Source organism: Serratia sp. 14-2641 (assembly GCF_001692375.1).
GTDB lineage: Bacteria > Pseudomonadota > Gammaproteobacteria > Enterobacterales > Enterobacteriaceae > Chania > Chania fonticola_C.
The window spans coordinates 229,587-287,102 of sequence record NZ_LXKR01000095.1; the positions used below are offsets into that span (position 1 = coordinate 229,587).

General features: G+C 54.7%; 53 protein-coding genes (2 of these 53 running past the window's edge). 29 read left to right on the forward strand and 24 right to left on the reverse strand.

The genetic code is table 11. From position 1 onward, the window contains the following. Both A6U95_RS27975 and A6U95_RS27980 read left to right on the forward strand, forming a co-directional pair. Positions 1-218, forward strand: the final stretch of a protein-coding gene (locus A6U95_RS27975; protein WP_065686876.1) for a molybdopterin-dependent oxidoreductase. The gene continues 571 nt to the left of window position 1, outside the view; the window shows 218 of its 789 coding nt (coding positions 572-789); its start codon lies off the left edge, out of view; the stop codon is at positions 216-218. 60 nt (positions 219-278) lie between these two features. Then, positions 279-569, forward strand: a complete 291-nt coding sequence (locus A6U95_RS27980; RefSeq protein WP_065686877.1) for a pentapeptide MXKDX repeat protein — start codon at positions 279-281, stop codon at positions 567-569. Positions 570-645: 76 nt separating this feature from the next. Here the strand turns inward: A6U95_RS27980 and A6U95_RS27985 are convergent, their stop codons facing one another. Next, positions 646-1,236 carry a LuxR family transcriptional regulator gene (locus tag A6U95_RS27985; protein WP_065686878.1) on the reverse strand — a complete coding sequence of 197 codons (591 nt, stop codon included), beginning with the start codon at positions 1,234-1,236 and terminating at the stop codon, positions 646-648. A gap of 21 nt (positions 1,237-1,257) precedes the next feature. After that, the gene (locus A6U95_RS27990; protein ID WP_065686879.1) at positions 1,258-1,974 is read right to left on the reverse strand and encodes an EAL domain-containing protein; all 717 of its coding nucleotides are present in this window, start codon (positions 1,972-1,974) and stop codon (positions 1,258-1,260) included. Positions 1,975-2,445: 471 nt separating this feature from the next. Between A6U95_RS27990 and A6U95_RS27995 the strand changes: the two genes are divergently transcribed. From A6U95_RS27995 to A6U95_RS28010, 4 genes are all read left to right on the forward strand, one after another. After that, positions 2,446-3,003 carry a fimbrial protein gene (locus A6U95_RS27995; RefSeq protein ID WP_037412058.1) on the forward strand — a complete coding sequence of 186 codons (558 nt, stop codon included), beginning with the start codon at positions 2,446-2,448 and terminating at the stop codon, positions 3,001-3,003. A gap of 169 nt (positions 3,004-3,172) precedes the next feature. Beyond that, positions 3,173-3,904 carry a fimbria/pilus periplasmic chaperone gene (locus A6U95_RS28000; protein ID WP_065686880.1) on the forward strand — a complete coding sequence of 244 codons (732 nt, stop codon included), beginning with the start codon at positions 3,173-3,175 and terminating at the stop codon, positions 3,902-3,904. Between the two features lie 74 nt (positions 3,905-3,978). Beyond that, on the forward strand, positions 3,979-6,537 hold the full coding sequence (locus tag A6U95_RS28005; RefSeq protein WP_065686932.1) for a fimbria/pilus outer membrane usher protein: 2,559 nt from the start codon (positions 3,979-3,981) through the stop codon (positions 6,535-6,537). Continuing rightward, entirely contained in the window at positions 6,534-7,565 is a 1,032-nt protein-coding gene (locus A6U95_RS28010; protein WP_065686881.1) for a fimbrial protein, read from the forward strand. The genes A6U95_RS28005 and A6U95_RS28010 overlap by 4 nt, the downstream gene beginning before the upstream one ends. A 99-nt stretch (positions 7,566-7,664) precedes the next feature. Here A6U95_RS28010 and A6U95_RS28015 read toward each other — a convergent pair whose 3' ends face one another. The 4 genes from A6U95_RS28015 to A6U95_RS28030 form a co-directional block, all read right to left on the reverse strand. Next, positions 7,665-8,108: a helix-turn-helix domain-containing protein gene (locus A6U95_RS28015; RefSeq protein WP_065686882.1), complete on the reverse strand. Its 444-nt coding sequence runs from the start codon at positions 8,106-8,108 to the stop codon at positions 7,665-7,667. Positions 8,109-8,566: 458 nt separating this feature from the next. After that, positions 8,567-9,979, reverse strand: a complete 1,413-nt coding sequence (gene phoA, locus A6U95_RS28020) for an alkaline phosphatase (protein WP_065686883.1) — start codon at positions 9,977-9,979, stop codon at positions 8,567-8,569. A 138-nt stretch (positions 9,980-10,117) separates the two neighbouring features. Next, positions 10,118-10,825, reverse strand: coding sequence for a glutathione S-transferase N-terminal domain-containing protein (locus tag A6U95_RS28025; protein WP_024531249.1), 708 nt, complete (start codon positions 10,823-10,825; stop codon positions 10,118-10,120). Positions 10,826-10,902: 77 nt separating this feature from the next. After that, entirely contained in the window at positions 10,903-11,586 is a 684-nt protein-coding gene (locus tag A6U95_RS28030) for a metalloregulator ArsR/SmtB family transcription factor (protein ID WP_024531250.1), read from the reverse strand. A 79-nt stretch (positions 11,587-11,665) separates the two neighbouring features. Between A6U95_RS28030 and A6U95_RS28035 the strand changes: the two genes are divergently transcribed. Both A6U95_RS28035 and A6U95_RS28040 read left to right on the forward strand, forming a co-directional pair. Next, positions 11,666-12,643 (forward strand): hypothetical protein, encoded by a 978-nt coding sequence (locus A6U95_RS28035; protein ID WP_065686884.1) that lies wholly within the window; start codon positions 11,666-11,668, stop codon positions 12,641-12,643. Beyond that, positions 12,624-12,968: an antibiotic biosynthesis monooxygenase gene (locus A6U95_RS28040; RefSeq protein ID WP_024531252.1), complete on the forward strand. Its 345-nt coding sequence runs from the start codon at positions 12,624-12,626 to the stop codon at positions 12,966-12,968. The genes A6U95_RS28035 and A6U95_RS28040 overlap by 20 nt, the downstream gene beginning before the upstream one ends. A 63-nt stretch (positions 12,969-13,031) precedes the next feature. Here A6U95_RS28040 and cynS read toward each other — a convergent pair whose 3' ends face one another. Together cynS and A6U95_RS28050 are read right to left on the reverse strand one after the other, a co-directional pair. Further along, positions 13,032-13,502 (reverse strand): cyanase, encoded by a 471-nt coding sequence (gene cynS / locus A6U95_RS28045; RefSeq protein WP_024531253.1) that lies wholly within the window; start codon positions 13,500-13,502, stop codon positions 13,032-13,034. Positions 13,503-13,528: 26 nt separating this feature from the next. Beyond that, positions 13,529-14,182, reverse strand: coding sequence for a carbonic anhydrase (locus A6U95_RS28050; protein ID WP_021180560.1), 654 nt, complete (start codon positions 14,180-14,182; stop codon positions 13,529-13,531). 118 nt (positions 14,183-14,300) lie between these two features. On the opposite strand from A6U95_RS28050, the gene cynR reads away from it, so the two are divergent. Then, positions 14,301-15,188 (forward strand): transcriptional regulator CynR, encoded by an 888-nt coding sequence (gene cynR, locus A6U95_RS28055; RefSeq protein ID WP_024531254.1) that lies wholly within the window; start codon positions 14,301-14,303, stop codon positions 15,186-15,188. Positions 15,189-15,364: 176 nt separating this feature from the next. Next, positions 15,365-16,957 carry an ABC-F family ATPase gene (locus A6U95_RS28060; protein ID WP_074423417.1) on the forward strand — a complete coding sequence of 531 codons (1,593 nt, stop codon included), beginning with the start codon at positions 15,365-15,367 and terminating at the stop codon, positions 16,955-16,957. Positions 16,958-17,090: 133 nt separating this feature from the next. On the opposite strand, the gene moeB is transcribed toward A6U95_RS28060, so the two are convergent. Both moeB and moeA read right to left on the reverse strand, forming a co-directional pair. Then, on the reverse strand, positions 17,091-17,891 hold the full coding sequence (gene moeB / locus A6U95_RS28065; protein ID WP_065686886.1) for a molybdopterin-synthase adenylyltransferase MoeB: 801 nt from the start codon (positions 17,889-17,891) through the stop codon (positions 17,091-17,093). 2 nt (positions 17,892-17,893) lie between these two features. After that, positions 17,894-19,132, reverse strand: a complete 1,239-nt coding sequence (gene moeA / locus A6U95_RS28070; RefSeq protein WP_065686887.1) for a molybdopterin molybdotransferase MoeA — start codon at positions 19,130-19,132, stop codon at positions 17,894-17,896. Positions 19,133-19,250: 118 nt separating this feature from the next. Here moeA and A6U95_RS28075 point away from each other — a divergent pair, with 118 nt between their 5' ends. The 6 genes from A6U95_RS28075 (at position 19,251) to gsiD (ending at position 26,664) form a co-directional block, all read left to right on the forward strand. Next, on the forward strand, positions 19,251-19,787 hold the full coding sequence (locus A6U95_RS28075; protein ID WP_065686888.1) for a DUF924 family protein: 537 nt from the start codon (positions 19,251-19,253) through the stop codon (positions 19,785-19,787). A 340-nt stretch (positions 19,788-20,127) separates the two neighbouring features. Beyond that, the gene (locus A6U95_RS28080; protein ID WP_065686889.1) at positions 20,128-21,087 is read left to right on the forward strand and encodes an isoaspartyl peptidase/L-asparaginase; all 960 of its coding nucleotides are present in this window, start codon (positions 20,128-20,130) and stop codon (positions 21,085-21,087) included. A 19-nt stretch (positions 21,088-21,106) separates the two neighbouring features. Continuing rightward, positions 21,107-22,984 (forward strand): dipeptide ABC transporter ATP-binding protein, encoded by a 1,878-nt coding sequence (locus A6U95_RS28085; RefSeq protein WP_065686890.1) that lies wholly within the window; start codon positions 21,107-21,109, stop codon positions 22,982-22,984. Positions 22,985-23,009: 25 nt separating this feature from the next. Next, positions 23,010-24,545 (forward strand): glutathione ABC transporter substrate-binding protein GsiB, encoded by a 1,536-nt coding sequence (gene gsiB, locus A6U95_RS28090; RefSeq protein ID WP_065686891.1) that lies wholly within the window; start codon positions 23,010-23,012, stop codon positions 24,543-24,545. Between the two features lie 280 nt (positions 24,546-24,825). Further along, positions 24,826-25,746: a glutathione ABC transporter permease GsiC gene (gene gsiC / locus A6U95_RS28095; RefSeq protein ID WP_065686892.1), complete on the forward strand. Its 921-nt coding sequence runs from the start codon at positions 24,826-24,828 to the stop codon at positions 25,744-25,746. A gap of 12 nt (positions 25,747-25,758) precedes the next feature. Then, complete coding sequence (gene gsiD / locus A6U95_RS28100; protein ID WP_025119541.1) at positions 25,759-26,664, forward strand: glutathione ABC transporter permease GsiD; 906 nt, start codon at positions 25,759-25,761, stop codon at positions 26,662-26,664. Positions 26,665-26,697: 33 nt separating this feature from the next. On the opposite strand, the gene fghA is transcribed toward gsiD, so the two are convergent. The 3 genes from fghA to A6U95_RS28115 form a co-directional block, all read right to left on the reverse strand. Further along, positions 26,698-27,540 (reverse strand): S-formylglutathione hydrolase, encoded by an 843-nt coding sequence (gene fghA, locus A6U95_RS28105; RefSeq protein WP_065686893.1) that lies wholly within the window; start codon positions 27,538-27,540, stop codon positions 26,698-26,700. Between the two features lie 15 nt (positions 27,541-27,555). Further along, positions 27,556-28,680 carry an S-(hydroxymethyl)glutathione dehydrogenase/class III alcohol dehydrogenase gene (locus A6U95_RS28110; RefSeq protein ID WP_024485753.1) on the reverse strand — a complete coding sequence of 375 codons (1,125 nt, stop codon included), beginning with the start codon at positions 28,678-28,680 and terminating at the stop codon, positions 27,556-27,558. Between the two features lie 90 nt (positions 28,681-28,770). Continuing rightward, on the reverse strand, positions 28,771-29,673 hold the full coding sequence (locus tag A6U95_RS28115; protein ID WP_065686894.1) for a LysR family transcriptional regulator: 903 nt from the start codon (positions 29,671-29,673) through the stop codon (positions 28,771-28,773). A gap of 105 nt (positions 29,674-29,778) precedes the next feature. Between A6U95_RS28115 and A6U95_RS28120 the strand changes: the two genes are divergently transcribed. From A6U95_RS28120 to mglC, 7 genes are all read left to right on the forward strand, one after another. Then, positions 29,779-30,936 carry a YbfB/YjiJ family MFS transporter gene (locus tag A6U95_RS28120; RefSeq protein WP_065686895.1) on the forward strand — a complete coding sequence of 386 codons (1,158 nt, stop codon included), beginning with the start codon at positions 29,779-29,781 and terminating at the stop codon, positions 30,934-30,936. A 315-nt stretch (positions 30,937-31,251) separates the two neighbouring features. Beyond that, positions 31,252-31,917, forward strand: coding sequence for a GTP cyclohydrolase I FolE (gene folE, locus A6U95_RS28125; RefSeq protein WP_065686896.1), 666 nt, complete (start codon positions 31,252-31,254; stop codon positions 31,915-31,917). Between the two features lie 269 nt (positions 31,918-32,186). Continuing rightward, positions 32,187-33,368 carry a DUF418 domain-containing protein YeiB gene (yeiB, locus tag A6U95_RS28130; protein ID WP_065686897.1) on the forward strand — a complete coding sequence of 394 codons (1,182 nt, stop codon included), beginning with the start codon at positions 32,187-32,189 and terminating at the stop codon, positions 33,366-33,368. A 129-nt stretch (positions 33,369-33,497) separates the two neighbouring features. Further along, positions 33,498-34,535: an HTH-type transcriptional regulator GalS gene (galS, locus tag A6U95_RS28135; protein ID WP_065686898.1), complete on the forward strand. Its 1,038-nt coding sequence runs from the start codon at positions 33,498-33,500 to the stop codon at positions 34,533-34,535. A gap of 257 nt (positions 34,536-34,792) precedes the next feature. Beyond that, entirely contained in the window at positions 34,793-35,785 is a 993-nt protein-coding gene (mglB, locus tag A6U95_RS28140; protein ID WP_021180577.1) for a galactose/glucose ABC transporter substrate-binding protein MglB, read from the forward strand. Between the two features lie 127 nt (positions 35,786-35,912). Then, positions 35,913-37,421 carry a galactose/methyl galactoside ABC transporter ATP-binding protein MglA gene (mglA, locus tag A6U95_RS28145; RefSeq protein ID WP_024528554.1) on the forward strand — a complete coding sequence of 503 codons (1,509 nt, stop codon included), beginning with the start codon at positions 35,913-35,915 and terminating at the stop codon, positions 37,419-37,421. Positions 37,422-37,432: 11 nt separating this feature from the next. Further along, on the forward strand, positions 37,433-38,443 hold the full coding sequence (gene mglC, locus A6U95_RS28150; RefSeq protein ID WP_021805061.1) for a galactose/methyl galactoside ABC transporter permease MglC: 1,011 nt from the start codon (positions 37,433-37,435) through the stop codon (positions 38,441-38,443). A 297-nt stretch (positions 38,444-38,740) separates the two neighbouring features. Here mglC and sanA read toward each other — a convergent pair whose 3' ends face one another. The 7 genes from sanA to A6U95_RS28190 all read right to left on the reverse strand — a co-directional run bounded on the left by sanA (position 38,741) and on the right by A6U95_RS28190 (position 46,203). Continuing rightward, positions 38,741-39,490, reverse strand: a complete 750-nt coding sequence (sanA, locus tag A6U95_RS28160; protein ID WP_065686900.1) for an outer membrane permeability protein SanA — start codon at positions 39,488-39,490, stop codon at positions 38,741-38,743. A gap of 165 nt (positions 39,491-39,655) precedes the next feature. Continuing rightward, complete coding sequence (locus A6U95_RS28165; protein WP_065686901.1) at positions 39,656-41,353, reverse strand: NAD-dependent malic enzyme; 1,698 nt, start codon at positions 41,351-41,353, stop codon at positions 39,656-39,658. Between the two features lie 156 nt (positions 41,354-41,509). Next, a complete protein-coding gene (gene cdd, locus A6U95_RS28170; RefSeq protein ID WP_065686902.1) occupies positions 41,510-42,394 on the reverse strand; it encodes a cytidine deaminase in 885 nt (294 codons plus the stop codon). A gap of 137 nt (positions 42,395-42,531) precedes the next feature. Next, entirely contained in the window at positions 42,532-43,227 is a 696-nt protein-coding gene (locus A6U95_RS28175) for a CidB/LrgB family autolysis modulator (RefSeq protein ID WP_021180583.1), read from the reverse strand. Further along, a complete protein-coding gene (locus A6U95_RS28180) occupies positions 43,224-43,631 on the reverse strand; it encodes a CidA/LrgA family protein (protein WP_059200306.1) in 408 nt (135 codons plus the stop codon). The genes A6U95_RS28175 and A6U95_RS28180 overlap by 4 nt, the downstream gene beginning before the upstream one ends. A 139-nt stretch (positions 43,632-43,770) precedes the next feature. Next, on the reverse strand, positions 43,771-44,994 hold the full coding sequence (locus A6U95_RS28185) for an MFS transporter (RefSeq protein ID WP_065686903.1): 1,224 nt from the start codon (positions 44,992-44,994) through the stop codon (positions 43,771-43,773). A 135-nt stretch (positions 44,995-45,129) separates the two neighbouring features. Further along, the gene (locus A6U95_RS28190) at positions 45,130-46,203 is read right to left on the reverse strand and encodes a sugar ABC transporter substrate-binding protein (RefSeq protein WP_065686904.1); all 1,074 of its coding nucleotides are present in this window, start codon (positions 46,201-46,203) and stop codon (positions 45,130-45,132) included. Positions 46,204-46,431: 228 nt separating this feature from the next. On the opposite strand from A6U95_RS28190, the gene A6U95_RS30955 reads away from it, so the two are divergent. Then, positions 46,432-46,797, forward strand: coding sequence for an endonuclease domain-containing protein (locus tag A6U95_RS30955; RefSeq protein ID WP_065686905.1), 366 nt, complete (start codon positions 46,432-46,434; stop codon positions 46,795-46,797). Between the two features lie 203 nt (positions 46,798-47,000). On the opposite strand, the gene metG is transcribed toward A6U95_RS30955, so the two are convergent. After that, positions 47,001-49,031, reverse strand: a complete 2,031-nt coding sequence (gene metG, locus A6U95_RS28200) for a methionine--tRNA ligase (RefSeq protein ID WP_024528561.1) — start codon at positions 49,029-49,031, stop codon at positions 47,001-47,003. Positions 49,032-49,191: 160 nt separating this feature from the next. Here metG and apbC point away from each other — a divergent pair, with 160 nt between their 5' ends. Then, the gene (apbC, locus tag A6U95_RS28205) at positions 49,192-50,304 is read left to right on the forward strand and encodes an iron-sulfur cluster carrier protein ApbC (RefSeq protein ID WP_021805051.1); all 1,113 of its coding nucleotides are present in this window, start codon (positions 49,192-49,194) and stop codon (positions 50,302-50,304) included. 244 nt (positions 50,305-50,548) lie between these two features. Here the strand turns inward: apbC and A6U95_RS28210 are convergent, their stop codons facing one another. After that, positions 50,549-51,190, reverse strand: a complete 642-nt coding sequence (locus A6U95_RS28210) for a phosphatase PAP2 family protein (RefSeq protein WP_065686906.1) — start codon at positions 51,188-51,190, stop codon at positions 50,549-50,551. A gap of 254 nt (positions 51,191-51,444) precedes the next feature. Here A6U95_RS28210 and udk point away from each other — a divergent pair, with 254 nt between their 5' ends. The 4 genes from udk (at position 51,445) to A6U95_RS28230 (ending at position 55,832) form a co-directional block, all read left to right on the forward strand. Beyond that, positions 51,445-52,086: a uridine kinase gene (gene udk, locus A6U95_RS28215; protein WP_021180590.1), complete on the forward strand. Its 642-nt coding sequence runs from the start codon at positions 51,445-51,447 to the stop codon at positions 52,084-52,086. A 126-nt stretch (positions 52,087-52,212) separates the two neighbouring features. Next, positions 52,213-52,794: a dCTP deaminase gene (gene dcd, locus A6U95_RS28220; RefSeq protein WP_024484888.1), complete on the forward strand. Its 582-nt coding sequence runs from the start codon at positions 52,213-52,215 to the stop codon at positions 52,792-52,794. Between the two features lie 34 nt (positions 52,795-52,828). Further along, positions 52,829-54,670 carry an outer membrane assembly protein AsmA gene (gene asmA / locus A6U95_RS28225; RefSeq protein WP_065686907.1) on the forward strand — a complete coding sequence of 614 codons (1,842 nt, stop codon included), beginning with the start codon at positions 52,829-52,831 and terminating at the stop codon, positions 54,668-54,670. A 157-nt stretch (positions 54,671-54,827) separates the two neighbouring features. Continuing rightward, positions 54,828-55,832 (forward strand): LacI family DNA-binding transcriptional regulator, encoded by a 1,005-nt coding sequence (locus A6U95_RS28230; protein ID WP_065686908.1) that lies wholly within the window; start codon positions 54,828-54,830, stop codon positions 55,830-55,832. Between the two features lie 356 nt (positions 55,833-56,188). On the opposite strand, the gene araD is transcribed toward A6U95_RS28230, so the two are convergent. Continuing rightward, on the reverse strand, positions 56,189-56,881 hold the full coding sequence (gene araD, locus A6U95_RS28235; protein WP_065686909.1) for an L-ribulose-5-phosphate 4-epimerase: 693 nt from the start codon (positions 56,879-56,881) through the stop codon (positions 56,189-56,191). Next, positions 56,875-57,516, reverse strand: the 3' portion of a protein-coding gene (locus A6U95_RS28240) for an L-ribulose-5-phosphate 3-epimerase (RefSeq protein WP_024528567.1). The gene runs 228 nt beyond the window's last position; only the last 642 of its 870 coding nucleotides appear in the window; the start codon falls outside the window, past its right edge; it ends in the stop codon at positions 56,875-56,877. The genes araD and A6U95_RS28240 overlap by 7 nt, the downstream gene beginning before the upstream one ends.

Here is a 57,516-nt window from a genome sequence, read left to right on the forward strand (position 1 = left end):
GCATCGATATGGCCACGGCGTTGCATCCGCAAACGCTGATGGCGCTGACCTACGACGGGCAGATTTTACCGCGTAAATACGGCTATCCGATGAAACTGCGGATGCCCACCAAGCTGGGTTACAAGAATCCCAAACATATTCAAGTGATCGAAGTCACCAACCACTTTCCCGGCGGTTACTGGGAAGACCAAGGCTACAACTGGTTTGGCGGTAGTTGATTGCCGCCGGTGCAGTTTCATGGCACGACGCGTGCCGATTAACCAAGAAAAGGAAATACCATGAAAAAGTTATTTGCCATGATGATGTGTAGCGCACTGATGCTGGGTATCACCGGAGCCAATGCGGCCGATAGCATGGGCAAGGACGCGATGAAAAAGGACGGTATGAGCCAGATGTCCCACGATGGGATGGCTAAACAAGGCATGAAAAAAGAGTGTATGGAGAAAGACTGCGTGAAGAAGGACTCTATGGCCAAAGACGGCATGAAGAAGGATCACATGGCCAAAGACAGCATGAAAAAGGACTCTATGGCTAAAGATGGCATGAAGAAAGATGCAATGAGTCAGTAAAGGTGCCGATGACCGCCAATTTTCCGGTCTCTGGAACGGCGAGGGGCGTGCTCAATCGCAGAGTCTGCCCCTTTGCTCAATTGTCGGCGACGAAAATAGTGCTCATATTTCGCAGACGTAATTTCTTCAATGCACTGTATTTCTGTGAAAAAATAGTTTTCGGATGGGTGCCACGCTTGGCCGCAATGTTCAGTAGACTATCGCCGCGCAACAGGTTGAAAATCACATCGCTTTCTGCCGGGCTGAGCTCGCGGGTCTTCTGCACCTTCAATTGCCCTGACTCTTCGCTCGCCAGCAGGTTTTCCACTTTTTCCTCTAGTAAATAAAGCGGCATGCGAGCCGATACCAGTTCTACCGAGATCCCCAGGATCGCCAACAGCTTGGCTACCCGCTCATCATCATAAAACACCAGAATACGCGTTGAACTCATGTGTTGCTGATGCACAGACACCAGGCTTTCGATCACGTTGACACTTTGCTCCAGATTTTGCGAGGTGAAAATCAACGCAATATCATGCTTGATAATTTTCTCCGCCTTTGCGCCACCGTGCATAAAGTCCGAAAACAGCTTGATATCGTACTTGCCATAATGCTTTTTCAGCAGCATGGAAAGCCCGACATAGCTGTACTTACACTCACTAATTACCAGGACATTGTTTTTAGACATATTGGGGATACCCATAATGAGTTAAAAGTATTCAGCAGCAAGCAGCAGATTTAAATCTTTGATGCTGGACTCCTGCCACAGCTTCCCCTGAAGTGCATAATAGGGCATTTCGTCCAGCCACTTTTTTTGTTCGTGTGTTTCAACCCCTTCAATAATCACCCGGTAATGATTCAGGTGAAAAAATCGCAACAAGGCGCGCATCAAACCATCACCGCCGGGCTTTTTCATAAAGTCCCACAGCAGCTGTCGATCGAGTTTAACGAAACGGAAACGGCTGTTATACAAGGCAGAAAACCCGGCATAGCCAGAACCAAAATCATCGAGCCAAAATGAATAATTATTCAGAGAGGGGTCGTTATGGACGCGATTTTTTACCAGCCTGCTGGCGTTTTCGTTGATTTCGAAATGCAGGCAATTCATCGCGCGGATTTTATCGGCCAACGCGCCGTTCGCCAGCGCCTGTAGCGAATGGTCGTCGACATTGATGGTGGCAATGATCTGGTGTTGTTGAAACCAGTCACGGTATTTTTCTATCAATTCAATTTGTTGATGCAGGATCTCGACGCGGGTTTCCCGATCGGCCTGCTGGAAGAATTGTTCTGGAGAGAAATGCGCAAATTCGCTATCAAAAGAGAAACGCGATAAACATTCAACGGCCAGCAGTTGCCCTGATTTGGCGAACATAGGCTGGAAAACATAATTAATGCCGTTATTTTTATCGTTAAAAACGCTGCGCATTCCTCAATCCTTTGATTGAAATTTATCTGTATGATTTTAAACAATAAACAAAGAAATAAATGGCTGTTTATTGGTAAAAATCTTATTAAAGAAAGAATCATCTTACCTGGTGGTAAATTCCTCTAAAAGATTGAAATTTCAGAGGGAACACGGTGGCGCTCAAGATGGCTGAAAGCGCAATAACAGAGTTATATTCTGGTTTTTCGGCGTTTTATCGAATTTTTTGACCGACAAACTTGACGAATTAAGATTATTACGAACTGGATAAATCGTCAACATCGATCGATAGGTATTTGTTGATAGTTTTTTCCTATCATGAGGGGCGTTATGAATGTTTTAAACGATTTATCAATGAGAATGTTCTTGGACTATATTTCGCCGGGCAATGGATTCATCGGGCTTCATTCCTGACAGGGAGTAGCATCGTTGAATGTACTTAACGGATGTATTAATTCACCGAGAGTCGAAAATATGAAAATCTCTAAGCTGTCTGCTGTATTAGCACTGACTGTATGCGCCACCGCCATTCCTTCTCTTTCAGCACAGGCTGCCGATGGTACTATTACTTTCAACGGTAAAGTGACCGACCAGACCTGTACTATCAGCACCCCGGGTGGTAAAGATTTTACCGTTACTCTGCCAACCGTATCTTCTTCTACTCTGAATGCGGTTAGCGCTACTGCAGGTCGTACTCCATTCGCCATTAACCTGACCAAATGCTCTAAAGGCCAGGTAGCAACCTATTTCGAACCAGGTTCAACCGTTGATTTCAAAACGGGTCGTTTGAATAACCAAACAAAAACCAATGCTGCGACCAACGTGCAAATCCAGCTGCTGGGTAGCAACAACCAGTTCCTGCCAATTCTGGCTGCCACCAACAACGGCGCACAGGCTAACTCCCAGTGGGTTACCGTGGCCAATGAAGGTGATTCAGCTGACCTGAACTACTACGCTGAATATTTCGCAACCGCAGCGGCGGGTGCTGGTGATGTGACCTCAAACGTACAATACACCATCATCTACCAATAAATTATTACCCGTCCCTTTTCTAATTAAATGTTGCTTCCTCCCTGTGATCTTTCGGGGCGAATAGTTTCGCCCTGATAGCCTCTAATTGCAGGGAGTGAAAATCATCGGGTATCTATTCTGGCGGGTGGAAACTTTTCCCCCGCTGTATTTCTATAGTAGTGATATTAAAATGAAAACATCGTTTAAGAAATACAGCGTATTGCTGATGGCCGTGCTTTTCAGCAGCAGCGCTTTTGCCAGCGTTATTGTGAACGGTACACGCGTTATTTATCCGGCCAAACAGCGGGAAGTGACCGTCCAACTATCCAATAATGGGACCGCCCCAGCGCTGGTCCAGGCCTGGATCGATGAGGGCAACGCGGAAACGACGCCAGAAAACAGCAAGGCTCCTTTTATTATTTCGCCTCCGATCAGCCGCATTGAGCCAAACGGCGGCCAGGCGCTGCGCGTTTCACTGACCACTACGGCGTTGACGCAAGACAAAGAATCTTTGTTCTGGTTGAACGTGCTGGAAATTCCCCCTGCACCAACCGGAACGGCCGCCGACACCACGCCAGAAAACTTCCTGCAGGTGGCCTTCAGAACCCGTGTGAAGTTGTTCTATCGCCCGCAAGGCCTGAGCGGCGTAGCCAATGACGCGCCAGAAAAACTGCAGTGGAGCTTCGTGGCGGGCGGTGTGAAAGTGAAAAATCCCACGCCGTTTTATGTCTCCTTCACCGAAATCAATGCCGTTGCCAATCGCAAGAAAGTCACGTTGGCACCGCACGGCGACATGCTGGCACCTGGCCAGGAAAAAACGCTGGTCTTTTCCGGTGACAGTTCACGGATCGCTGATATTGAGTACACCACCATCAATGACTTTGGCGGCCGGGTTCAACGCAGCAAAAATCAGCAAAAGTAACTCCTGGAAAGCCCCATGCCGCGATGTGAAGTCAGCCGACGGGGACGCTTAATTTGGTAAAGGAATGCATGGATATGAACGAGTTACCTATCTCTGCCGCCGTCAAGTCGGCACTTTTCAATTACAGATCCATCCTGCTGTTGACCGGAAGTGCCCTTTGCCTGACCACCCCGGCATTTTCGCTGGCAGCGGCTCAACGCGATGTCAACCAGGCTGCTGCACCGGTCGAAGCCACTTTCAACAGCAATTTTCTGGTTGGCCAGGCACAAGGCGTGGATCTTTCGCGCTTTCGTGATGGTAACCCGGTATTGGCGGGGAAATATTCTCTGGATGTTTACGTCAATGGGGAATGGAAGGGCAAAAAGAACATTGAATTCAAGAGTGTGCCGGGTAAAGACAGTGCCGATACCTGCTTTAGCCTGCTGTCTCTGGAAGAGTTTGGCGTCGATACGGCGGCAATGGGCAGCGATCCGGCGGTCACGACCAGCAGCTGTAAGCCGCTGGGGGAATGGGTGCCCGAAGCGTCTTACCGCCTCAATACCAGCACCTTGCGTATGGATGTCAGCGTTCCCCAGGTCGCGCTGCGCCGTACCGCACGCGGTTATGTCGATCCGAAATTCTGGGATCGCGGTATCACCGCAGGCTTTCTGTCCTATAACTTCAACGCTTTTAATTCGCACAGCTCCAATAGCGGTGGGAATTCGGATTCGACCAACGCTTATCTGACGATGAACGCCGGGGTGAACATTGCCGGTTGGCAGTTGCGCCATGACTCGAATGTGAACTGGCGTAGTCAGGAAAGCACCCATTGGCAGAACACGGCCACCTATGCGCAGCGTGCCATTCCGGGTGTGCGCGGCATGCTGACCTTGGGGGATGCGTTTACCAGCGGGGACTTCTTTGATTCGATCGGTTTTCGCGGGGCGCAACTGAGTACCGACGATCGCATGCTGCCGGATTCCCTTAACGGCTATGCACCCGTAGTGCGCGGTGTGGCACAAAGCAACGCCTTGGTGGAAGTTCGCCAGAACAACCAGTTGATCTATCAAACCACGGTAGCGCCGGGCGAGTTCGTGATTAACGATCTGTTCCCGACCGGCTACGGCGGCGATCTGGACGTTACGGTCAATGAGGCCGATGGTTCCGTGCGCCAGTTCAGCGTTCCCTATGCTTCGGTGGCACAGATGTTGCGCCCGGGGATCCAGCGCTATGCGTTAACCGCAGGCCAAGTTCGCGATGATAATTTACATACCTTGCCCGAGATGTTCCAGGCGACTTATCAGCGCGGGTTTACCAATATTCTGACTGGTTACACCGGGGCGACCGTGAGTGACGGTTACAGCGCGGTGCTGCTGGGAAGTGCAGTGGCAACACCGTTGGGGGCTTTTGCCGTCGACGTGACTCAGGCTAACACCCGCCTGAAACAGGGGGATCTGTCCGGCCAGAGCTACAAGATCAGCTACAGCAAGCTGATGTCGGAAACCAACACCAACTTCACCATTGCGGCTTACCGCTACTCGACTTCCGGCTATCTGTCACTGCGTGATGCGGTGTATGCCCGTGATAACGAGAGCCGGGGCTTAAGTGCCGATGCGGTTAACCGCCAGCGCAGTGAATATCAGCTCACGCTGAATCAGGGCCTGGGTGCCAATCTGGGATCGCTGTATATCACCGGTTCGGTGCGCGATTACTGGAACCGTGGCGGTACCTCCAAACAGTATCAGGTGGGTTACAACAACTTCATCGGCCGAGTTACCTACGGTTTGTCCGCCATGCGTACTACCGATACTTATAACCACGATGAAACCCGTTACTTCCTGAACTTCTCGATCCCGTTCAACATTGGCTCGCAAAACATCAGCCTGAACAGCGCATTGGCCTACAACGACCAAGGCTACGACAGCAGCCGCATCGGGATTAACGGTTCCACCGGGGAGGATAACAACATCAGCTACAGTGCCACCTTGGCTAACGATCAAAGCGGCGGGACCAACACCAGTGTGAATGGGGAATACCGTAGTCGTTTCGCCACCATGAACGGTTCTTACAGCTATGGCCGTGATTTCCGCCAGTCGTCCATCGGGGCTTCCGGCAGCGTGGTGGCACATGCCGGTGGCGTGACCATGACGCCTCAGCGTGGCCAAACCATGGTGCTGGTTGAAGCGCCGGATGCCGCAGGGGCAATCGTCACCAACTCTCCTGGGGTGCGAATCGATGACAACGGCTATGCGGTGGTGCCTTATGTTGCCCCATACCGCATGACCAACGTCACGCTGGATCCTAACGGCATGTCACGCGATGTCGAGTTGGAAAGCAGCAGCCAGCAGGTAGCGCCTTATGCCGGTGCGATTGCCAAGCTGGAGTTCAAGACCATCAAAGGCCAGGCGCTGATTATCCATGCGTTGGGCCCGAACAACACGGCATTACCTTTTGGTGCCGAAGTATTGGATACCCGTAACCAAGTGATCGGTATCGTCGGCCAAGGCAGCCGCATCTATCTGCGTACCGAAGCGTTACAGGGGCTGCTGTTGGTGAAATGGGGTACTCAGCCGACACAACAGTGTTCCGTGAATTACCAAGCCAAAACACAAAACAGCACTGATTACGAAATTATCGAGGCGAGCTGCAAATGATCAACGTTATCCATAAATTCACCGCCATGCGCCAGCGCCCTAAACAAGCCATGCTGTTTTTGTTACTGATGTTGGCCGGGCAACAGGCATATGCTCAATGTCGGGTTAACACGACCAGGCCGCAGGACATCATTATGAACGTCGGCAGGGTATTGATTACGCCGGATACCAAGGTGGGCGATATCCTGGCCACCGGCAAGTTCGATATCAGCCGGGATAACAATATTTCTTGCAGCGGTAATAGCACGTTGTATGGTCGCATTTTACAAGGCGGCCCGAGCTCCATCAGCGACAAAATCTGGACCACCAACGTGCCGGGGGTGGGGTTGCGGCTTTATCGCCAGATCGGCTCGCAGGAAGGTGCCTATTATCCGCACGAGATCTACCGTAACGGCGGGGTGTATCTGGCTGAGGGGTATTTTGTGGTTGAGGTGATCAAAATTGCCCAGAATACCGGTACCGGCTCGTTAGCCCCCGGGCAGTATTCTTCTTACTATGCGGATGGGACGGGTCCTGCAAGACCGATCCTGATCTCCCACGTATTGGCGAACAGTATCACCATTGTCACCTCGTCCTGTTCGGTGGACGCCGGTTCGAAAAACAAGGTGATCAACCTGAGTACGGTGGCTACTGCGGCGTTTAAAGGCGTGGGCAGTACCGCCGCAGAGCAGGACTTTTCGATTAACATCAACTGTGTGGGTGGTACGGGGACGGAACTGTTACCTGGCGGCACAGGGGAGGGGCTGGTTAACGTACGTTTTGACTATACTCGCGATGCCTCGAATGCACCGGGCGTACTCCAGCCGGTACAGGATAGCAATGCCGCCAGCGGCGTCGGTGTCCAACTGCTGACCGGCAATAACTCAACGCCAATCACTAGCGGCACGGCGGTGTATGCCGGGCATACTATTGCCAACCAGACCAATACCATCACTTTGCCGCTCAAGGCACGTTACTACCAGACCGCAGCGAAAATGAAGGGCGGCACCATCAAATCGATTGCCACCTTTACCCTCGAATATAACTGATAAAACATCACTCAGTTCAATGGGGTGAGGTGCTGCTGCGCCCGTTTAGCGGGAGCTGAAAAGGCCAAGGGGTTTATACACCCGTCGGCCTTTTTGCTTTTAACGCTGGCCGACCCAGTGAGTGCAGCCTTCGTCTACGCATTGGCGCTTGTACAGTGAATGCAGGCTCGGTGTGCCGTGCCGATAGCTGTGCTCTGAGGAGAGGGCCACTTCATCTTGCTGCGGCGTGCGGCGATAGACCGCTGGCGTTTCACCAAACTGCTTTTTAAAGGCCCGGGAAAATGAAGGCTGGGAATCAAAATGGAACTGCAGGGCAATATCCAGAATTGGGCGAGGGGTAGCGCGTAGTGCCTGTGCGGCCTTGGACAAACGGCGCTCGCGGATATAGCTGCCGAGCGCATGGCCTGTGGTACTGCGGAACATACGTTGCAGATGCCATTTGGAGTAGCCAGATTTTGCTGCCACGTTATCCAGCAGCAGCGGTTGATCCAGGTGGTTTTCGATCCAGTTCAGCAAGTCGTGAATGATATTGGCGCGATCCATTGGTTTAATTCTCCTGCAGCGACGACATTCGGGTCACAGTCAAATGGGACTTAATAATCCAAGTTTATTCTTTGATAATAGGCGCGCATGGGCGGTTACGCAAGGGTAAACTTGGATAATTGACGTGGCGAAAAATGCTCCGCCAGTGGTAGGGGTTTAGCTTCTCCTCGACCCAAAGGGTGAGGGAGTTGCCCTGTGTCTCTGATGAGGCCGTGCTGTTCCGGAACGTGATGAGAAAGATAGATGGGTGATGTATTACGCAGAAAAATCAGCGAACTCGATTGGTCCCTCTCCTTTTGGGTGAGGGAGTTGCCCTGCGTCTCTGATGAGGCCGTGCTGTTCCGGAACGTGATGAGAAAGATAGATGGGTGATGTATTACGCAGAAAAATCAGCGAACTCGATCGGTCCCCTCTCCTTTTGGGAGAGGGTTAGGGTGAGGGGAACACGCCCCTCTGGTTCACTTGATGTTCATGGCGTCGCGCATGGTGAAGAACAGGTCGGTCTGATCGGTCAGCCCCACAATGTTGGCGGCATGCGGGCCATAAGCGGCAACGCGCAATTGAGTGCCGGTATGGCCCTGAGAGCCTTCTTCCGAGTTGCCATAGCTGATGGTCATCACCGCGCCGTCTTTGGTGGTTAATGATTGGGTCAGCCCCGGTGCCTTGGCCTTGGCGGCAATAATCTGGCTGGAATGGGCGTGGTCGGCGGTGACGATCACCAGGGTATTACCGTCGGCGCGGGCGAATTCCAGCGCTTTCTGTACTGCCTCATCCAGATCGACCGTTTCGCCAAACTGGCCGCATGGGTTGGCATCATGATCCTGCTTGTCGATGGACGCCCCCTCCACCTGCAGGAAGAAACCGTTGGGGTTGTTCTTCAGCAGCTCGATGGCTTTCTCGGTCATCGCCGCCAGCGTTGGCACATTGGTGCCGCGCTCTGGGTTATTCTCACAGGTCACCGCAGGCTGATCGAGATTACCGTGGTAGGACGCTTTTGGCCCCTTCCAGCGTACTGGCATATTGCCTGGCGCAAACAGGCCTAACAGCGGCTTTTGCTGATTGGCGAGGTTAATTGCGTTCAGACTTTCGGCATCCTCCACCCATTGGTAGCCTAACGCGGCGGCCTGGGCTTTCAGCGTTTTCCCCTGCCATTCACCGCTTTTCGCCAACTGAGCGAAGGATTTTGCCCCACCGCCTAGCGTGACGTCGGCACGGGTTTTAATCAACTGCTCGGTGATTGATCCGTGTCCGCCGTTTTCAAGCGCGTTGCTGGCACATTGCTCACTGGTCTCCTCTGGGCCGTAGCACTTGCGCGAGGTTACGTGCGAAACCAGTGCCGCAGGTGTGGCATCTTGCAGTTCCGCCGTTGATACGTTGCCTGTGGCTTTACCTGCAGCCTTGGCCAGTTCCAAAATCGTCGGTTGATCTTTGCCATTCACATCCACGCCTAACGCGCCGTTGTAGGTTTTGACGCCGGTAGCCCAGGCGGTGGCCGAGGCGGCAGAGTCGGTGACATAGTCCGGTTTATGGCTTTTCTTATCCAGCGAGTAGTGGGTGTATTGGCCGGTCAGCGGCAGGGCATCGATCCCCTTGAAATAACCGCCTGCGCCTTCGGCATAGTTGCGTGCACCGGTGATTTCCGAATCGCCCATGCCGTCGCCGATTAGCAGGATCACGTTTTTGGCGGTTTTATTCGACAGCGAAGCTTGCAGAGCGGCGGTTTGATCGCCTGCCAAACGGCGTGCACCGCCGGGTTCGGTAATATCGCCACGAGCCGCGCGGTTGTTGAGTTGATGGTTGTCAGCCAGGGCGGTGGAGCATAACAGAGCGGATAATATGGCACCGGTGATCAGGGAAACGGACTGCTGCATGGGTAGAGCTCCTTGTCGTAATACAAAAATACGGTTGGCATTATTTTGTTACAGGGGAGAGTAGAGCAGGAAAGTGACATTTTTATGACGAGAGACGTGGGAAAAAGGATAGCCTTTCCTGGCTATCCCAATGGGTTATCAGGCTTGGCGGGCAGGAATATTGATGCCGCGCTGTACGGCTGGCCTTGCCAATCCGCGTTCCAGCCATTGGCCAACGACTGGGAAATTATCGAACTCCACTACGTCGCGGGCCTCATAAAAACCGATCAGGTTGCGTACCCAGCCGAGCAGGGAGATATCGGCAATGGTGTATTCCTTACCCATGATCCAATCGCGCCCTTGCAGCCGTTCTTCAAGCACACCCAGCAGCCGTTTGGACTCCTTCTGGTAGCGTTCAAATGGCCGTTTGTCTTCATATTCACGTCCGGCGAATTTGTGGAAGAAGCCTAGCTGACCGAACATTGGCCCAACGGACGCCATCTGGAAAAACACCCACTGGATGGTTTCATAACGCTGCGCGGGATCCTTGGGTAACAACTGACCGCATTTCTCTGCCAGATACAGCAGGATAGCCCCGGACTCGAACAGCGCTAACGGTTTACCGTCAGGGCCGGCAGGATCGAGGATCGCCGGGATTTTACCGTTAGGATTGAGCGACAGGAACTCCGGCGTCCAGGTTTCATTTTTGCCGATATCGATCAGGTGTGCCTCATAGGGTAGGCCGATCTCTTCGAGCATGATGGAGACTTTCACTCCGTTAGGGGTCGGCAGCGAGTAGAGTTGTAACCGTTCTGGATGCTTGGCGGGCCAACGTTTGGCGATCGGGAATTGGTTAATATCGGACATGGTAACTCCTCGGATATGACGGGATCGTCAACAGGTAAACCCATTGAGTATGGCAGCTAAGCTAGCGCGTCAGGCATTCAAAGCGCCAGGCCAAAATGTGCGCTCAGCGCTTTTCTACCGGCGGCGGTCAGTTGCAGCTCACGGCTGTCTAGCTGGCGCTGAACCCATCCGCGCTTTTCAAATGCGGCCAATATGGCAGCGCCCAGAGCGCCACCGAGGTGAGCCTTGCGTTCGCTCCAGTCCAGACAATCGCAGGCAAAGCGCCGCCGGGTCGGGGCTGGGGAGCAATCGATACCCCACTGTGTCAAGGCAGCCTGCCCAGCCTCACTGAGCTGATAGTCGTTATCCCCGATTAGCCAGGCCCGTGCCAGCAACTGATGATGTAATTGGACCGCGATCTCACCTGCCATGTGGTCATAGCAGGTTCGTGCATAACGTAATGAGGCCGGAGTGCTACTTTTGACCGTCGGGCGTTCTACACCGGCCAACGCCATCAGGCTTTCCAGCATGTCGGCCACCGGTTTGCCTGCCAGACGGTAAAAGCGATTGCGGCCCTGTTTGACACAGCCGATCAGATTCTGTTCCTGCAAACGTGCCAGATGACTGCTGGCGGTGGAGGCCGCGACGTCCACCGCTGCGCTCAGTTCCGTTGCGGTATAGGCGCGCCCATCCATCAGCAGGCACAGCATGCGCGCTCGGGTGCGATCGGCGATAGCGGCCGTCAATGCGGCCAGGCGGTCTTCAAGCGTATTGTCATTCATACTTCGAGAATAACCGAAGTATTGCTGCACGTCTAACCCGACAATGGCTACTCTCTATTCTCATCTGAAGGAAATTGCCATGGCGGCCTGCCCCTTTTCAGTTGCATCGCGGCAAGCGGTGCGTGAAGCCTTAACCCATCCTCACCTCGGCGTTCGCCCCAAGGATGAGCCGGTGCCCGCAGCTTTAATTGGGACGCCCGGTCAATCGATTTTCGCTTCTCTGGTACGTATGAATGATGGTGCCGGGCAGCGTGAATTAAAGGGGGCGATCGAGGCGACTCTGGCCACGTTCACAGACGATGACATCCGCCAGACTACGGCTTGCGTGGCTCAACGGTTAGCGGCCGGTTTGACAACGGCAGAGCAACTCACCCGGTTTAACTACGCTTTGCCGATTTGCGTGCTGGCTGACTTATTGGGCGTGGCCCATCAGGATCGATCTGCCTTGGTGGATGAGGTGTTGGACTTTGTGCGCTGTATTGCTCCTGGCGGTAGCGCAGAGCAGATGGCTGCGGGGGCCATTGCCGCCGGAAAATTGCAAACTCGTATGCAGCAGGCCGATGGGCCGCTGTTCTATCAATTGTGCCAATACATTGGCGATCGTGCTCCGGCGATAGCCAATGCCATCGGGCTACTGTTCCAAGCCTGTGAGGGGACCGCCGGATTAATCGGCCAGACGCTGTTACTGACAAGTCAGCGCCATCAACCGGCAGAGGTGTTGATCCAGGCGGTGTTGCAGCAAACTCCGCCGATCCATACTACCCGCAGGTTTGCGCTACAGGCTACGTTGCTTGACGGTCAAACGCTGGCGGTGGGGCAGAGCGTATTGGTGCAGTTGAAAACGCCGCAGGAGAGTTTTGCCTTTGGTCATGGTGCTCATCGTTGCCCAGGAGAACGTTGGGCACGGTTGATCGCCTTGGTGGGGATCGGCCATTTATCCAAACTCAACCTTAAGCCCGAACTGTTAGGCCATTTTCGCTGGCGTGTTTCGCAAAATGCGCGTGTACCTGAATTTTATACTGCCGAGGAGAACGATGATGATCGCGGTGATTTTTGAACTACGGGCTGCCGCTGGGCAGCGGGAAACCTATCTAGAGTTGGCGGCGGAGCTGAAACCGTTGCTGGCAGAAATTGACGGCTTTATCTCTATCGAACGTTTTCAGAGCTTGAGCGAGCCGGACAAGTTGTTATCGCTGTCGTTCTGGCGTGATGAGGCGGCGGTACAGCAGTGGCGCAACCTGGAGCAACACCGTCAGGCCCAGGCGCGTGGCAGGCATGAGGTGTTGGAATATTACCGGCTGCGGGTGGCAGAGGTGGTGCGGGATTATGGGTTAGAACCGCGTGAGCAGGCTCCGGCGGATAGCCTCCGTTTTCATGGTTGAATGATCCAGCGCCGAGGTTCCGGCGCTGGATTGTATTAACTTAATAATTTGATAACTTAATGCTTAAAATGGCTTGGTTGGCAGGTACTTACCATCCAGCGTGATCACCGCGCGTTCACCGCCATCGGGGTCCTGGACCTTTTTGATATCCAGCTTGAAGTTGATCGCGCTGATCACCCCGTCACCAAATTGTTCATGTACCAGCGCCCGCAGGGTTGAGCCGTAGATCTGTACCATCTCGTAGAAACGATAAATAGTCGGGTCGGTCGGCACACCGCCGGGGATACTGCCGCGTACCGGGATGGCTTGCAGCAGGCGCACCGCATCTTCATCCAAACCCAATTTTGCTGCAACCACGCGGGCGGCCTGTTCCGGCAACGGGTGTTGGCCAAGCAGTGCGGCGGTGACGAACGCCAGGCTCAAGCCGGTGCCTTGGTTAATCGCCTCAAAGGTCAGGCCTTGGCGGACTTTGGCATCCATGATGATGTCGGTCAGGTTCTGGCGTGCGCAAGTGTTTTGTAGAGATTGTGTCATGTGAAATCCTCTTGATGATTAATAGGTTAGAAACGTTGCATGGCTGGGCTGGCGGTGACGCTCGGGTTGCTCGCCAGCGGTACGAAACGGCGGGTATTGCCATCTAATGCGTCTATACAGCCGGTGGCGATATCGTAGATCCAGCCATGCAGCCGCAGATTGCCTCGATCAAGCGCTAGCGCGACCGAAGGGTGAGTTTTCAGGTTGGTGAGCTGGGCGATGACATTTTCTCGCACCATCGAATTAATACGATCGTGCTCGCTGGCGTGTTCATTGGCCTGATTGACCGCCTTGGCTGCATCGGCATAACGCAGCCAGTTGGCCACGGTGGGCATGTGATCCAGGCATTTGCAGGTGGCGATGGCGGTCATGGCGCCGCAATCGGAATGGCCGCAAATCACGATATCCTCTACGCCAAGCGCAGCAACGGCATATTCCACCGAGGCTGAAACACCACCGGGCTCTGGCCCGAAAGAAGGGACAATATTGCCCGCGTTGCGGATAACGAACAGGTCGCCTGGTTCGCGTTGGGTGATCAGCTCCGGCACCAATCGGCTGTCGGAACATGAGATAAATAGGGTGCGCGGGTTCTGGCTGGTAGCCAGACGTTTGAACAGCTCTGTACGCTCAACAAAAGCTTCGCGCTGGAACTTCAGAAAACCGTCAATAACCTCTTGCATGGTGACTCCATCAATGTGTGGCTTGCTTTCAATGGAGGCAAGAATGGACTTTTCTAGCTATAGGTTCCAAGACTCATTTATAATCGTCACGATAGGAATAACTAATAGTTGAGGCGTTATGTTACTGCGGCACATACGTTACTTTCTGGCGGTGGCGGAGCAGGGGAACTTTACCCGGGCGGCGGAGGTGCTGCATGTTTCTCAGCCCACCTTGTCACAGCAGATCAAACAGTTGGAAGAGACGTTACAGGTAGAACTGTTTGACCGCTCCGGGCGGAGGGTGCAACTCACCGATGCGGGTCAGGCATGGATGCGCTATGCCCGGTTGGCATTACAGGATCTGGATGCTGGCAAGCGGGCCATTCAGGATGTCGCGACGTTGGAACGCGGCAACCTGCGCTTGGCCATGACGCCGACCTTTACCTCCTACCTGATTGGCCCGTTGGTCGACGGCTTTTACCGGCGCTACCCAGGTATTACGCTGAATATCCGTGAAATGACGCAGGATAAGATGGAGGCGTTATTGTGCGATGACCAATTGGATCTCGGGATTGCCTTCGAGCCGGTTCACTCTGCGGATATAGCCGCGACCAGGCTGTTCACGGAGCGGCTGCAACTGATGGTGGGGAAGGGGCATCAGCTTACCAAGCACCGCGCTGCCTTGAACGTAGCGGAGGTGCAACAGGTGCCATTGGTGCTACTCAACGGTGACTTCGCCACGCGTCACTACGTGGACGAATATTGCCAGCAGCACGCGATCCATCCTCAGGTTGCCATGGAGGCGAATGCGATTAGCGCCATCGTCGAGATTGTGCGCCACGGCCAGCTCGCGACCATTCTGCCGCAGGCCATTGCACGGAGTAATCCGCTGCTGCTGCCGATCAAGCTGTCGGTTCCCATGCCCGAACGCCATGCCGTGGTGTTGCAACGCAAAGAGGGCTACCGCAGTGCAGCTTCACGGGCGTTGATTGCGATGTTGCAAGATCAGGTCAAGGAAATGGGCTAAAAAAGTGACGGGTTTGGTTATCCGTTAATTCGTCCTGATGGGGATATTTAGCTGGCGAATATCTCCACACCCCGAGCGCCGAGCAAATCTTCACCAAAACTTCCCACGATCTCTGTGTTGCGTTATGGCATAATGCGCGCCAAATCACATTCCCAATCAAATTAAGAGCGAGCGCTGTGTTAAGCACTAACAACATCACTATGCAGTTCGGCAGTAAGCCGTTGTTTGAAAACATCTCTGTCAAATTTGGCGGCGGTAACCGCTATGGTCTGATCGGAGCCAACGGCTGCGGTAAATCGACGTTCATGAAAATCCTCGGTGGCGATCTGGCGCCGAGCGGCGGTAACGTGTTCCTGGATCCGAATGAGCGCCTGGGTAAACTGCGCCAGGATCAGTTCGCTTTTGAACAGTTCAGCGTGCTGGACACCGTGATCATGGGCCACACCGAACTGTGGGCGGTGAAGGAAGAGCGCGACCGCATCTACGCCATGGCGGAGATGAGCGAAGAAGACGGCTATAAAGTGGCCGATCTGGAAGTGGCCTATGGCGAGATGGACGGCTACACCGCAGAAGCACGTGCCGGTGAGTTGCTGCTCGGCGTGGGGATCCCGGTAGAACAGCATTATGGCCCGATGAGCGAGATCGCTCCCGGCTTCAAACTGCGTGTCCTGTTGGCTCAGGCCCTGTTCTCCGATCCGGAAATCCTGCTGCTCGACGAACCAACGAACAACCTGGACATCGATACCATTCGCTGGCTGGAGCAGGTGCTGAACGAACGTAACAGCACCATGATCATCATTTCGCACGACCGTCACTTCCTGAACATGGTTTGTACCCACATGGCGGATCTGGACTACGGCGAACTGCGTGTCTATCCAGGCAACTACGACGAATACATGACGGCGGCTACCCAGGCTCGTGAGCGCCTGATGTCTGACAACGCCAAAAAGAAGGCGCAGATTAACGAATTGCAGTCCTTCGTTAGCCGCTTCAGCGCCAACGCCTCAAAATCCAAGCAGGCTACCTCCCGTGCCCGCCAGATCGACAAGATCCAGTTGGAAGAGGTGAAAGCCTCTAGCCGTCAGAACCCGTTCATTCGTTTTGAACAGGATAAGAAACTGTTCCGTAACGCGCTGGAAGTGGAAGCGCTGGCCAAAGGCTTCGACAACGGCCCGCTGTTCAGCAAACTCAACCTGATGGTTGAAGTGGGCGAGAAAGTGGCGATCCTGGGTGCCAACGGTATCGGTAAATCTACCCTGCTGAAAACGCTGGTGGGTGACCTGCAACCGGATAACGGCACCGTGAAATGGTCCGAAAACGCCAAGATCGGTTACTACGCACAGGATCACGAATACGAGTTCGATGAAACCCTGAGCGTGTTCGACTGGATGAGCCAGTGGAAGCAGGAAAAGGACGATGAGCAGGCGGTGCGCAGCATTCTTGGCCGTCTGTTGTTCAGCCAGGACGATATCAAGAAGCGCGTAAAAGTGCTGTCCGGTGGTGAGAAGGGCCGTATGCTGTTCGGTAAGATCATGATGCAGCGCCCGAACATCCTGATCATGGATGAACCAACCAACCACATGGATATGGAATCCATCGAGTCACTGAACATGGCGTTGGAAATGTACGAAGGGACCCTGATCTTCGTTTCCCACGACCGTGAGTTCGTTAGCTCGCTGGCCACACGCGTTCTGGAAATGACCCCGAGCAAGGTGATCGACTTTACCGGCAACTACGAAGACTACCTGCGTAGCCAGGGTATAAACTGATCCCTTCGAGTCGCCCTCATCCCGACCCTCTCCCATAGGGAGAGGGAACAGTCCAGAGCGATAGGTTAGCCCGTACTGCTTCGGAACGTGATGAGTAGAGAAAGATAGGTATTACGCAGAAGAATTAACGAACTCAATCCGTTCCCTCTCCCTTTGGGAGAGGGCTAGGGTGAGGGGCAGCATCTTTACCACACACCTCACACCGCGGATCCTTCGGCAGCTTCATCTCGCGAAACTGCATGCTCATCGCATCAAACATCAACAACTTCCCCACCAAAGGCTGGCCATAGTTAGCCAACAACTTGATGGCTTCCATCGCCTGTAACGTACCGATAGTGCCGACTAAAGGTGCCATCACGCCAGCCTCAACGCAGGTCAGCGCATTTTCCCCAAACAGCCTGCTCAGGCAGCGATAACAGGGCTGTTCCGGCTGATAGGTAAAGACGCTGAGCTGGCCCTCCATGCGGATAGCGGCCCCTGATACCAACGGTTTACGCTGTGCATGGCACAGGCTGTTGAGCATATCGCGGGTCGCTACGTTATCGGTACAGTCCAGTACCACGTCGCAAGCGGCAATCTGCGCCGCCATTTGCTCGTCATCCAGCTGTGTGTCTAGGGTATCAATACGGATATGAGGATTGATGGCGCTCAGCTCAATGCGGGCAGATTCGACCTTCTCCATACCAATGCGGTCATCCCGGTGCAGGATCTGGCGCTGTAGATTGGAGAGGGAAACCGTGTCGAAATCAACCAGCGTCAGATGGCCGACGCCAGCGGCAGCCAAATAAGGCGCCGCCGCACAGCCCAGCCCGCCAAGCCCAACGATCAGCACGTGCGCCGCCAGCAGCTTTTCCTGACCGTCGAAGTCGAAACCCCGCAGTACGATCTGGCGGTTGTAGCGCAGCGCTTGTGCATCGGTTAATTCCGGCAGCATGTTCAGTTCCTCAGCAACGCATTGAAAGGTTCGATCTCTACTGTCTCACCAGCGGCCACCGAGCCACGTTCGCGCTCCAGCACGATAAAGCAGTTACCCTGGCTGAATGAGCTGAACACGTGGGAACCCTGATGGCCGGTGGTGCTCACTTCCAGCTCGCCTTGGGCATTGCTGGTGAAGATACCGCGCTGGAAATCGAGGCGACCCGGCGACTTTTTCAGTGGCGTCAGAGCGCGAGCTTTCAGGCGGGGTGGCAGTTGCCATTCGGTGTGACCGGCCAGCTTGGCCAGCAGCGGTTGCACCAGTTGATAGAAAGTCAAAGCAGCAGAGACCGGGTTGCCAGGTAGGCCACAGAACCAGGCGTGCTGGAGCTTGCCGAAAGCAAAAGGTTTGCCCGGCTTGATGGCCAGCTTCCAGAAGCTGACTTTGCCCAGTTCATCCAGCATCTGCTTGGTGTAATCGGCTTCACCGACGGAAACGCCGCCGCTGCTGATCACCACGTCGGCCTCGCTATCCGCCTGGATAAAGGCCGCGCGTAATGCTTCCTGATTATCACGAATAATCCCCAGATCGATCACCGTGCAGCCGAGCTGTTCCAGCATCAGGCGTACGGCAAAGCGGTTGGTGTCGTAGATCTGCCCGGCTTGCAGTGGTTGGCCGACCGGCTGCAATTCGTCACCGGTAGAGAATACCGCCACCTTCAATTTACGCATCACCTGGACATCGGCCACGCCCAATGAGGCCAGTAATGGCAGTTGTGCTGCCCCCAGGGTGATTCCAGCGGGTAGCACGCTCGCCCCGCGCAGGATATCTTCCCCCGCCAAACGGATATTTTGCCCGGCGTTTACCGGGGCGTTGAAACGCACTCCAGCCTCGGTCACTTCAACCTGCTCTTGCATGATCACCGCATCCGCGCCGGCTGGAATTGGTGCTCCGGTCATGATGCGTACGCAGGTGTTGGCAGGCCAAGTATCCGTAAACGGAGCACCGGCAAAGGCTTTACCCGCTACCGGTAAAGGAGAGTCGCCGTTCAGGTCACTTAGACGTACTGCGTAGCCGTCCATTGCCGAGTTGGCGAAGGGCGGAACATCGATAGGGGAGACCACCGGGGCGGCGGTAATGCGCCCGGCTGCGCTGGTCAAGGCGATAGATTCGCTCTGTTGCAGTGGCGCGATCTGGGAGAGCATTTTCTCCAGTGCCTGCTCAAGAGAAATGAGGTCAGAAGTATGACAGTGATCCATAAACAAAACTCCGTAATCGGCGTGCGCGAATTTTTCGGCAAAGTAGGGCTATTATGGCAGATAACGCCGTGGTGGAGAAACCAGGTTAACGTATTGAAATCAATAACAGGAGACAGTGATGCACCAGCACGTACTGGATTTTTGGTTCGAAGAGATCGACCCAGTCATGTGGTTTAAAAAGGACGATGAGTTCGATCGTGTGCTGCACACCCGCTTTGGCCAACTGTGGCAGGCGGCATCCCAAGGGGAACTGGCGCATTGGCGCGCAACCATCAAAGGCAGACTGGCGGAAATCATCGTGCTCGATCAGTTCAGCCGTAATCTGTTTCGCAACACGCCACGCTCCTTTGCTTGTGACGGAATGGCGCTGGTGCTGGCTCAGGAAGCGATTGCCACTGGATTATGTGAAAACCTGACGGTCGAGCAGCGCGGCTTCCTCTATTTGCCGTTTATGCATTCCGAATCCGCCTTGATCCACCAGCAGGCGTTAGAGCTGTTTCGCCAATTAAATAATGGTGACCAGTTGGAGTTTGAAATACGTCATAAAGCCATAATCGATCGTTTTGGACGTTATCCCCATCGTAACGAGATATTAGGCCGGGAATCTACGCTTGAGGAGCAGGAATTTCTGCAACAACCGGGATCGGGTTTCTAAATATTTTTCATTGGCGTGTAAGCGGGGAATAGCGGAGAGGGGCATGGGATAACGCTTATTAAACATGAACCAAACCGGGCTATTTCCTGCTGCCGCCAATAGGCCGGTTAAATCTGTCAGCGGTAAATGAAAAGCCAGATAACCCACTGTTTTTATAACATTTGGCTCTTTCAATGCACAAAATAGTCTAAGCAGGCTACGCTTAATGCTTGGCGACGACTTTGTGCTTTACATCGATTGCCGGGCTAAATATAGTCGAAAAAGGCTAAATAATAATTCTCTCTCCATTTTCATGCGGTACCTGCTTGAATTGCCGCGGATAGATACAGGTGTCAGGCCAATGAGCAAACCAGTGATTGCCATTCATGGTGGCGCGGGCGCAATTACCCGTGCGGCATTGAGTGCAGAGAAAGAACAAGATTATATCCAGGCGCTTTCCGACATTGTGGCTGCCGGGCAGGCTATTTTGGCCGCAGGCGGCAGTGCACTGGACGCGGTAACGGAGGCAGTCAGGCTGCTGGAAGAGTGCCCGCTGTTCAACGCAGGTAAAGGCTCGGTATTTACCCACCAAGGCACTCATGAGCTGGATGCCTGCGTGATGGATGGCCGTACCCGTGATGCCGGGGCGGTCGCCGGGGTCAGCCGGATACGTAACCCGGTACTTGCCGCGCGTACGGTGCTGGAAAACAGCACTCATGTGCTGTTTGGCGGGGAAGGGGCAGAAAGATTTGCCGCCAATCACGGCCTGGAAATGGTCGATCCCAATTTCTTCTTTACCCAGGAACGTTTTGACCAACTGCACCGTGCTCAGGCAGAGCAGGGCCGGGTGTTGCTCGATCACGACGGTGCGGCGGCGCTCAGCGGTGACCCACTGGATCCCGATCGCAAATTTGGCACTGTGGGGGCGGTAGCGCTGGATGCCTTGGGCAACTTGGCAGCGGCCACCTCAACCGGCGGCATGACCAATAAGGCGGCAGGGCGCATTGGCGATACGCCGATTATTGGCGCCGGTTGCTATGCCAACAACGCCACGGTGGCGGTCTCCAGCACCGGTACCGGCGAAATCTTTATGCGCACCGTCGCGGCCTACGACGTGTCTGCACTGATTGAATATGCCGGTCTAACCCTGCAACAGGCCTGCGATAAAGTGGTGATGGAAAAGCTGTTGGCGCTGGGCGGTAGCGGCGGGCTGATTGCTATCGATCGTTTTGGCAACGTCGCACTGCCGTTTAACAGTGAAGGAATGTATCGCGGTTTCGGCTATGTCGGCGATGCCCCTTCCGTGGGTATCTACCGCTGAATGCTTGCCGGGAGGGCAAATGACCGATACGGCCATCCAGCCACAGGCAGAACGTGGGCTGATTTTACCGCCCGAGCGCGTTTTGGCGGTGAGCGATCTGTGCGTACAATTCCGCCAAGAAGGCGACGTCGTTGAGGCGGTGCGCCATCTGGATTTCGACGTCGATCGTGGCGAAACTCTGGCAATCGTTGGCGAATCTGGCTCAGGCAAGTCGGTCACCTCACTGGCGTTGATGCGTCTGGTCGAGCAGGGCGGCGGTGAGTTGACCAGCGGCGCGATGCATTTTCGCCGGCGTAACGGTCAGGTGCTCGATCTGGCCAAGGCTAAACAGAGCACCTTGCGAACTTTGCGCGGCGCTGATATGGCGATGATTTTTCAAGAACCGATGACCTCGCTCAACCCGGTGTTTCCGGTGGGGGAGCAGATCGCCGAATCTCTGCGTCTGCATCAGGGTATGGATCACCGCAGTGCCAAACGTGAAGCGCTACGTATGCTCGATCTGGTGCGTATTCCCGAGGCCAAAAACGTCCTTGGCCGCTATCCGCATCAACTGTCTGGCGGGATGCGCCAGCGGGTGATGATTGCCATGGCGCTGTCGTGCAAACCGGCGCTGCTGATTGCCGATGAACCTACCACCGCGCTGGACGTCACCATTCAGGCGCAAATCCTGCAGCTGATCCGCGTGTTGCAGCAGGAAATGCACATGGGTGTGATCTTCATTACGCACGATATGGGCGTGGTGGCGGAGATTGCCGATCGGGTACTGGTGATGCACCAAGGCGAAAAGGTGGAACAAGGGGAGGTGCGCTCGTTGTTTGCCGCTCCGCAGCAGCCTTACACTCAAGCTTTGTTGGCCGCCGTACCGCAGCTGGGCGCGATGGCAGATAAAGACTTCCCGGCAAAATTTCCGTTAGCTGGCGTTGACGATAATGACCAGCCGCAAGACACCATACCCGCGGGAGCTACGCCGATCTTGCAGGTAGAAAATCTGGTCACGCGCTTCGATCTGCGCAGCGGCATTCTCAACCGCGTCACGCGCCGTGTGCATGCGGTGGAAAATATCAGCTTTGACCTCTATCCCGGCGAAACGTTGGGGTTGGTCGGCGAATCTGGCTGTGGCAAATCCACCACTGGCCGTTCACTGTTGAAGCTGGTCGATAGCCAACGCGGCACCATTACCTTCAACGGCCAACAGATCAACCGCTTGAAAGGCTCTGCCTTACAGCATTTACGCCGTGATATTCAGTTTATCTTTCAAGACCCTTACGCTTCCCTGGACCCACGGCTCACCGTTGGTTTCTCCATCATGGAGCCTTTGCTGGTGCACAACGTTGCTCGCGGGGCGGAGGCCGAAAAACGGGTAGCCTGGTTATTGGAGCGGGTGGGGCTGAAGCCGGAACATGCGCGGCGTTATCCGCATGAGTTCTCCGGTGGTCAACGCCAACGTATTTGCATTGCCCGTGCGTTGGCACTCAACCCGAAAGTGGTGATTGCCGATGAGGCGGTCTCCGCGTTGGACGTGTCGATCCAGGCGCAAATTGTCAATCTGCTGCTCGATTTACAGCGTGAATTGGGCATCGCATTTCTGTTTATTTCCCACGATATGGCGGTAGTGGAACGAGTCTGCCATCGCGTCGCGGTGATGTATCTGGGCCAGATTGTGGAGATCGGCCCACGTCGTGCGGTGTTTGAAAACCCACAGCACGCCTATACCCGTAAGCTGATGGCCGCCGTGCCGGTGGCCGATCCTACCCATGCGCATAAACGCCAGCCGTTGCTGGTGGATGAAATACCCAGCCCGATCCGTGGGCTGGATGATGAACCCGTTACCGCACCTTTAGTGCAGGTAGGGCCAGGGCACTTTGTGGCCCGCCACCCTATTGCCGGTGCCTTTTAGCCTTGCCTCAGGAGAGTTAAGCACTATGACTAAGCACACATTCAAGCGTAATGTTTTGGCCGCCGTACTGCTGGCCGCCGCTGCTGGCCCGGCTTGGGCTGCCAAGGATGCGGTGATTGCCGTAGCGTCCAACTTCACCACGCTCGACCCGTACGATGCCAACGACACCTTGTCGCAGGCGGTCGCCAAATCCTTCTATCAGGGGCTGTTTGGCTTTGATAAGGATATGAAGCTGGTGAACGTATTGGCAGACAGCTACGATGTCAGCAAAGACGGCTTGACCTACACCATCAAGCTCCAGCCGGGGGTAAAATTCCACGACGGCAGCGCGTTCGATGCCGAAGCGGTCAAGGTTAACCTGGATCGCGCCAGTAACCCGGATAATCGCCTGAAACGCTACAACCTGTTCAAGATGATCGATAAAACCGAAGTGGTCGATCCCACCACGGTCAAGATCGTGCTGAAAGCGCCATTCTCGGCGTTTATCAATAACCTGGCGCACCCGGCGGCGGCGATGATTTCCCCGGTGGCCATCAAGCAGTATGGCAAGGAGATCGGTTTCCATCCGGTGGGGACCGGCCCTTACCAGTTTGAAACCTGGAACCAGACCGACTACGTGAAAGTGAAGAAATTCGACGGCTACTGGAAAGCGGGCCTACCGAAGCTGGACAGCATCACCTGGCGGCCGGTAGTGGATAACAACACCCGTGCGGCGATGCTGCAAACCGGTGAAGCGACCTTTGCTTTCCCAATCCCTTATGAGCAAGCCAAGGTGCTGGAGAAAAACAGCAAGCTGGATCTGGTGGCCGCGCCGTCGATCCTGCAACGCTACATCAGCATGAACGTGACGCAGAAACCGTTCGATAACCCAAAGGTACGCCAGGCACTGAACTATGCGATCAACAAGGACGCGCTGATTAAGGTGGCGTTCTCTGGGTTTGCCGTTCCGGCGGAAGGCCCGGTGCCTCCGGCCATTGATTTTGCTACCCGTTACAACGCTTGGCCATACGATCCAGCCAAGGCGCGTGAACTGCTGAAAGAAGCAGGCTATCCGAACGGGTTTACTACCACGCTGTGGTCTTCCCATAACCACAGCACCGCGCAGAAAGTGTTGCAGTTTGCTCAGCAGCAGCTGGCGCAGGTTGGGGTCAAAGTGACCGTTACCGCGATGGATGCTGGCCAACGTGCGGCGCAGGTGGAGAGCGTGGGCGTGAAGGACACTGGCGTGCGTATGTTCTATACCGGCTGGTCTGCCTCGACCGGCGAAGCTGACTGGGCGCTGACGCCGTTGTTTGCCACCCAATCCGCACCGCCTAAGCAGTTCAACACCGCGTTCTACAGCAATCCACAGGTTGACAAGGATCTGGCTGATGCGTTAGCCACCACCGATCGTGCCCAGAAGCAGGCTTTGTACAAAGATGCACAAGATCGCATTTGGGCCGATGCGCCTTGGATTTTCCTAGTGACGGAGCGCCTGTTGTCAGCCAACAACAAACAGCTGAGCGGTTTCTACGTGATGCCGGATACCTCGTTTAACTTTGATAACGCGGATTTGAAATAAGCCCTCACCCCAACCCTCTCCCACAGGGAGAGGGAGAAGATGGGTATTGTGAGCAGATACAGGCGTTAATTTATGGCACTGTTCCGGTGGTGAGGTTAGCAACGAAACTTAATTAGTAGCATATTCTGTCCCCTCTCCCTGTGGGAGAGAGCGGATGGGTGTTGTGAACATTTACAGGCGTTAATTTATGGCACTGTTCCGGTGGTGAGGTTAGCAACGGAACTTAATCAGTAGCACATTCAGTCCCCTCTCCCTGTGGGAGAGGGTTAGGGTGAGGGGAATGCTTAATTATTTTCTAAAACGCCTGCTGGGTCTGATCCCGACGCTGCTGATCGTGGCCGTGCTGGTGTTCTTGTTTGTCCATATGCTGCCGGGCGATCCGGCGCGATTGGCCGCGGGGCCGGAGGCAGACGAAGCCGTCGTCCAGTTGGTACGTCAGGATCTGGGGCTGGACAAGCCGTTGCCACAGCAGTTTGTGCATTTCTTTGTCAATATTTTGCAGGGTGATTTCGGCACGTCGATGGTGTCCAAACGCCCGGTCAGTGAAGAGATCGCCTCGCGCTTTATGCCAACCTTCTGGCTGACCATCGCCAGCATGGTGTGGGCGGTGATTTTTGGCATGGCGATCGGCATGATTTCCGCCGTGTGGCGCAACCGCTGGCCGGACCGGCTGGGGATGACGCTGGCCGTGTCGGGTATCTCTTTCCCGGCCTTTGCGTTGGGGATGCTGCTGATGCAGGTGTTCTCAGTCAATCTCGGCTGGCTGCCGACGGTGGGAGCGGATACCTGGCAGCATTACATCCTGCCTTCAATCACGCTGGGTGCTGCGGTAGCGGCGGTGATGGCCCGCTTCACCCGCGCCTCGTTCGTTGAGGTGATGCAGGAAGATTACATGCGCACCGCTCGCGCCAAGGGCGTGCCGGAGTCATTGGTGATCGTCAAGCACGGGCTACGCAACGCCATGATCCCGGTGATCACCATGATGGGCCTACAGTTTGGTTTCCTGCTGGGTGGCTCAATCGTGGTCGAGAAGGTGTTTAACTGGCCGGGGTTGGGGCGCTTGCTGGTGGATTCGGTAGAAATGCGCGATTACCCGGTGATCCAGGCCGAAGTGCTGCTGTTCTCGCTGGAATTTATTCTGATCAATCTGTTGGTGGATATGCTGTATGCGGCCATCAACCCTTCGATTCGTTATCAATAGGCAGGCCGTATGATGAAGTATTGGCGGCGTAATGCCGCGCTCAAGGCAATGCCGGTGATTAATCCCAACGCGGTGCGTACGCCTTGGCATGAGTTCTGGCGCCGCTTTCGTCGCCAGCAGGTCGCAATGGTGGCCGGCGTGTTTGTGTTGCTGCTGGTGGCCGCTGCGCTGCTGGCACCGCATCTGGTGCCTTATGATGCGGAAAACTTCTTTGATTACGATCGGCTCAATGAAGGGCCTTCGCTGGTGCACTGGCTCGGGGTAGATTCGTTGGGCCGGGATATTTTCAGCCGTATTCTGATGGGCGCGCGGATCTCTTTGGCTGCGGGGGTGTTCTCGGTGCTGGTTGGCAGCGTGATTGGCACGGTGCTTGGGCTCTTGGCGGGCTATTACGAAGGCTGGTGGGATCGCATCGTTATGCGCATCAGCGACGTGCTGTTTGCCTTCCCCGGCATTCTGCTGGCGATTGGCGTGGTGGCGATCATGGGCAGCGGCATGGCAAACGTGATTGTCGCCGTGGCCATCTTCAGCATTCCGGCGTTTGCTCGCCTGGTGCGTGGCAATACTCTGGTGCTGAAGCATCTGACCTACATTGAATCGGCGCGCAGCATCGGCGCTTCGGACTGGACCATCATTCTGCGGCATATTTTGCCGGGCACCATCTCGTCGATCGTGGTCTATTTCACCATGCGTATCGGTACTTCAATCATTACCGCTGCCAGCCTGTCGTTCTTGGGATTGGGGGCGCAGCCGCCAACGCCCGAATGGGGCGCGATGCTCAATGAAGCGCGGGCGGATATGGTGATAGCCCCGCATGTGGCGATCTTCCCCAGCCTGGCAATCTTTTTCACCGTATTGGCCTTTAACCTGTTAGGCGATGGATTACGTGATGCATTAGATCCGAAACTGAAAGGGTAGCTCCTCTCCTCAAAAAGGAGAGGAGCAACTCAATCAGCGGAACAGATGCTCGGCATGAAAACGCAGATGATCTTCAATAAAGGTAGCGATGGTGAAGTAGCTGTGGTCGTAACCCGGTTGAATGCGCAGGGTTAACGGCCAGTCACGCTGGCGGGCCAACTCCGCCAGCTTGGCCGGTTGCAGCTGATCCGCCAGAAACTGATCCCCATCTCCTTGGTCAATCAACATCGGCAACTGCTCCGCCCCGCTGGCCAGCAAATGGCAACTGTCATAGTGCAGCCACTGCGTTTCATCATCCCCCAGATAGGCCGCAAAGGCTTTACGGCCCCAAGGCACCTGGCAAGGATTGACGATCGGTGCAAAGGCCGATGCCGAACGAAAACGCTGCGGGTTACGCATTGCCATCATTAACGCACCATGGCCGCCCATCGAGTGACCCGCAATGGATTGCCGATCGCTGACGCTGAAATGCTGCTTGATCAGCGCTGGCAGCTCATCGCTGATGTAGTCATACATGCGAAAGTGTTGATCCCAAGGTGCCTGAGTGGCATTGAGGTAGAACCCCGCCCCCTGGCCCAGATCGTAACCTTCGTCATTCGGCACCTCATCGCCGCGTGGGCTGGTATCCGCCATCACCAGCACCAACCCTAATTCTGCGGCAATGCGCTGGGCACCGGCCTTCAACGTGAAGTTTTCATCATTGCAGGTCAGCCCCGACAGCCAATACAGCACCGGCGGCGGGTTATCGTCGCGCGGTGGTGGCAGATAGATACTGAACGTCATGTTGCAATTCAGGCTCTGCGCCGCGTGACGGTAACGTTGTTGCCAACCACCGAACATGCGGTGCTCTTCGAGAAGTTCTAATGACATCGTCATCCTCTGCCTCCTGGCTTATTTATCGAAATGGATCACGGAACGGATCGATTTGCCTTCATGCATCAGATCGAACGCTTCGTTGATCTGCTCCAGCCCCATGGTATGAGTGATAAAGTCGTTCAGTGCGAACTCGCCGTCCAGATAACGCTGCACGATCCCCGGCAGTTGACTGCGGCCTTTCACGCCACCAAAGGCGGAACCGCGCCAGACGCGGCCAGTCACCAGTTGGAACGGACGGGTCGCGATCTCTTCACCGGCACCGGCAACGCCGATAATGACCGACTCACCCCAACCCTTGTGGCAGCACTCCAGTGCAGAACGCATCACGTTGACGTTGCCGATACATTCAAAGGAGAAGTCGACGCCGCCGTCGGTCAGCTCGACGATCACGTCCTGGATAGGTTTATCGTAATCTTTTGGATTGATCAGATCGGTCGCACCCAGCTTGCGAGCCAGCTCGAACTTGCTGGTGTTGAGATCGATACCGATGATGCGGCTGGCACCGGCCATCTGAGCCCCGATAATCGCCGATAGCCCGATGCCGCCCAGGCCGAAAATCGCCACAGTATCGCCAGCCTTGACCTTGGCGGTGTTGATCACCGCACCCATGCCGGTGGTGACGCCACAGCCAAGCAGACAAACTTCTTCCAACGGCGCTTCTTTGCTGATTTTTGCCAGTGAGATTTCTGGTACTACGGTGCGTTCAGCAAAGGTGGAGGTGCCCATGTAATGGAAAATCGGCTTGCCGTCTTTAAAGAAGCGGGTGGTGCCATCTGGCATCAGGCCCTTGCCCTGAGTAGCGCGGATGGCCTGGCACAGGTTGGTTTTGCCGGATTTACAGAATTTGCACTCGCCGCATTCTGGGGTGTACAGCGGGATCACGTGGTCGCCGACGGCCACGCTGGTCACGCCTTCGCCGATCGCTTCGACTATGCCGCCGCCTTCGTGGCCCAGGATCGCCGGGAACACGCCTTCTGGATCTTTGCCTGACAGGGTATAGGCATCGGTATGGCAAACGCCGGTAGCGACGATGCGCACCAGTACTTCACCTTTCTGTGGCGGCATCAGATCGACTTCTTCAATCTTCAGCGGCTGGTTCGGGCCCCAAGCTACGGCAGCACGGGTTTTGATAAATTCCATCATGTTCTCCTCGTTATTACTTGTAGGGGTCGAACATGTTCGACCCGAATTAAGTCATTGATATCTTAATGGGCAGCGCTTGCGGCGCCCCTACTCTGTCAGGAGGATGGATTCTGCATCCATCTCCGTACTTTCAGCCTGTTCTATAATCAGTTGTTTTAACGCGCGGACGTTTGGCCCAAACGCATCACGCCGCCATAACAGCCAGGTGGCAGTTTCGGTAATGTCGGCAGGGAGTAAATGAACTTTGACCCGTTTGTAGCCGGGCAGCAGGTTGAGCACCGAATACGGGATCATCGCCAGCCCGGCACCGCTGGCCACGCAGGCCAGCATGGAGTGATAAGACTGGATCTCCATGATGGTGCCTGGCAATGAACCGTCACGCTTGAACCAGGACTCCAGGCGCAGGCGATAAGAGCAGCTGGCGCGGAAGGCAAACAGGGTTTCCCCTTTGACATCCTGGGCGCTGTGAATGGGCGGATGATCCAGGCAGGTGATCACCACCATCCGCTCGGGGAAAGCGACGCAACCGTTCAGTTCATCATGCTGCAACGGGCCATCTACCAGGGCGGCAGCCAAGGTTCCCGCGCGTACACGCTCGATGATTTCTCCTGAGGTGCCGGTAGCCAGCGAAAGGGAAACCTGCGGAAATCGCTGATGATAAGCTGCCAGCAAGGTAGGTAGCCGGGTGGCGGCGGTGCTTTCCATCGAGCCAAGCGCAAAGTTACCGGCCGGTTCCCCGGCATGGGTGATGCTCATGGCTTCTTCACTCAGCGCCAGAATGCGGTGGGCGTAGCAGAGAAAATTATGGCCCATCGGCGAGAGGCGCAGACGCTGCTTCTCACGGATAAACAGATCGGTGCCCAGTTCCTGCTCGAGCTGACGCAGGCGCGTGGTCAAGTTTGACGGCACGCGGTGCAGTTGCTCGGCGGCACGGGCGACGGAGCCGGTTTCGGCCACGCAGCAGAACATGCGCAGTTGGGTGAGATCCATAGCCTTCTCTTTTCGTGATGAACTTGATGAGTATTATTCAGTTTTTGTGAGTGTAATACTGCGGCATGCTAGCCGCAACTTTCTTTTAACAGGTTGGATACAGCGATGGCGCTAAAAATAGCCTTGAGTGGTTTTATTGCTTTGATCGTGGCGATGGGGATTGGCCGGTTTGCCTTTACCCCGCAGGTGCCGCTGATGATTGCTGAGCACCAGTTCACCCTGACGGGGGCCGGGCTGGTGGCGGCGGTCAACTACCTGGGTTACCTGTGCGGTGCCTATGATGCGATGCGTGCCAGCCGCCATGTGGAGCGCCGCCTGTGGCTTGGCGTATGGGGAGCGGTAGCGCTGACGCTGCTGTCTGCCTTGGTGTCGGGGGAGTGGCTGCACGGTGCAGTGCGCTTTGCGATTGGCTGGGCCAGCGGTTGGTCGATGGTGCTGGTGGCGGCCTGGACTAACGAGCGGTTGGCGCATTATGGCCGTCCCGCGCTAAGTGCTGCGGTCTTTGCCGGGCCTGGGGCCGGGATATTCATCAGCGGCATGCTGGCGGTGGCGATCAACAGCTGGGGCTTGAGCGCTTCACAGGCCTGGTTGGTGTATGGTGCATTGGCGTTGGTGTTAATTGCCGCGATCAGCATTAATTTGCCAAGGGCAGGGGAGCTGCATCGTCCCGATGTGAAGCCTGAGCCGCTGGTACTCACACCGGCATTGAAGCGCCTGGTGTGGAGCTACAGCCTGGCGGGCTTTGGCTATATCCTGCCTGCGACCTTCCTGTCACAGATGGCGGCGGCCCGTTTCCCTGACAGCCTGTTCGCCCAGTTTGTCTGGCCGATTTTTGGCGGTGCGGCGGTGCTGGGGATTATCATCGGGATTGCAACCCGTCATCGGCTCACCACGCAGACCCGCCTGGCAATCACGCTGTGGGTACAGGCACTGGGCGTGCTTTGTGCCGAAGTGGTGCCCGGCGTTACCGGCCTGGCACTCGGGGCCATGCTAACCGGCGGTGGATTCCTCAGCGTGGTCCAACTATCTATCCAGCACGGTAGGGAGTTGGCTCCGAATCACGCACGCTATATGGCCGGGCTGTTGACCACGGGGTATGCCATCGGCCAGTTGGTTGGCCCGATGCTCTCGGCGGTGTCAACGGCGCTGACGCATCGCCTGGAACCCGCGCTATATGTGGCGGTACTAGGGCTGTTGATCGCCGGCGTGCTGGTGATCAATACCCCGGCGCGGGCCACGGCCAGCAAACCAACATTATCTTGAGTAAAATACATACAAAAAATGTGGAATAGCCGCAGCCAGCCTGCTACGGGCTGGATGCGGATTTTTCATACCGGGATGAAACACAATCACTGGATAAACGTCTCACTCTCATCTAGAGTGGGGGAAAATATTGATCGGGTTCACGTTATCTATCCGTCGTCTTTCAAGCTGCAGCTAGCTCCCCCCTGTATTTGTAGGGGCGCTGTATACGGCGCCCTAACCAATCCGGGCGAGTAACCAACAGCAGATAACAACGCTGCAATTTGAAAGACGACGGGTATATTGTTGGGGCCAGCCTGCTGGAGATACATCGCCATGACATCGTTAAGTAATGAAGCTGTACTGGTGCACGCGGCGCTTGAAGCGCGCGGCCTGGAAACCCCGCTATGTGGGGAAGTGTTGGATCGCGAGACGCGCAAGCGCCGTATCAAAGAGCACATGACTGAAATCATGCAGCTGTTGAACCTTGATCTGTCCGACGACAGCCTGGCAGAAACGCCGCACCGTATTGCGAAAATGTATGTCGATGAGATCTTCTCCGGCCTGGATTACGCCAACTTCCCGAAGATCACCGTCATCGAAAACAAGATGAAAGTGGACGAAATGGTGACGGTGCGTGATATTACCTTGACCAGCACCTGCGAACATCACTTCGTCACCATCGATGGTAAAGCCACCGTGGCGTATATTCCTAAAGACTCGGTGATTGGCCTGTCGAAAATCAACCGCATCGTGCAGTTCTTTGCCCGCCGCCCACAGGTACAGGAGCGGCTGACTCAGCAGATCCTGGTGGCGTTGCAAACGCTGCTAGGCACCAACAACGTGGCGGTCTCGATCGATGCGGTGCATTACTGCGTCAAAGCTCGCGGTATTCGTGACGCTACCAGTGCTACCACCACTACGTCGCTGGGCGGGCTGTTCAAGTCCAGCCAGAATACGCGCCAGGAGTTCCTGCGCGCGGTGCGTCACCATCACGGTTGATAGCTGCCCCTCACCCCAACCCTCTCCCATAGGGAGAGGGAGCTGATAGTCCCTGCTCTTTTGGAACCAAAAGGGTCATATCAGCAAATGAATACGAGGCTGCTGCTTAATGGGGTTTCTACTTTTACTAGACTAGAATACAAACTCAATCAACCTCCTCATCGAAAGTGAATCACTATAATTTCAAGCACACTCGATCGGTCCCCTCTCCCTGTGGGAGAGGGTTAGGGTGAGGGGGCTTGTTACTGATTGAAATACAGCGGAATAACATGAACGCTAACGAAACTCCCCGGCTACCACGCATTGCTACGCTGGACTGCGTACGCGGTATCGCCATCCTTGGCATTCTACTGCTGAATATCAGTGCATTTGGCCTGCCGAAAGCCGCCTACCTCAACCCCGCCTATCTGGGGATGCCCTCCACACGCGATGTCTGGACCTGGGCGCTGTTGGATCTGTTCGCTCAGGTCAAGTTCCTGGCCATGTTCGCTCTGCTGTTTGGTGCCGGTCTGCAACTGCTGCTACGGCGGGGCAAAGTCTGGATCCGCGCTCGGTTATCCTGGTTGCTACTGATAGGCCTTGGGCACGCTATTTTCTTATGGGATGGGGACATCCTGCTGGCCTACGGGCTGATCGGCCTGGTGTGCTGGCGGATGATCCGTGACGCACAGAATACCTTCACTCTGTTGAAAACCGGTGCGGTGCTGTATCTGATCGGTGTGGCGGTGTTGCTGCTGCTAGGGTTTATCTCTCATGGTGAACCGGGCAGTTTCTGGCAGCCGAGCGTGGCCGAATTGCAGTATGAGACGTTCTGGAAGCTGCAAGGTGGGCCGGAAGCCTGGCGCAGCCGCCTGGATCTGCTCTCTTCCAGCCTGATAGCCATCGGTGCGCAGTATGGCTGGCAACTGGCCGGGCTGATGCTGTTTGGTGCAGGCATGATGCGCAGCGGTTGGCTGCGTAACAGCTATTCACCTGCTTACTACCGCCGCCAGGCCGCCTGGCTGATACCGCTTTCATTGCTGATCCAGTTACCCGGTGTGCTGCTGCAGTGGCAGCTGAATTGGGAGTATCGCTGGAGTGGCTTTCTGCTGCAGGTGCCGCGTGAGTTGGGCTCGCCGTTGCAGGCCATTGGCTACCTGGCTCTGGTCTACAGTTTCTGGCCAACGCTTTCCCGCCTGCGTATCAGCCACTGGTTAACCCAGGTCGGGCGGATGGCGCTAAGTAATTACCTGCTACAAACCCTGATTTGCAGCACGCTGTTCTTTCGTTTTGGCCTCTATCAACAACTCGACCGTTTGCAGCTATTGGCGGTCGTCCCCCTGGTGTGGCTGGTTAACCTGCTTTTTTCCACGCTGTGGCTGCGTTACTTCGCACAGGGCCCGATGGAATGGCTATGGCGCAAGCTGACTTCCCTTGCAGCGGGCGAAAGTCTCCGTCAGCCGACAAAATGAGATCTGGCGCAGGTAGGTTAAAAAATTGTATGTAAACGTTTTCTTTCCTGTGACGGAATTCACGCTGAGGAGGATGACAAACGGGGTAGGATAACGCCACTGTCTACTCTGTCGACCTCGGGACGTTTCATGAATTCTGTGCATTCAACCACCATTCGCGATGTGGCGAAGCGTGCGGGTGTGTCCGTCGCTACCGTCTCGCGAGTGTTGAACAACAGTGCCCTGACCAGCAAAGAGACCCGCGAACAGGTGCTGAAGGCGGTGGCGGAACTGGGTTATCGGCCAAACGCCAACGCGCAGGCATTGGCTACCCAGAGCAGTGAAACACTGGGCGTGGTGGTGATGGATGTCTCCGATCCGTTCTTCGGCGCGTTAGTGAAAGCGGTAGACACGGTGGCGCAGCAAAACCATAAATATCTGCTGATCGGCAACAGTTACCATCAGGCGGACAAAGAGCGTCATGCCATCGAGGTGCTGATCCGTCAACGCTGCAATGCCTTGATTGTTCATGCAAAAGCGTTAGATGACGCAGAACTGATCGCCTTTATGGATCAGATCCCGGGCATGGTGTTAATTAACAGAATTGTAACGGGCTATGAGCACCGCTGCGTTGGCCTGAACAATGTGTTTGGCGCTGAAGTTGCCATGCGCTTGCTGCTCTCGCAGGGGCATCAGCGGATCGGTTATCTGGGCTCCGATCACCCTATCGAAGACGGCCCGCTGCGCCAGCAAGGCTATAGCCAGGCGATGGCCGCAGCCGGTTTTTCCCCACCGGATAGCTGGCGGGCTTACGGCTCACCGGACCTACAAGGCGGTGAAACGGCAATGGTTGAACTGCTGGGCCGCAACCTGCACCTGAGCGCCGTGTTCGCCTATAACGACGCCATGGCCGCTGGCGCCATGGCGGTGCTGAAAGAAAACGGTATCACGGTACCACAGCATTTCTCGCTGGTGGGGTTTGATGATATCCCGATTGCCCGCTATACCAGCCCCAAGCTGACCACCATCCGTTATCCGATCGTTTCAATGGCCACCCTGGCTACCGAGCTGGCGCTCAAGGGCGCTGCCGGGCAGCTTGAACCGCAGGCTTCACACCTGTTTATGCCGACGCTGGTACGCCGCCATTCTGTCGCGCCGTGGCAAAGTGAGGCTTCGGTCACTCTCTGAACATTTAATATTGTGTAACCGTTTTCAATCTGTGAGAAAATTCACAGATTATTAACATAGTGCCGTCTATGCTCTAGTCGTTTTCCAGCGCAAAGGCTCTTGCCAGCCAAGCTTTTAATCTGGCGCTGACACAGCATCACAGGAATAACAAGCAACACGGATGACAGGAATTCTTTTGAAACTGCCACGCCCAACTGTGTGCATTGTGGCTAAAGGCTTAATACCGAGTACGACCCTCTACAAACCGGAGACAGACAATGAATAAGAAGGTTTTCACCCTGGCCGCGCTGGCCGCAAGCATGATGTTTGGCGCAGCTGCGCATGCTGATACCCGCATTGGCGTCACGATTTACAAATATGATGACAACTTTATGTCGGTGGTGCGCAAGGCGATCGAGAAAGATGCCAAAGCTTCTCCGGATGTCACGCTGCTGATGAATGACTCACAGAATGACCAGTCCAAGCAGAATGACCAGATCGACGTACTGATTGCCAAAGGCGTAAAAGCGCTGGCAATCAACCTGGTGGACCCAGCCGCCGCTCCGGTGGTGATTGACAAGGCACGTGCCAACGATATCCCGGTGGTGTTCTACAACAAAGAACCTTCCCGCAAGGCGTTGGATAGCTACGACAAAGCCTATTACGTTGGTACCGACTCTAAAGAGTCTGGCGTGATCCAGGGCGAACTGATTGCCAAACACTGGAAAGCCAACCCGGCCTGGGATCTGAACAAAGACGGCCAGATCCAATATGTGCTGTTGAAAGGTGAGCCGGGCCACCCGGATGCAGAAGCGCGTACCACCTACGTGATCAAAACGCTGAATGAAAAAGGCGATAAGACTCAGCAACTGCAGATGGACACCGCGATGTGGGATACCGCTCAGGCTAAAGACAAGATGGACGCCTGGTTATCTGGCCCTAATGCCAACAAGATCGAAGTGGTAATCGCCAACAACGATGCGATGGCAATGGGGGCGGTTGAAGCCCTGAAAGCTCATAACAAGAGCAGCATTCCGGTCTTTGGTGTCGATGCCCTGCCAGAAGCACTGGCAATGGTGAAATCCGGAGCGATGGCCGGTACCGTGCTGAACGATGCCGACAATCAGGCGAAGGCGACCTTTGATCTGGCGAAGAACCTGGCCGCGGGCAAACCTGCTGCTGACGGCACCCAATGGAAGATCGTCGATAAAATCGTGCGTATTCCTTACGTGGGTGTAGATAAAGATAACCTGTCTCAGTTCGTGAAATAAACCGAGATAGAGAGAAATGCCCCCACTGTTTTCTCAGTGGGGGAACTTATTAGAAGAACCCGTTAATTCTCCACTGCTGCAAGCCAGCTTGGGAGAGTGCTGGTTCCAGAATTAGCCAGGACTATTTATGGCCGAAAACTCTCGTGAGTGGCTACTGGAAATGACGGATATCAGTAAGTCGTTTCCTGGCGTAAAGGCATTAGACAAAGTGAATTTACGCGTACGTCCAAACTCCATTCATGCACTAATGGGGGAGAACGGCGCCGGAAAATCCACCTTATTAAAATGCCTGTTTGGCATTTATAAAAAAGACTCCGGCAGTATTCTGTTTCAGGGGCAGGAGGTCGATTTCAAAAGTTCCAAAGAGGCGTTGGAGCAGGGCGTTTCGATGGTACACCAGGAACTGAACCTGGTGTTGCAACGTACCGTGATGGACAACATGTGGCTGGGGCGCTACCCGACCAAAGGGCTGTTTGTCGATCAGGACAAGATGTACAAAGACACCAAGGAAATTTTCGACGAACTGGATATTGATATCGATCCCCGCGCCAAAGTCGGCACGCTGTCGGTATCCCAGATGCAGATGATCGAAATTGCCAAGGCGTTCTCCTACAACGCTAAAATTGTGATTATGGATGAGCCAACCTCTTCTCTGACCGAGAAGGAGGTGAATCATCTGTTCACCATTATCCGTAAGCTGAAAGAGCGTGGCTGCGGCATCGTGTATATCTCGCACAAGATGGAAGAGATCTTCCAGCTATGCGATGAAATCACCATTCTGCGCGACGGCCAATGGATCGCCACCCAGCCGCTGGAAGGGCTGGATATGGACAAGATTATCTCGATGATGGTTGGGCGCTCGCTGAGCCAGCGTTTCCCCGATCGTCAGAATACGCCGGGTGAGGTGATTTTAGAGGTGAAAGGCCTGACCTCTTTGCGCCAGCCTTCGATCCGCGATATCTCTTTCGATCTGCATCAGGGGGAGATCCTGGGCATTGCCGGGCTGGTGGGCGCCAAGCGTACCGACATTGTCGAAACCCTGTTTGGCATCCGCGAGAAGGTGGCTGGCACCATCAAGCTGCACGGTAAAAATATCAACAATAACAGTGCGAACGAAGCCATCAACCACGGTTTTGCCCTGGTGACGGAAGAACGTCGTTCCACCGGTATTTATGCTTATCTGGATATTGGCTTTAACTCGCTGATCTCCAATATCCGTCAATACAAAAACAAAATGGGCCTGCTGGATAACAGCCGGATGAAAAGCGACACCCAATGGGTGATCGATGCCATGCGGGTGAAAACGCCGGGCCACCATACCAATATCGGTTCGCTTTCCGGTGGTAATCAGCAAAAGGTGATCATTGGCCGCTGGCTGCTGACACAGCCGGAAATCCTGATGATGGATGAGCCAACGCGCGGTATCGACGTGGGGGCCAAGTTTGAAATTTACCAGTTAATGACCGAGTTGGCGAAGAAGGGCAAGGGGATCATTATAATCTCTTCCGAAATGCCGGAGCTTTTGGGAATTACCGACAGAATATTGGTGATGAGTAATGGTCAGGTTGCGGGCATTGTGAATACCAAACAGACCTCGCAAAATGAAATATTGCGGCTAGCCTCCTTGCATCTTTAAGGATCGTAATTATGAGCGCACTGAATAAAAAAACCTTGTTCACCTATTTTAAAGAAGGTGGCATTTATCTGGTCCTGTTGGTGTTACTGGCGATTATTATTATCCAGGACCCGACCTTTTTAAGCCTGATGAACCTGAGTAATATCCTGACCCAATCCTCGGTGCGTATTATCATTGCGCTGGGCGTGGCCGGGCTGATCGTCACGCAGGGGACAGACCTTTCCGCCGGGCGTCAGGTAGGGTTGGCAGCGGTAATTGCCGCGACCCTGCTGCAATCGATGGATAACGTCAACAAAGTGTTCCCACATATGGAAACCTGGTCGATCCCGCTGGTGATCTTGCTGGTTTGCGCCGTGGGCGCGGTGATTGGCCTGGTCAACGGCTTGATTATCGCCTACCTCAACGTGACGCCGTTTATCACCACGTTGGGCACCATGATCATTGTTTATGGGATTAACTCCCTGTATTACGATTACGTGGGCGCTTCACCGGTGGCCGGTTTCGATCCGAAATTCTCCACCTTTGCCCAAGGGTTCTTGCGATTCGGTGACTTCAAGCTGTCATATATCACCTTCTACGCCATTATTGCGATCGCCTTTGTCTGGGTGCTGTGGAATAAAACCCGCTTCGGAAAGAATATCTTCGCCATCGGTGGTAACCCGGAAGCGGCGAAAGTCTCTGGCGTCAACGTCCCGCTGAACCTGATCATGATTTATGCGCTGTCCGGGGTGTTCTATGCCTTTGGCGGTTTACTGGAAGCGGGGCGTATCGGTAGCGCCACCAACAACCTCGGCTTTATGTATGAACTGGATGCTATCGCGGCCTGTGTGGTCGGCGGGGTGTCGTTCGCCGGAGGGGTCGGTACGGTGCTGGGCGTGGTGACCGGGGTGATCATCTTTACCGTCATCAACTATGGCCTGACCTATATCGGCGTGAACCCTTACTGGCAGTACATCATCAAGGGTAGCATTATCATCTTCGCGGTAGCGCTGGACTCCCTGAAGTACGCCAAGAAAAAATAAGGCTGTTTTATGCTTTACGATAACGGCCAGCATCTGCTGGCCGTTTGCTTTTGCTATGTCACACGGCAGAGATGCTATCTTATTGTTATTCCAGTCGTCGCTGTTCCCCCTCACCCCAGCCCTCTCCCCAAAAAGGAGAGGGGGCAGAACGGAGCTGCGTTCAGGGACAGGAGTTTATTTGTGGCCATGCTGCGCTCGCTTAAGCATTTGGTGTTGTAGTCAGACGCAGGGGGTTAATCTGTGGCACGTACGGTCCCCTCTCCCTTTGGGAGAGGGTTAGGGTGAGGGGCATTCACTTCAGCTCTTCTGCTGCTGAGCCTTAAGCTTTTCTGCCGCCAGCTTGTGCTCCAGTTCCACCAACTGCTCCGGAGACACGGCCGGGTAACCCGGGGCATCTTCCGGCACCTTATGCATCGCAGATATCGGAATTAATGGGCCAAGGAAGCGGGGCTCACGCTTGAGGATATACAGATCGGTCAAGGCTCCCAGGCGAGCAAAGATCTCGCGCACGCGTACCGTCATCATGTTTTTTGGCGAAGGTACCGCATAGCATTGCGCCTGGATGCCCATATGCAGGGCGATAAACAGGGCGCGCTCGCAGTGGAAACGCTGGGTGATGATGATAAAGTCGTTGGTATCGAACACCTTGCGCGTACGGACGATGGAGTCGAGGGTACGGAAACCGGCATAGTCGAGCACGATATCGCTAGGCGCAACGCCAGCGGCCAGCAAATCGCGGCGCATGGTCATCGGTTCGTTGTAGCTTTGCTGGGCATTATCGCCGCTCAGCAGCAGATACTTCACCTTGCCGCTGTTATAGGCGTTGATCGCCCCTTGAATACGGTAGCGGTAATATTGGTTAAGCACTCCGGTACGGTAATATTTGGAGGTGCCAAGCACCACCCCCACCTGACGGTGTGGTAGCGTTTGCATTTCTTCGTAAATGTAAGGCGCGGTTTTCCAACTTATCCAGCGATCGAGCGCGATAGCCGACAGCATCAGCACCGAAATGATGATGAACAGGCTAATTATCAGGCGTTTCCACATGTTGATGCCTTGCGCGAACGAGGGCTAAAGTAAGACTCAAGGCTACTTTACCTGCTCGGCAGACGCAAGCGGCGTGCCGTTTAGCGCAGGTATTACGCTGCATTTTTCAGCAAAATCTGGTCTTGGCGTGATAACCGGGCCTGACTAACAGGCCCGGTGAGGAACTTAGAACGATGTACGCTTGTAGATACGATACTGCGGGCGCCAGAAGTTGTGCTCAATGGCTTTAGACAACGCTTCTTCCGACGTCACCACTGCTACACCCTGCAACTGAGCGGCTTTGCCCACTTCCATCGCGATGCATTTGGATACGCCCTGAATATCATCGATATTCGGCAGCAGTGCGCCGTGGCCGTCGGTAGCCAGCGGAGAGCAGTCGGCCAGGGCACGGCTGGCGGCCATCAGCATGGCATCGGTGACCCGTTTTGCCCCAGCAGCCAGTACGCCAAGGCCAATCCCCGGGAAGATATAGGAGTTGTTGCACTGGGCAATTGGGAATAGCTGGTCTTTATAGGTTACCGGTGAGAACGGGCTGCCGGTGGCCACCAGTGCGGCACCGTCGGTCCAGTTGATGATATCTTCTGGACGGGCTTCCACGCGAGAGGTTGGGTTGGACAGCGGCATCACGATCGGGCGCGGGCAATGCTTGTGCATCTCACGGATCAGCTCTTCGGTAAACAGCCCCGGCTGGCCAGAGACGCCGATCAGCACGGTCGGCTTGGCGTTGTGTACCACTTCCAGCAGGGAGATCGCATCGCTCTCCACCTGCCATTGATCCAGATTGGCACTTTTCTGCACCAGCTTGCTCTGGAAATCGAGCAGGTTCGGCAACTTATCCGTTAGCAGGCCAAAACGGTCAACCATAAACACGCGAGAGCGGGCTTCTTCTTCGCTCAACCCTTCGGATTTCATCTGGGCGATGATCTGCTCGGCAATACCACAACCTGCGGAACCGGCCCCCAGGAAGGCAACGGTTTGATCGCGCAATTGGCTGCCAGCGGCACGGCTGGCGGCAATCAGGCTGCCCAGCGTCACGGCGGCGGTGCCTTGGATATCGTCGTTAAAGCAGCACAGCTCATCACGATAGCGATTAAGCAGCGGCGTGGCGTTGTTCTGGGCGAAATCTTCAAACTGCAACAGCACGTTCGGCCAACGGCGTTTCACCGCCTGGATGAACTCTTCCACAAAGGCGTGATATTCATCGCCAGAAATACGCGGATGCCGCCACCCCATGTAGAGCGGATCGTTCAGGCGTTGCGGGTTGTTGGTGCCCACGTCCAGCACCACCGGCAAGGTATAGGCCGGGCTGATGCCGCCACAGGCGGTGTACAGAGAGAGTTTACCGATTGGAATACCCATGCCCCCGATGCCCTGGTCGCCCAGGCCAAGGATGCGTTCCCCGTCGGTGACCACAATCACCTTAACGTTCTGCTTGGTGGCGTTTTGCAGCATATCGTCGATACGATCGCGGTTAGGGTAGGAAATGAACAGCCCACGCGCGCGGCGATAGATATCGGAGAAATGCTCACAGGCTTCACCCACGGTTGGCGTATAGATGATGGGCATCATCTCGCTCAGGTGCGAATCCAGCAGGCGATAGAACAGCGTTTCGTTGGTGTCCTGGATATTGCGCAGGTAGATGTGCTTGTCGTTATCGTTCTTGAAATCCTGATACTGCCGGTAAGCGCGTTCCACCTGTTCTTCGATGGTTTCTATCGCTTCCGGTAGCAGGCCGTGCAGGTTGAAGTTACTGCGTTCTTCTTCAGAAAAGGCGCTGCCTTTGTTCAGTAACGGGAACTCCAACAGAATGGGGCCAGCGTAGGGGATGTAGAGAGGGCGTTTGCTTTCGTATTCCAGTTCCATCAGTTTTACTCTTTGCCTAGGGTAAGCTTTATTACTGCCGATCCTAAGATATCGGCAAAATATGTACAGCATTTGTTAGTAAATAATGAGGAATTGTCGCTTGTTGCTGGTTTTTTAGCCGGATTGCGGCGGAGCACGGTGGCTCCGCCTGAGGGATCAGAAGGTGACGCGTTGGACGGCTTCGCAGCCCAAGGCCGCCAAGGTGGCGCGGGTGGCATCCCACTGGGTCAGGATTGCGCCTTCCGCTTCTGCCAATACGGCACGGCGGATTTGCTGGCAATCACCACCGGAGACATTCATCAGGATCAGCGCGGCCTGCAATGGCGGCAGGCTAGGGTTGAACGCGGCGTTTTCTGCATAGCGGCCAGCGTAAACTTTGCCGTCTTCGGCTTCCAGCGCTACGCCACTATGGGCGGTGCTGTAAGGAGCATGGCTGCGGTTGGCGGCATCCAGGGCAGCTTTCGCCAATTCATCATCCAGCGTCAGTTGGAAACCGTGATCGACCGGATCCATCAGCAACTCGCTGATTTGCAGATCTTTCGGGCCGAAGGAGTAAGGCAGGTAATCGCCCAGCGTGGCGGTTGCCCGTGCAGGCAAGTGGATCTCCAACTCGGTGCCGCTGTTAAGCTCATTCATAAACTGGCGGCAGTGGCCGCATGGCGAGTAGTTGACGGTGACCGCGACCAGCTTGGCTTCGCCACGCAGCCAGGCATGCGTGACAGCGCACTGTTCCGCGTGCACGGTTTGTTGCATAGGTGCACCACGGAATTCCATGTTGCCACCAAAATACCAGTTGCCACTGACGCCACGCGCCACAGCCCCCACGTGGAAATGCGAAATCGGCGTTAACGAGCAGGCAGCCGCCAATGGCAGCAGAGCAAAGGCCAGAGCATCGTCATCCAACCCGCACTGTTGCTTGATCGCCGCAATCTGCTCGGCCTTGAACATGGCTGCGAAATCAGGCGCATCTAAATAAGGCAGCAGGGCGGATTGCAAGGCCGCAGGCAATTCGCTGTAGGCGGAGTGAAAGCGAGAATGCATAAGGAAGTCTCTCAACAAGTTAACGGGTTAACATTCTAGGCAACCGGCCCACAACAAAATGTGATTTGCATCTATTTTTTAATGAAACAGATGCAATGAAACTTATAAATGCGAGATGTATCGCAGGTTTTAAGCCGTTACCCAAACAGCCGCAGCAGTATCGGGAACACAAACGGCGCGGTCAGCGAAGTGATAATCCCGCAGATGACTAGAGCCAGCGAACTGAATGCGCCCTGTTGGTAATCCATTTCTACGCAGCGTGCTGTACCCAACGCATGCGAAGCGGTGCCCATCGCCAAACCGCGCGATGAATTGGTGTTGATCCGCAACAGACTCAGCAGCGAATGGCCGAAGACCGCCCCCAGAATACCGACAAAAATCACGCACACCGCGCTGATGGCCGGGATGCCGCCAATCGACTCGGCTACTGCCATGGCTATCGGGGTCGTCACCGATTTTGGCAAAATCGAGGCGGCAATTTCGGGTTTGGCTCCCATTAGCAGAGCAATGGCACCGCCGCTGATCATCGCGGTCATGCTGCCAATAAAGCAGACGGTGATGATGGATTTCCAACGCGCGCGGATCTGATGGATCTGCTCGTATAGCGGAAAGGCAAGGGCGACCACCGCCGGTTGCAGCAGATCGTTGAGGATTTTGCTGCCTTGAAAGTAGCGTTCATAAGGAATGCCGGTCAGCAACAGCAGCGGGATAATCACCGCCATTGAGACCAATAATGGGTTCAGTAACGGCATGTGGAGCTTTTGCGCCAGCTTGCGTGCCGCGTAAAATACCACCAGGGTCAGCGGTAAAGACCACCAGATATTTTGCATCATTGCTCATCCTCCGCATTTTTTGCTTTACCGAGGATGGGGCGCTCGCGGTGGAAGTAATGTGAAGTATAGCCAACCACCACAAACACCAGCAGCGTACTGATCAGGCAAGACACAATCAGCGGAGCCAGATCGTCAACTATCTGGTCGTAATACTTCATGATGCCGACGCCGATTGGCACAAACAGCAGCACCATATAGCGGATAAACAGATGGCAGCCAGGCTTGACCCATTTGGCCGGTAGAATTTGTGAGGAGAGCAGGGCAAACAGGATCAACATCCCGATAATGCTGCCGGGTATGGCGATCGGCAACAGCGCCGCAATGGCGTTACCGGCGAACAGGCTAAGGTAGATCAGCACGATCGCCCTGACATATTTCCAACACAGGTTAAATAGGTTGCCCATAGTGCATTCTCGTTGATGTTGACGCATTCATCATACAATTAAACTGTGAGCTACGCCACAAAACGCATCATGAATTCTCGCTATGCCTATCATGCCATTTTGGCAAGATTGTGGCCCGCTTTAAGTGTAGCGGGCCAGGCTATTCCGCGCTGCTCAGGCTGGCAAGCGGCTTTTGCTGTTCCGCCAACCGATGGCCGAGGAAGAAGAACAGCAGGCTGAACAATGCAGCGGCGATCAACACCAGGAACATTACCGGCGGTGGCGCATAGCTCAGCAGGAAACCGCACATCACCGGGTTGATGGCCCCCCCCAGATTACTCAGGCTCTGCACGCCGTAATAGCTGCCTTTCAGGTGCGGCGGGGCGATAAAGTCGATAAACATATATTCAACCGGAATGACGATGATTTCCCCCAGGGTGAAAATCGCCATGGCCAGCACCCATAGCCATATCGAAAGGCCTGCCAGCATAAAGCCGATCAGCCCCAGGACGAAGAACAGCGTGCCCAGCATCAGCCAGCGCAGCATGTTGTCCTGGCGCATACCGCGACTCAGCAGATACTGCAGGGCGATCACGATGCAGGCGTTGACGATCATCACCACGCCAATCACTTTGTAAGCAAATTCGGCATCGCTAACGATGATCAGATACTGCGACAGATAGCCGGTAAATTGGCCAAACACCACCGCGCCTAACGTGCTGCCAAGGGTGAAATAAATCAGCCGCCGATCGCCGCGCAGCACATTCAACGTCTGGCGGAAGTTGAGAACCGACGGTGGAGTGTTGCCGGTGTCTTCTATCGGTGGCGATGGATAGCTGCGCAGGCGGAAGCTCAGGGTTATCACAGTCAGTAACGCCAACCCGCCAGACAGGTAGAATGGCAGCAGTGGGCTGTACCCGGCTACCATCACGCCCAATGATGAGCCGACGGCCCAGCCAACGTTCACCAGCGTATAGTTGATCGAGAACGCCTTGATACGTTGGTTTACCGGCAGCCAACTGGCAAAGCAGGCCTTGATGGCGATGCTGAGCACCGCATAGGCAGTATGTAAGATGGCTAGCACCAAGATAACGCCAGCGGGATGCGTGACCCATGGGATAGCAAAAAAGCTCAGCGAAAATAGCAGGATGGCGAGCAGGATCAGCGGATTTTTATTAAAGCGATCGACCAGATAGCCGCCATAAAAGCTGCTGATGATACCGATAGTCAGGCTGACGCCCAAGATAATGCCCACGCTTTTCGGCAGCAGGTGGAAGTGCTCGGTCAGGTAAATGGTGATAAAGGGCAGCGTGACGCCACGGCCTATGGTCAGCACCAGCGAACTTGCCAGCAATATCTTAATCAGTGGGGGGAATCCCTTCATAACCAAACCTGTTGATGCATACAGTTATTACGCCAGTGCAACTACAGTAGCTTATTTTGTGATGCAGAGAAGGGGGGAACGGAAAAATTGTTTAAAAAAAAGAGGCTACGTCTGTAGCCCCTCGGTAAAACAGCATTATTTACCGGATTTAGCCTGCAGGGTGGCAAACCAGGGTTGGATGAAATCTTCGCTGCTGCCCCAGCCTGGAATAATTTTACTCAGTGAGGCTACGTTGATTGGTCCAGTCTGGCTGACCAGTAAGGCCTGCGGGATGGCGGCGGCTTTAAACTGATAGGTGGCAGGCGTTGGCTCACCCGCCAGCTTGTTGGCAATCAGGCGTAGGTTGACGGCCCCGATCAGCTTGGTATCTACCGCAACGCTGACCTTCCACGGGCTACCGGCTTCGCGCATCAGTTGCAGATCCTGGTTGGAGATATCGATGCTGTAGAGTTTGATCTCGGTGCGGCCATTTTCTTGCAGCGCCTTATAGGCTCCCTGGCTGAAGGCATCCCAGGTGCCCCAGATGGCATCAATTTTACCTTTCGGGTATTTGGCCAGCACCGCACCGACTTTATTGGCGGTATCGCCCTGGACGTCGGAAGATACCGCCCCGATCGATTCCAACTCATGAATACCCGGATTTTGCTTGAGCAACTGCTGGTAAGCGGCATGGCGGCGCTCCATCGGCGGGAAGCCTGCAACCCACAGCTTGATAATGTTGGCCTTGCCGTCGAAATCTTTAATCAGCTGGCCGAAGGATTCATTGGCCAGCGAGGCATCATCCTGTTGGGAAACGGTGACGCCGGGGATCTCGCCGCTAACGTCGGTATCAAAGGCCGACACCGCGATACCTGCCGCAGCGATGCGCTTGACCAGATCGGTGGAATAGGGCGCGCGGCCTTGAGAAAGAATGATGCCGTCATACTTTTGGCTGATGGCCTGGTTAACGAAGTCCTGAAAACGCGCGTCATCACCGTTGCTCAGGAAGGTATCCACCTTGAAACCGAGCTTGCGCCCCTCCTGGATTGCTCCGGCCAAAAACTGGGTGGTGTTGTCATCGGAACCCAGATTACGGATCACCGCGACGCGGATCTGCCCTTGATGCTGGGCAATCGCGTCAGGAACGGGGGCAAGCGTGGCTTCAGCGGCCAGCAGGGGCAGGCTGGTCAGCAGGCTGAGGGCGAGCAGTGAGGTCTTTATCATTTTCATTATTGGCTCCGAAGCAGGTGAAGAGTTCCCGGTAAAATTGGATGTATGGCTGTCTTTATGTCTAGATGTCTATTCTGTGCGATGCAGCATCATAACCAGATGCCCGGCAATTGGGAATCCACCGGCTTATGAATTTTTCTCAGGTGTTATAACGATTGGTTTGGATGGGGTGCGCAGTCTTGGCAGGAGCCGGGAGATCGACGGTGCTGGTAGCAGTAATCTTGGCTGATGAAGAATGCAATCACGCTGATTAAGGCGCGCCGTTTAAGATCTGATATGACCGAGGCAGAACAAGCCTTGTGGCTACAGCTGCGCAATCGCCGCTTGGCGGGGTTTAAGTTTCGACGGCAATTTCCGGTTGGGCCTTTCATTGCCGATTTTGGGTGTTGGCAGGCGAAGCTGATTGTTGAGCTGGATGGTGGCCAGCATTCTGGACAGGTGGCTTATGACCAGCAGCGCACAAGCTTTCTAGAGCAGCAGGGTTTTACCGTGATTCGTTTTTGGAACGATGAAGTATTGCGCAATTGGGAGGGGGTGAGGCAGGTGATTTTATGGCATTGGCAGGATCGTGTTTCTCCTCATTTTAGCTTCTGAGATACCCCTCACCCAACCCTCTCCCGTAGGGCGAGGGAGCTGTCCGGAGCATATAGTTAGCCCGTGCTGCTTCGGTAGCTTAGGAAATTATGGGGTAAGAAGAAAGGTTGGGTATGACTCAGAGAAACCAGCGAACTCGATCAGTCCCCTCTCCCTGCGGGAGAGGGTTAGGGTGAGGGGACTTTGCTTGATATTACAAAAACTTATTTAACCTGCATACCAGGCTGTGCGCCGCTGTCCGGGCTGAGCAGGAAGATTTCCTTGCCGCCAGGGCCAGCCGCCATCACCATCCCTTCGGAAACGCCAAAGCGCATTTTACGCGGCGCCAGGTTGGCCACCATAATCGTCAAACGCCCTTCCAGCAGTGAAGGATCAGGGTAGGCAGAGCGAATACCAGAGAAGATCTGGCGTGATTCACCGCCCAGATCCAACTGCAGCTTCAGCAGCTTGTCGGAACCTTCAACAAACTCGGCGCTCTTGATCAGCGCGATACGCATATCGACCTTGGCGAAATCGTCAAAGCTGATGGTGTCCTGAATTGGATCGTCTGCCAGCGGGCCGCTGACAACTTTCTGGCTGGCGGCCAGATCTTCTTTTGATGCATTTACCATTTCATTCACTTTGTCGAGATCGATACGGTTGAACAACGCCTTGAAGGTGCTCACCTGATGGCCCAGCAGTGGCTGCTCAATGCCATCCCAGCTCAGTTCGCAGTTGAGGAACGCTTCGGCACGTTCGGTCAACGCAGGCAGTACCGGCTTCAGGTAGGTCATCAGCACGCGGAACAGGTTGATGCCCATTGAACAGATAGCTTGCAGATCGGCGTCGCGGCCTTCTTCTTTCGCTACTACCCAAGGAGCCTGCTCATCGACATAGCGGTTGGCCAGATCGGCCAGCGCCATGATTTCGCGGATCGCCCGGCTGGTTTCACGGCTGGCATAGGCCTGCGCAATGCTGGTGGCAGCATCAACAAAGGTCTGGTACAGCGCAGGGTCGGCCAGGTGGTCGGCTAACTGCCCGGCAAAACGCTTGTTGATGAAGCCAGCGTTACGGGAAGCCAGGTTGACCACTTTGTTCACGATATCCGCATTCACGCGCTGCACGAAGTCTTCCAGATTCAGGTCGATATCGTCGATGCGTGAAGAGAGCTTGGCGGCGTAGTAATAACGCAGGCAATCGGCATCCAGGTGCTTGAGGTAGGTGCCTGCTTTAATGAAGGTGCCGCGCGACTTGGACATCTTGGCGCCGTTCACCGTCACATAGCCGTGCACAAACAGGCTGGTAGGCTTGCGGAAATCGCTGCCTTCCAACATTGCCGGCCAGAACAGGCTGTGGAAGTAGACAATATCCTTACCGATGAAGTGATACAGCTCGGTAGTGGAGTCTTTACGCCAGAACTCGTCGAAATCCAGATCGCCGCGTTTGTCGCACAGGTTCTTGAACGAGCCCATGTAACCGATTGGTGCATCCAGCCAGACGTAGAAATACTTGCCTGGCGCATCCGGAATTTCGAAGCCGAAATACGGCGCATCGCGGGAGATATCCCACTGTTGCAGGCCGGATTCGAACCATTCCTGCATCTTGTTTGCCACCTGCTCTTGCAGCGCGCCGGAGCGTGTCCAGGCTTGCAGCATGTCGCTGAAAGCGGGCAGGTCGAAGAAATAGTGCTCAGAATCACGCATTTCCGGGGTAGCGCCGGAAACCACGGATTTAGGATCGATCAGCTCGGTTGGGCTGTAGGTTGCGCCACAAACTTCGCAGTTATCGCCATATTGGTCCGGAGATTTACATTTCGGGCAGGTGCCCTTCACAAAACGATCCGGCAGGAACATGCCTTTCTCGGGATCGTAAAGCTGAGAAATGGTGCGTCGCTTGATATGGCCGTTCTCTTTCAAGCGGCCATAGATCACACCTGACAGTTCACGGTTTTCTTCGCTATGGGTCGAATGATAATTCTCATAGCTGATGCCAAAACCGGCGAAATCCTGTTGGTGCTCGCGGCTCATTTCCGCGATCATCTCTTCTGGCGGGATACCCATCTGCTGTGCTTTGAGCATGATTGGCGTACCGTGCGCGTCATCCGCACAGATGAAATGAACTTCGTTGCCGCGCATTCGTTGGTAACGAACCCAGATATCTGCCTGGATGTGCTCGAGCATGTGGCCGAGATGGATGGAACCATTTGCGTACGGTAGCGCGCACGTCACCAATAATTTTTTCGCGACTTGAGCCATAATGAAAAGTTGCTTTCTTTAATGAGTGAAAAGGGTCTTTGATGTTACCCGATCGCGCTCTCTGCTGCTAGGGCGGTTTCTTTCGGGTTATACGAGCGAGTTACCCTGCAGTTCTGATATGCTTATCGGGTTGCTACCCATTCAAAATCAAGGAGCCGGGATGAACGCCAAATCCCCTGAGCAGACCAACCCTGAAGTTCTGCGCGCCCTGGTGACCGGAGTATTGGCCGCCTTCGAACACCCGACGTTAAAAAACAATCTGACCGCACTGAAAGCCATTCACCACTGCACGCTGCTGGACAATGTCCTGCATATCGAATTGGTCATGCCGTTTGCCTGGCAAAGCGGGTTCGAGGCGCTGAAAGAATCGGTGAGCGCCGAACTGCTGCGTGTGACCGGCGTTCAGGCTATCGAATGGAAGCTGAAGCACGATATCACCACCTTGAAGCGTGCCAACGACCAGGCCGGTGTGAAAGGTGTGCGTAACATTATTGCCGTCAGCTCCGGCAAAGGCGGTGTGGGGAAATCCAGTACCGCAGTCAACCTGGCACTGGCGCTGATCGCCGAAGGTGCCAAAGTGGGTATCCTGGATGCGGACATTTATGGCCCGTCGATCCCTAACATGCTGGGGACTGAACATGAACGCCCAACCTCGCCGGACGGCCAGCATATGGCTCCGATCATGGCGCACGGTTTAGCGACCAACTCTATCGGCTACCTGGTGACAGACGACAACGCCATGGTGTGGCGTGGGCCGATGGCCAGCAAGGCGCTGCTGCAACTGTTGCAGGATACGCTGTGGCCGGACCTGGATTATCTGGTGCTGGATATGCCGCCAGGCACCGGGGATATCCAACTGACCCTGTCGCAGAATATCCCGGTGACCGGGGCGCTGGTGGTGACGACACCACAGGATATCGCCCTGCTTGATGCCGCCAAAGGCATTGTGATGTTCGAAAAGGTGCATGTGCCGGTATTGGGCATCGTTGAGAACATGAGCATGCATGTGTGCAGCAACTGTGGTCATCACGAGCCTATTTTCGGCACCGGTGGGGCAGAGAAGCTGGTGCAGAAATACCATAGCCGCCTGTTGGGGCAGATGCCGTTGCATATCTCGTTGCGTGAAGATCTGGATCGCGGACAACCGACCGTGGTCAGCCGCCCGGACAGCGAGTTTGCCGAGATGTACCGTCAACTGGCGGGGCGCGTCGCGGCTCAGATGTATTGGCAGGGGGAAGCTATTCCTACCGAGATCTCCTTCCGCGCTCTGTGATTGCCCTGCATTAAATTGTTAGTTTAGTGCTCTCGTCCCCCTCTCACCCCAACCCTCTCCCACAGGGAGAGGGAGCTGATAGCCCCTGCTCTTTTGGAAGTAATAAGGTGATCAGGCAGCTCGACCGTCACTTTAACCAGGATGAGCAGGGTCAGTCAGCTGGTACTGATGAAGAATCACTACACTTTCAACCTAACTCGATCGGTTCCCTCTCCCTGTGGGAGAGGGCTAGGGTGAGGGGGCATTAACGACTCTGAGGTGCTGAAACCTGTGGTTTTTTGTGCAAATCAGCCCGGACAAAAGGTTTTTCTACCGGCGCAATGGTCACGGCAATCCTTTCCAGTAACCCCTGAGTCGGTGCCGCAGTGCCGGAATTGATCAGGACAAGGGGCAGCGCCAGCGTAACGGCAATTTTGCGGTAGGACAGCCGTGGTGGCTGCGTGCCACGTTGCAGCATTAAGAAAGTGCTGCTGACGATAAAGCCGAGTGCCAGACCGGTGATCACCTCAGAAGTGGAATGGGCGTGGATCACCAAACGTGAATAACCGACTACGGCGGCCAACAGATAGCCGGCGATCACCGCGGTGCGTCTGACGGGTGACGAGAAACGTCCACAGAGCAACCACAGCAAAACCGGCCAGATACTGGCAGACAGGGCCGAGTGGCCGCTGAACCCGGTAAAATCCCAGTGGCGGCTGCCGATGCCCCAGCCCATAAACGCCAGCTTCGATACGCAAACTACGGCACCCACGCCGCCAAACAGCAGCATCCATTGCCAGGTCGGTTTTCTGCTGGTGGGGGACAGGAGTAAAATAATAAAGACGATGGCTGCGCAGGGCAGCAGCAGCATGCTGTCACCAAAAAAAGTCAGAAAATGCCAGTTCATGTGCGGTTGTACTCTAAGAAATAGGATCGAAGACGGTCTTGATGATGGCGTGAATTGTACCCTGAGTCGCCGATTTGCAGTAGCGTAAAAAATCTTAAATCCCCCGGCAAAAGATACTCTCCATGTCAATTACGCCGGTTTGTGGGGATAATCTCCTGCCTTACCGTCTAAACGCTGGCGCCAAAGGCACTAACTCCCTATAATTAGCGTGTTTTACACCCCTTTCCCCACATTGAAACCAGGTCTTTAATTTTATGACTGACAAGTCGCATCAGTGCGTCATTATTGGTATAGCTGGCGCATCAGCCTCCGGAAAAAGCCTTATTGCCAGTACGTTATACCGCGAACTCCGCGATCAGGTTGGCGATCAACATATCGGTGTGATCCCGGAAGACAGTTACTACAAAGACCAGACGCACCTGACCATGGAAGAGCGGGTCAAAACCAACTATGACCACCCCAGCGCCATGGATCACAATCTGCTGTTCCAGCATCTGCAAATGCTGAAGTCCGGCCAGGCGATTGAGCTGCCGCTGTATAGCTACACCGAACATACGCGTAAGAAAGAGACGATCCATCTCGAGCCCAAGAAAGTCATCATCCTGGAAGGGATCCTGTTATTGACGGATATCCGCCTGCGCCAGGAAATGAACTTCTCGATCTTTGTCGATACCCCGCTGGATATTTGCCTGATGCGCCGTATGAAGCGCGACGTGAATGAGCGTGGCCGCTCCATGGATTCCGTGATGGCGCAGTACCAGAAAACCGTCCGCCCAATGTTCCTGCAGTTTATTGAGCCTTCAAAGCAATACGCCGATATTATCGTACCGCGCGGGGGTAAAAACCGTATCGCGATAGATATCCTGAAGGCAAAAATCAGCCAATTCTTTGAATAAGTCATTAACAGGCCAGCCTGTTTTTACTGGCCTTTAGCGAACTATTTGAGCCCCGACATAGACCTTGAGCCCGTTGTGTGGCAATTTTCGTATAAGTTTATGCGCCTTGATGGAATGGAGAAAATAATGAGACTGTGCGACCGCGATATCGAAGCCTGGCTGGATAACGGAAAACTGGTGATTTCACCGCGTCCTCCCATTGAGCGTATTAACGGGGCCACAGTGGATGTCCGTCTCGGCAATCAGTTCCGCGTGTTCCGTGGCCATACCGCTGCCTTTATCGATCTCAGTGGCCCAAAGGATGAAGTGAGCGCCGCCCTCGACCGCGTAATGAGCGATGAAATCGTGCTGCCGGAAGGCGAAGCCTTCTTCCTTCATCCAGGTGAACTGGCGCTGGCGGTAACGCTGGAGTCGGTCACCATTCCTAACGATCTGGTTGGCTGGCTCGATGGCCGCTCTTCGTTAGCCCGCCTGGGATTGATGGTGCATGTTACCGCACACCGTATCGATCCCGGTTGGCAAGGCTGTATTGTGCTGGAGTTCTATAATTCAGGTAAGCTGCCGTTGGCATTACGCCCTGGCATGTTGATCGGCGCGCTGAGTTTTGAACCGCTTTCCGGGCCTGCGGCACGGCCATACAATAGCCGCCAGGACGCGAAATACAGGGATCAGCAAGGGGCCGTGGCCAGTCGTATTGACAAGGATTAACAGCGAACCGGTATTACGCTGACACGAGGATGGCATGAGAAGACTACTGACGACTTTGGTGATTTTGCTGGTGGTGCTGGTGGCAGGGATGTCTGCCTTGGTGCTGTTGGTTAATCCGAATGATTTCCGCGGCTATATGATCAAGAAGGTTGAGCAGAGCAGCGGCTATCATCTGACGCTGGAAGGCGACCTTCGTTGGCATGTCTGGCCGCAGCTGAGCATTCTTGCCGGGCGAATGACGCTGACGGCGCCAGGGGCAGCGGCTCCGGCCGTCAGCGCGGATAATATGCGTCTGGATGTCAAACTGCTGCCGCTCCTTTCCCACCAGCTTTACGTTAAGCAGGTGATGCTGAAAAATGCCGTCATCCGCCTGACCCCTGATAGTGCAGAGCAAAGCCAGCCCGATGCTCCTATCGCCCCCGGTGGTAACCAGGCGGATGATAGTTCGGGATCCCTGTGGAAATTTGATATCGACAACCTGCGGGTGGTGGACAGCCTGTTGATCTGGCAGCGGGCCAACAACGAGCAGATTAACGTTCGTGATATCGATTTAACCCTGCAGCAGAATGAAAAGCATCAGGCGCAGATAGAGCTTTCCAGCCGGGTGAATCGCGACCAACGCGATCTGAGCTTCAATCTGGCGGCCAATCTCGATCTGCAACAGTTTCCCCGCCAGATAGGCGCGCAGGTCACGAAGTTTAGCTACCAGCTTGAGGGCGCAGATATTCTTGCCGGTGCCATCAAGGGGGAAGGGAGCGTACAGGCGGTTTATCAGCAGGCTTCGCAGCAGGTTGTCTTGAGCCAACTGATGCTCAGTGCCAATGATAGCCAGTTGACTGGGGGCGCTAGCGCACAGTTCGGACAAGTGCCTACTTACACCTTGGATCTCAGTGCCACACAACTCAATCTGGATGCGCTCTCGGGCTGGCAGACAAAAAATCCTGATGAGGAGAAGCTGCCGCAGCCGGTGACTGCATCCCCGGTGATCGCCAATCAGGCGGACGACCCACAACAGAATTTACAGGTGTTACGTGACTTCAATGCGCAGCTTAAGTTGAAGGCGGATCAGGTCACTTATCGTGGGATGTCGGTTAATCAACTGGCGGTACAGGCAAGCAACCAACAGGGATTAATGACGGTGGCAACGCTGTCTGGCAAGTTGGCCAGCGGTGATTTCTCCCTACCAGGCTCGATGGATGTGCGGGCTGCTAAACCGCTGATCAAACTGCAGCCGCAGTTACGGCACATTGAGTTGGGTGAAGTACTCAAGGCCTTCGATATGCCATTGGCGCTGACCGGCACGTTCAACATGCAGGGCGATTTGAGTGGCGATCGCTTCAACGCCACGGCGTTCGAGCACCGCTGGCACGGGACTGCGGAACTGTCCATGCAGAATGCGCAGCTTCATGGTCTGAATATTCAACAGCTTATCCAGCAAGCCGTGGCGCGTAATGACAGTAGCGTGCGTGGTGAGGATAACAACCAGCGCTACACTGCGGTGCAACAAATGAGCGCCAAGGCCAGCTTGAGCAAGGGGCAGATCACGCTCAGCGAGTTACAGGCAGAGTCACCGGTGATGAGCCTGACCGGCAGCGGTACGCTCAATATGCCTGGCAAACAGTGCGACTTAACCATGAACGTACTGGTAACGGGGGGCTGGCAAGGCAACAATGCGTTAATCGCACAACTGCGCGAAACCCCGATCCCACTGCGTGTCTATGGCCCTTGGGATCAGCTCAATTATCAGTTGCAGGTCGATCAGCTATTGCGTAAAAAGCTGCAGGATCGTGCCAAAGACGCCTTGAACAAGTGGGCCGAGAAGAATAAAGGCTCCCAGGATGGCCAGGATCTGAAAAAGCTGCTCGATAAGTTGTAAACCTTATCAAACACTGCCCGCGCTCTCTTTAGGTTATGGTGAGCGCGGGTTTGCCCCCCTCGAACAACAAAATCAATACCTTTGATATTCATCTGGCATACTGCTGATGGCTTCCCTACAATAAGGGATCTGTTAATGAATAAAGCAAGGATTGACGGTGTCAAAAGCGAATTCTAATGCCACCATTGTGGATATTGCCCGCCGAGCCAACGTGACCAATATCACTGTCTCCCGTGCTTTTAATAAACCCGAACTGGTAAAGTCTGAAACCCTCGAGAAAATTCATGCTATTGCCAAAGAGCTTAATTATGTTCCCAATGCTTTCGCTCAAGGATTAAAGAAAAGCAGCAGCCAAATTATTGGCATTGTTACCAGCAGCATGTATAACCCTTTCTATTCCAACCTGATCCAAACCGTATCGCGCATTGCCCGTATGCAGGGCTATCAGATTATGCTGTTTGATACCGACGGCAGCGAAGAGGCTGAAATGCAGGCGGTGCAGGCGTTGTTCGGTTATAAGGCGCGGGGCATCTTGCTCTCCGCTGTTCGCGACGATCGGCATTATCAACCCGCCTACCTTGATCAGGCCGAACGCTACCATACCCCGCTGATCCTGATCGACAGGGACATTTATAATCAACAGCTTAGCGGCGTGTTCCTCAACAACCAAGAAATTGGCAAACTGGCCGGGAAATATCTGGCCGAGCAGCCGGAAAGTAATATCCTGATCCTGGGCGGCCCAGCCGACTCGGAAATTACCTTGGCACGAACCCAGGGGATTATTGATGCTCTGGAGGAGAAGGGGAGTAAAATCACCATTATCAATGGCGACTATGATTTTATTTCGCAGGCGGCGCGGGTGAGAGAATATCTTGCCGATGAACAGCATCAACCGGATTATATCGTGGGCCTCAACGGCATTATCACGCTGGGTGCTATTTCGTTATGCCACCAACTGGATATTTACCATCGGGTGAAATTCTTCTCGATCGATGAACCGCCAAAGGCGCGGGATTATGGGCAGCATATTGCCGGGGTTTATCACGATACGCAGGTGTTAGGGGAAATCGCGGCGGAATTATTGTTTAATGCGATTAAAAATAATCACAGCGATCAGCCTTTAAGGCGGGAATTCTTTACCGGGATGTTGCTTGTCGAGTGATGTGGCCCCTCACCCCAACCCTCTCCCACAGGGAGAGGGAGCTGCTCAGGTGATGTTATTGGGTGCGGAAGCTAATCTGTGACCCCCAAAAAGGGTAACCAGTCAGGCTCAGGGGCTGTCTACGGCCTAATTGGTGCCGAGCTAGGGGCTATGTTCTGGTCTAGCCAGAGTAGACACCCTAGATTAATTTGTGGCACTAAATTGGTGCCAAGCGGTGGTCAGGCGTAGGGACTATGTTCTGACCTAGCCAAAGTAGGCATCCTGGATTAATCTGTGGCACGTTCGGTCCCCTCTCCCTGTGGGAGAGGGTTAGGGTGAGGGGCAATTGGTTGAAATATCAGGCTAATCCCACCCAATTACTGTCCGTAGTAAGCATTTTTACCGTGCTTGCGTAAAAAGTGCTTATCCAGCAGCGCGGGTTGCATTGTCGGGATCGTTGGAGTCAATTGCCGCGTGGCCATCGCCATGGCCGCCACTTCCTCCATCACCACCGCATTATGCACCGCATCCGCCGCCGTTTTTCCCCAGGCGAAAGGCCCGTGAGAATAGACCAACACCCCCGGCACCTGTTGCGGATCGCGCTTCGCCTGTTGGAACGTCTCGATAATCACCTGGCCGGTTTCCCGCTCATAGTCGCCAGCAATCTCGTCCTCACGCATAGGGCGGGTACAGGGAATGTCACCATAAAAATAGTCGGCGTGCGTGGTGCCCAGAGCCGGGATCGCCTGGCCAGCCTGAGCCCAGATGGTGGCATTACGGCTGTGGGTATGGACGATGCCGCCGATAGCAGGAAATGCACGATACAGAGCCAAATGGGTATCGGTATCCGAGGACGGTTTACGCTGCCCTTCTTGGATCACTCCGTCCAAATCCACCACCACCAGATCGTCTACCGTCATCACTTCATAGGCGATCCCCGAAGGTTTGATCACCACCAGCCCCTGCTGGCGATCGATCGCCGAAACGTTACCCCAGGTAAAGGTCACCAAACCATAACCCGGCAGGCTGAGATTGGCCGCCAACACCTGCTGCTTCAACTCGCTTAACATGTGATGCCTCCCTGTTTCATCTGCTGCTCGATCCAGCTTTTGGCCTGGGTGATATGCTGGATATCCTGGCCATCGTTGCGCGTCCACATTTCCAGCAGGAATGGGCCGCGATAGTTGAGCCGGTTTAACACGGCAAACGTATGGGCAAAGTCGACGCAGCCGCTGCCGAAAGGCACATCGCGGAATTGCCCTGTAGTGCCCGGCAGCACCGGCAAGGTGTCTTTTAAATGGATGGCGGTGATCTTGTCGATGCCTTGCTCCAGCTCAAAATCGACGTCATTGCCCCAGGCGCTGAGGTTGCCGATATCGGGATAGACGGTAAACCATGGGCTTTCAATCTGCCTGGCAAACTCGCGCCATTTGCTGATGCTGTTGATAAAGGTGGTATCCATGATCTCCACGGACAGCATCACCTGTGCCTTGGCCGCCAGCTCTACCGCCCATTGCATACCTTCGATAAAACGCTGGCGTGTATGGCGATCGGCAGTTTCGTAATAGACGTCATAACCCGCTAGCTGAATATTCCTGATCCCGACGTCGACGGCGAAATCCAACGCCTTTTCCATCAACGTGCGCGCCTGTTGGCGGATGGCGGCATCATGGCTGCCAAACGGATAACGGCGGTGGGCGGATAA

Excerpts from the sequence above, each read along its gene's own strand:
- dcd (WP_024484888.1), top strand. The coding sequence starts at position 52,213 with ATGAGACTGTGCGACCGCGATATCGAAGCCTGGCTGGATAACGGAAAA.
- A6U95_RS28175 (WP_021180583.1), bottom strand. The coding sequence starts at position 43,227 with ATGATGCAAAATATCTGGTGGTCTTTACCGCTGACCCTGGTGGTATTT.
- A6U95_RS28185 (WP_065686903.1), bottom strand. The coding sequence starts at position 44,994 with ATGAAGGGATTCCCCCCACTGATTAAGATATTGCTGGCAAGTTCGCTG.
- apbC (WP_021805051.1), top strand. The coding sequence starts at position 49,192 with ATGAACGCCAAATCCCCTGAGCAGACCAACCCTGAAGTTCTGCGCGCC.
- A6U95_RS30955 (WP_065686905.1), top strand. The coding sequence starts at position 46,432 with ATGAAGAATGCAATCACGCTGATTAAGGCGCGCCGTTTAAGATCTGAT.
- A6U95_RS28120 (WP_065686895.1), top strand. The coding sequence starts at position 29,779 with ATGGCGCTAAAAATAGCCTTGAGTGGTTTTATTGCTTTGATCGTGGCG.
- fghA (WP_065686893.1), bottom strand. The coding sequence starts at position 27,540 with ATGACGATGTCATTAGAACTTCTCGAAGAGCACCGCATGTTCGGTGGT.
- galS (WP_065686898.1), top strand. The coding sequence starts at position 33,498 with ATGAATTCTGTGCATTCAACCACCATTCGCGATGTGGCGAAGCGTGCG.
- A6U95_RS28165 (WP_065686901.1), bottom strand. The coding sequence starts at position 41,353 with ATGGAACTGGAATACGAAAGCAAACGCCCTCTCTACATCCCCTACGCT.
- phoA (WP_065686883.1), bottom strand. The coding sequence starts at position 9,979 with ATGCAGCAGTCCGTTTCCCTGATCACCGGTGCCATATTATCCGCTCTG.
- mglA (WP_024528554.1), top strand. The coding sequence starts at position 35,913 with ATGGCCGAAAACTCTCGTGAGTGGCTACTGGAAATGACGGATATCAGT.
- cdd (WP_065686902.1), bottom strand. The coding sequence starts at position 42,394 with ATGCATTCTCGCTTTCACTCCGCCTACAGCGAATTGCCTGCGGCCTTG.
- sanA (WP_065686900.1), bottom strand. The coding sequence starts at position 39,490 with ATGTGGAAACGCCTGATAATTAGCCTGTTCATCATCATTTCGGTGCTG.
- A6U95_RS28015 (WP_065686882.1), bottom strand. The coding sequence starts at position 8,108 with ATGGATCGCGCCAATATCATTCACGACTTGCTGAACTGGATCGAAAAC.
- A6U95_RS28110 (WP_024485753.1), bottom strand. The coding sequence starts at position 28,680 with ATGGAATTTATCAAAACCCGTGCTGCCGTAGCTTGGGGCCCGAACCAG.
- A6U95_RS28010 (WP_065686881.1), top strand. The coding sequence starts at position 6,534 with ATGATCAACGTTATCCATAAATTCACCGCCATGCGCCAGCGCCCTAAA.
- A6U95_RS28035 (WP_065686884.1), top strand. The coding sequence starts at position 11,666 with ATGGCGGCCTGCCCCTTTTCAGTTGCATCGCGGCAAGCGGTGCGTGAA.
- asmA (WP_065686907.1), top strand. The coding sequence starts at position 52,829 with ATGAGAAGACTACTGACGACTTTGGTGATTTTGCTGGTGGTGCTGGTG.
- A6U95_RS27985 (WP_065686878.1), bottom strand. The coding sequence starts at position 1,236 with ATGTCTAAAAACAATGTCCTGGTAATTAGTGAGTGTAAGTACAGCTAT.
- moeA (WP_065686887.1), bottom strand. The coding sequence starts at position 19,132 with ATGGATCACTGTCATACTTCTGACCTCATTTCTCTTGAGCAGGCACTG.
- A6U95_RS28085 (WP_065686890.1), top strand. The coding sequence starts at position 21,107 with ATGACCGATACGGCCATCCAGCCACAGGCAGAACGTGGGCTGATTTTA.
- A6U95_RS28075 (WP_065686888.1), top strand. The coding sequence starts at position 19,251 with ATGCACCAGCACGTACTGGATTTTTGGTTCGAAGAGATCGACCCAGTC.
- folE (WP_065686896.1), top strand. The coding sequence starts at position 31,252 with ATGACATCGTTAAGTAATGAAGCTGTACTGGTGCACGCGGCGCTTGAA.
- A6U95_RS28005 (WP_065686932.1), top strand. The coding sequence starts at position 3,979 with ATGAACGAGTTACCTATCTCTGCCGCCGTCAAGTCGGCACTTTTCAAT.
- cynS (WP_024531253.1), bottom strand. The coding sequence starts at position 13,502 with ATGACACAATCTCTACAAAACACTTGCGCACGCCAGAACCTGACCGAC.
- A6U95_RS28210 (WP_065686906.1), bottom strand. The coding sequence starts at position 51,190 with ATGAACTGGCATTTTCTGACTTTTTTTGGTGACAGCATGCTGCTGCTG.
- A6U95_RS28080 (WP_065686889.1), top strand. The coding sequence starts at position 20,128 with ATGAGCAAACCAGTGATTGCCATTCATGGTGGCGCGGGCGCAATTACC.
- cynR (WP_024531254.1), top strand. The coding sequence starts at position 14,301 with ATGTTACTGCGGCACATACGTTACTTTCTGGCGGTGGCGGAGCAGGGG.
- A6U95_RS28190 (WP_065686904.1), bottom strand. The coding sequence starts at position 46,203 with ATGAAAATGATAAAGACCTCACTGCTCGCCCTCAGCCTGCTGACCAGC.
- gsiC (WP_065686892.1), top strand. The coding sequence starts at position 24,826 with ATGCTTAATTATTTTCTAAAACGCCTGCTGGGTCTGATCCCGACGCTG.
- A6U95_RS28180 (WP_059200306.1), bottom strand. The coding sequence starts at position 43,631 with ATGGGCAACCTATTTAACCTGTGTTGGAAATATGTCAGGGCGATCGTG.
- A6U95_RS28030 (WP_024531250.1), bottom strand. The coding sequence starts at position 11,586 with ATGAATGACAATACGCTTGAAGACCGCCTGGCCGCATTGACGGCCGCT.
- moeB (WP_065686886.1), bottom strand. The coding sequence starts at position 17,891 with ATGCTGCCGGAATTAACCGATGCACAAGCGCTGCGCTACAACCGCCAG.
- yeiB (WP_065686897.1), top strand. The coding sequence starts at position 32,187 with ATGAACGCTAACGAAACTCCCCGGCTACCACGCATTGCTACGCTGGAC.
- mglB (WP_021180577.1), top strand. The coding sequence starts at position 34,793 with ATGAATAAGAAGGTTTTCACCCTGGCCGCGCTGGCCGCAAGCATGATG.
- mglC (WP_021805061.1), top strand. The coding sequence starts at position 37,433 with ATGAGCGCACTGAATAAAAAAACCTTGTTCACCTATTTTAAAGAAGGT.
- A6U95_RS28025 (WP_024531249.1), bottom strand. The coding sequence starts at position 10,825 with ATGTCCGATATTAACCAATTCCCGATCGCCAAACGTTGGCCCGCCAAG.
- A6U95_RS28040 (WP_024531252.1), top strand. The coding sequence starts at position 12,624 with ATGATCGCGGTGATTTTTGAACTACGGGCTGCCGCTGGGCAGCGGGAA.
- udk (WP_021180590.1), top strand. The coding sequence starts at position 51,445 with ATGACTGACAAGTCGCATCAGTGCGTCATTATTGGTATAGCTGGCGCA.
- A6U95_RS28000 (WP_065686880.1), top strand. The coding sequence starts at position 3,173 with ATGAAAACATCGTTTAAGAAATACAGCGTATTGCTGATGGCCGTGCTT.
- A6U95_RS28050 (WP_021180560.1), bottom strand. The coding sequence starts at position 14,182 with ATGCAAGAGGTTATTGACGGTTTTCTGAAGTTCCAGCGCGAAGCTTTT.
- araD (WP_065686909.1), bottom strand. The coding sequence starts at position 56,881 with ATGTTAAGCGAGTTGAAGCAGCAGGTGTTGGCGGCCAATCTCAGCCTG.
- A6U95_RS27980 (WP_065686877.1), top strand. The coding sequence starts at position 279 with ATGAAAAAGTTATTTGCCATGATGATGTGTAGCGCACTGATGCTGGGT.
- gsiD (WP_025119541.1), top strand. The coding sequence starts at position 25,759 with ATGAAGTATTGGCGGCGTAATGCCGCGCTCAAGGCAATGCCGGTGATT.
- A6U95_RS27995 (WP_037412058.1), top strand. The coding sequence starts at position 2,446 with ATGAAAATCTCTAAGCTGTCTGCTGTATTAGCACTGACTGTATGCGCC.
- metG (WP_024528561.1), bottom strand. The coding sequence starts at position 49,031 with ATGGCTCAAGTCGCGAAAAAATTATTGGTGACGTGCGCGCTACCGTAC.
- A6U95_RS27990 (WP_065686879.1), bottom strand. The coding sequence starts at position 1,974 with ATGCGCAGCGTTTTTAACGATAAAAATAACGGCATTAATTATGTTTTC.
- A6U95_RS28115 (WP_065686894.1), bottom strand. The coding sequence starts at position 29,673 with ATGGATCTCACCCAACTGCGCATGTTCTGCTGCGTGGCCGAAACCGGC.
- gsiB (WP_065686891.1), top strand. The coding sequence starts at position 23,010 with ATGACTAAGCACACATTCAAGCGTAATGTTTTGGCCGCCGTACTGCTG.